This is a genomic window from Bosea sp. F3-2 (assembly GCF_008253865.1).
Taxonomy (GTDB): Bacteria; Pseudomonadota; Alphaproteobacteria; order Rhizobiales; family Beijerinckiaceae; genus Allobosea.
In genome coordinates, this window is the sequence record NZ_CP042331.1 from 5325137 (window position 1) to 5382037 (window position 56901).

At 65.8% G+C, this 56901-nt stretch carries 49 protein-coding genes and 1 pseudogene (2 of these 50 only partly in view); 22 read left to right on the forward strand and 28 right to left on the reverse strand.

The features are described from left to right. From FQV39_RS24655 to FQV39_RS24670, 4 genes are all read left to right on the forward strand, one after another. Window positions 1–1453, forward strand: partial view of an amidohydrolase gene (locus FQV39_RS24655; RefSeq protein WP_149132690.1) — the 3' portion only. The gene continues 527 nt to the left of window position 1, outside the view; only the last 1453 of its 1980 coding nucleotides appear in the window; its start codon lies off the left edge, out of view; its stop codon occupies window positions 1451–1453. Window position 1454: 1 nt separating this feature from the next. Then, entirely contained in the window at window positions 1455–1880 is a 426-nt protein-coding gene (locus tag FQV39_RS24660) for a DoxX family protein (protein WP_149132691.1), read from the forward strand. Continuing rightward, entirely contained in the window at window positions 1877–3508 is a 1632-nt protein-coding gene (locus FQV39_RS24665; RefSeq protein ID WP_149132692.1) for an MFS transporter, read from the forward strand. The genes FQV39_RS24660 and FQV39_RS24665 overlap by 4 nt, the downstream gene beginning before the upstream one ends. A 156-nt stretch (window positions 3509–3664) precedes the next feature. After that, on the forward strand, window positions 3665–4351 hold the full coding sequence (locus FQV39_RS24670) for a hydrolase (protein ID WP_149129347.1): 687 nt from the start codon (window positions 3665–3667) through the stop codon (window positions 4349–4351). Between the two features lie 246 nt (window positions 4352–4597). On the opposite strand, the gene FQV39_RS24675 is transcribed toward FQV39_RS24670, so the two are convergent. Further along, window positions 4598–5293: a GntR family transcriptional regulator gene (locus FQV39_RS24675; protein WP_149132693.1), complete on the reverse strand. Its 696-nt coding sequence runs from the start codon at window positions 5291–5293 to the stop codon at window positions 4598–4600. Between the two features lie 296 nt (window positions 5294–5589). Between FQV39_RS24675 and FQV39_RS24680 the strand changes: the two genes are divergently transcribed. Next, the gene (locus FQV39_RS24680) at window positions 5590–6540 is read left to right on the forward strand and encodes a helix-turn-helix domain-containing protein (protein WP_149132694.1); all 951 of its coding nucleotides are present in this window, start codon (window positions 5590–5592) and stop codon (window positions 6538–6540) included. A 214-nt stretch (window positions 6541–6754) separates the two neighbouring features. Here FQV39_RS24680 and FQV39_RS33310 read toward each other — a convergent pair whose 3' ends face one another. Continuing rightward, window positions 6755–6901, reverse strand: a complete 147-nt coding sequence (locus FQV39_RS33310; RefSeq protein ID WP_187640050.1) for a hypothetical protein — start codon at window positions 6899–6901, stop codon at window positions 6755–6757. 82 nt (window positions 6902–6983) lie between these two features. Continuing rightward, the gene (locus FQV39_RS24685) at window positions 6984–7394 is read right to left on the reverse strand and encodes a hypothetical protein (RefSeq protein ID WP_149132695.1); all 411 of its coding nucleotides are present in this window, start codon (window positions 7392–7394) and stop codon (window positions 6984–6986) included. Window positions 7395–7782: 388 nt separating this feature from the next. Here FQV39_RS24685 and FQV39_RS33315 point away from each other — a divergent pair, with 388 nt between their 5' ends. Then, complete coding sequence (locus FQV39_RS33315; protein WP_187640051.1) at window positions 7783–9144, forward strand: porin; 1362 nt, start codon at window positions 7783–7785, stop codon at window positions 9142–9144. Between the two features lie 215 nt (window positions 9145–9359). Here FQV39_RS33315 and FQV39_RS24700 read toward each other — a convergent pair whose 3' ends face one another. Continuing rightward, window positions 9360–10778 (reverse strand): phosphomannomutase, encoded by a 1419-nt coding sequence (locus tag FQV39_RS24700; protein ID WP_149132697.1) that lies wholly within the window; start codon window positions 10776–10778, stop codon window positions 9360–9362. A gap of 147 nt (window positions 10779–10925) precedes the next feature. Next, window positions 10926–11954, reverse strand: a complete 1029-nt coding sequence (locus FQV39_RS24705; RefSeq protein ID WP_187640052.1) for an NAD-dependent epimerase — start codon at window positions 11952–11954, stop codon at window positions 10926–10928. Window positions 11955–12347: 393 nt separating this feature from the next. Between FQV39_RS24705 and FQV39_RS24710 the strand changes: the two genes are divergently transcribed. The 4 genes and pseudogenes from FQV39_RS24710 (at window position 12348) to pgm (ending at window position 16033) form a co-directional block, all read left to right on the forward strand. Then, window positions 12348–12497: a sugar phosphate nucleotidyltransferase gene (locus tag FQV39_RS24710; RefSeq protein ID WP_248313458.1), complete on the forward strand. Its 150-nt coding sequence runs from the start codon at window positions 12348–12350 to the stop codon at window positions 12495–12497. Beyond that, window positions 12454–12675: pseudogene (locus tag FQV39_RS24715) on the forward strand (cupin domain-containing protein); the annotation flags it as partial. The gene FQV39_RS24710 and the pseudogene FQV39_RS24715, both read left to right, overlap by 44 nt. A gap of 123 nt (window positions 12676–12798) precedes the next feature. After that, complete coding sequence (locus FQV39_RS24720) at window positions 12799–14145, forward strand: UDP-glucose dehydrogenase family protein (protein WP_149134024.1); 1347 nt, start codon at window positions 12799–12801, stop codon at window positions 14143–14145. A gap of 235 nt (window positions 14146–14380) precedes the next feature. Beyond that, window positions 14381–16033: a phosphoglucomutase (alpha-D-glucose-1,6-bisphosphate-dependent) gene (pgm, locus tag FQV39_RS24725; protein WP_149132699.1), complete on the forward strand. Its 1653-nt coding sequence runs from the start codon at window positions 14381–14383 to the stop codon at window positions 16031–16033. 286 nt (window positions 16034–16319) lie between these two features. On the opposite strand, the gene FQV39_RS24730 is transcribed toward pgm, so the two are convergent. After that, the gene (locus tag FQV39_RS24730) at window positions 16320–17603 is read right to left on the reverse strand and encodes an NAD(P)/FAD-dependent oxidoreductase (protein WP_149132700.1); all 1284 of its coding nucleotides are present in this window, start codon (window positions 17601–17603) and stop codon (window positions 16320–16322) included. Between the two features lie 140 nt (window positions 17604–17743). On the opposite strand from FQV39_RS24730, the gene FQV39_RS24735 reads away from it, so the two are divergent. The 6 genes from FQV39_RS24735 to FQV39_RS33320 all read left to right on the forward strand — a co-directional run bounded on the left by FQV39_RS24735 (window position 17744) and on the right by FQV39_RS33320 (window position 24112). Then, window positions 17744–18622 (forward strand): MurR/RpiR family transcriptional regulator, encoded by an 879-nt coding sequence (locus FQV39_RS24735; RefSeq protein ID WP_149132701.1) that lies wholly within the window; start codon window positions 17744–17746, stop codon window positions 18620–18622. A gap of 51 nt (window positions 18623–18673) precedes the next feature. Beyond that, the gene (locus FQV39_RS24740) at window positions 18674–20242 is read left to right on the forward strand and encodes an ABC transporter substrate-binding protein (protein ID WP_149132702.1); all 1569 of its coding nucleotides are present in this window, start codon (window positions 18674–18676) and stop codon (window positions 20240–20242) included. A gap of 31 nt (window positions 20243–20273) precedes the next feature. Continuing rightward, window positions 20274–21206: an ABC transporter permease gene (locus FQV39_RS24745; RefSeq protein ID WP_149132703.1), complete on the forward strand. Its 933-nt coding sequence runs from the start codon at window positions 20274–20276 to the stop codon at window positions 21204–21206. Beyond that, on the forward strand, window positions 21203–22048 hold the full coding sequence (locus FQV39_RS24750) for an ABC transporter permease (protein ID WP_149132704.1): 846 nt from the start codon (window positions 21203–21205) through the stop codon (window positions 22046–22048). Before FQV39_RS24745 ends, FQV39_RS24750 begins: the two co-directional genes overlap by 4 nt. Window positions 22049–22092: 44 nt before the next feature. Continuing rightward, window positions 22093–23574 carry a M81 family metallopeptidase gene (locus tag FQV39_RS24755; RefSeq protein ID WP_149132705.1) on the forward strand — a complete coding sequence of 494 codons (1482 nt, stop codon included), beginning with the start codon at window positions 22093–22095 and terminating at the stop codon, window positions 23572–23574. A gap of 400 nt (window positions 23575–23974) precedes the next feature. Next, entirely contained in the window at window positions 23975–24112 is a 138-nt protein-coding gene (locus tag FQV39_RS33320) for a hypothetical protein (protein ID WP_187640053.1), read from the forward strand. Between the two features lie 76 nt (window positions 24113–24188). Here the strand turns inward: FQV39_RS33320 and FQV39_RS24760 are convergent, their stop codons facing one another. Beyond that, entirely contained in the window at window positions 24189–25151 is a 963-nt protein-coding gene (locus tag FQV39_RS24760; RefSeq protein WP_187640054.1) for a sensor histidine kinase, read from the reverse strand. A 392-nt stretch (window positions 25152–25543) separates the two neighbouring features. Next, complete coding sequence (locus FQV39_RS24765; protein WP_149132707.1) at window positions 25544–26218, reverse strand: response regulator transcription factor; 675 nt, start codon at window positions 26216–26218, stop codon at window positions 25544–25546. A gap of 138 nt (window positions 26219–26356) precedes the next feature. Between FQV39_RS24765 and FQV39_RS24770 the strand changes: the two genes are divergently transcribed. Continuing rightward, entirely contained in the window at window positions 26357–27001 is a 645-nt protein-coding gene (locus FQV39_RS24770) for a class I SAM-dependent methyltransferase (RefSeq protein ID WP_149132708.1), read from the forward strand. A 44-nt stretch (window positions 27002–27045) separates the two neighbouring features. Here FQV39_RS24770 and FQV39_RS24775 read toward each other — a convergent pair whose 3' ends face one another. From FQV39_RS24775 to FQV39_RS24835, 13 genes are all read right to left on the reverse strand, one after another. Then, the gene (locus tag FQV39_RS24775) at window positions 27046–28227 is read right to left on the reverse strand and encodes a patatin-like phospholipase family protein (protein ID WP_187640055.1); all 1182 of its coding nucleotides are present in this window, start codon (window positions 28225–28227) and stop codon (window positions 27046–27048) included. A gap of 308 nt (window positions 28228–28535) precedes the next feature. Continuing rightward, complete coding sequence (locus FQV39_RS24780) at window positions 28536–29900, reverse strand: sensor histidine kinase (RefSeq protein ID WP_149132710.1); 1365 nt, start codon at window positions 29898–29900, stop codon at window positions 28536–28538. Continuing rightward, complete coding sequence (locus FQV39_RS24785) at window positions 29897–30571, reverse strand: response regulator transcription factor (RefSeq protein WP_149132711.1); 675 nt, start codon at window positions 30569–30571, stop codon at window positions 29897–29899. Before FQV39_RS24785 ends, FQV39_RS24780 begins: the two co-directional genes overlap by 4 nt. A 491-nt stretch (window positions 30572–31062) precedes the next feature. Further along, a complete protein-coding gene (locus FQV39_RS24790; protein WP_149132712.1) occupies window positions 31063–32646 on the reverse strand; it encodes a sulfite reductase subunit alpha in 1584 nt (527 codons plus the stop codon). Next, on the reverse strand, window positions 32643–34439 hold the full coding sequence (locus FQV39_RS24795) for a NirA family protein (protein ID WP_149132713.1): 1797 nt from the start codon (window positions 34437–34439) through the stop codon (window positions 32643–32645). The genes FQV39_RS24790 and FQV39_RS24795 overlap by 4 nt, the downstream gene beginning before the upstream one ends. Window positions 34440–34461: 22 nt before the next feature. Then, window positions 34462–34884, reverse strand: coding sequence for a globin family protein (locus FQV39_RS24800; protein WP_149132714.1), 423 nt, complete (start codon window positions 34882–34884; stop codon window positions 34462–34464). A gap of 10 nt (window positions 34885–34894) precedes the next feature. Next, the gene (locus tag FQV39_RS24805) at window positions 34895–35686 is read right to left on the reverse strand and encodes an ABC transporter ATP-binding protein (RefSeq protein WP_472840606.1); all 792 of its coding nucleotides are present in this window, start codon (window positions 35684–35686) and stop codon (window positions 34895–34897) included. Between the two features lie 10 nt (window positions 35687–35696). Continuing rightward, window positions 35697–36605 carry a nitrate ABC transporter permease gene (gene ntrB, locus FQV39_RS24810; RefSeq protein ID WP_149132716.1) on the reverse strand — a complete coding sequence of 303 codons (909 nt, stop codon included), beginning with the start codon at window positions 36603–36605 and terminating at the stop codon, window positions 35697–35699. A gap of 41 nt (window positions 36606–36646) precedes the next feature. After that, window positions 36647–39334, reverse strand: a complete 2688-nt coding sequence (locus tag FQV39_RS24815) for a nitrate reductase (protein WP_149132717.1) — start codon at window positions 39332–39334, stop codon at window positions 36647–36649. Further along, window positions 39334–40548, reverse strand: a complete 1215-nt coding sequence (locus tag FQV39_RS24820; protein ID WP_149132718.1) for an NAD(P)/FAD-dependent oxidoreductase — start codon at window positions 40546–40548, stop codon at window positions 39334–39336. Before FQV39_RS24820 ends, FQV39_RS24815 begins: the two co-directional genes overlap by 1 nt. Before the next feature lie 4 nt (window positions 40549–40552). Continuing rightward, window positions 40553–41878 (reverse strand): CmpA/NrtA family ABC transporter substrate-binding protein, encoded by a 1326-nt coding sequence (locus FQV39_RS24825; RefSeq protein ID WP_149132719.1) that lies wholly within the window; start codon window positions 41876–41878, stop codon window positions 40553–40555. 287 nt (window positions 41879–42165) lie between these two features. Continuing rightward, a complete protein-coding gene (locus FQV39_RS24830; RefSeq protein WP_149132720.1) occupies window positions 42166–43239 on the reverse strand; it encodes an ABC transporter substrate-binding protein in 1074 nt (357 codons plus the stop codon). Further along, the gene (locus tag FQV39_RS24835; RefSeq protein ID WP_149132721.1) at window positions 43236–43820 is read right to left on the reverse strand and encodes an ANTAR domain-containing response regulator; all 585 of its coding nucleotides are present in this window, start codon (window positions 43818–43820) and stop codon (window positions 43236–43238) included. The genes FQV39_RS24830 and FQV39_RS24835 overlap by 4 nt, the downstream gene beginning before the upstream one ends. A 199-nt stretch (window positions 43821–44019) precedes the next feature. Here FQV39_RS24835 and FQV39_RS24840 point away from each other — a divergent pair, with 199 nt between their 5' ends. Further along, a complete protein-coding gene (locus tag FQV39_RS24840) occupies window positions 44020–44232 on the forward strand; it encodes a hypothetical protein (RefSeq protein WP_149132722.1) in 213 nt (70 codons plus the stop codon). A 220-nt stretch (window positions 44233–44452) separates the two neighbouring features. Further along, entirely contained in the window at window positions 44453–44716 is a 264-nt protein-coding gene (locus tag FQV39_RS24845) for a DksA/TraR family C4-type zinc finger protein (RefSeq protein WP_149132723.1), read from the forward strand. Window positions 44717–44770: 54 nt separating this feature from the next. Here the strand turns inward: FQV39_RS24845 and FQV39_RS24850 are convergent, their stop codons facing one another. After that, entirely contained in the window at window positions 44771–46165 is a 1395-nt protein-coding gene (locus tag FQV39_RS24850; RefSeq protein WP_149132724.1) for a sigma-54-dependent transcriptional regulator, read from the reverse strand. Continuing rightward, window positions 46162–47982 carry a sensor histidine kinase gene (locus tag FQV39_RS24855; protein WP_149132725.1) on the reverse strand — a complete coding sequence of 607 codons (1821 nt, stop codon included), beginning with the start codon at window positions 47980–47982 and terminating at the stop codon, window positions 46162–46164. The genes FQV39_RS24850 and FQV39_RS24855 overlap by 4 nt, the downstream gene beginning before the upstream one ends. 205 nt (window positions 47983–48187) lie before the next feature. Between FQV39_RS24855 and FQV39_RS24860 the strand changes: the two genes are divergently transcribed. Beyond that, entirely contained in the window at window positions 48188–49525 is a 1338-nt protein-coding gene (locus tag FQV39_RS24860; protein ID WP_149132726.1) for a dicarboxylate/amino acid:cation symporter, read from the forward strand. Window positions 49526–50109: 584 nt separating this feature from the next. Then, window positions 50110–50394, forward strand: a complete 285-nt coding sequence (locus FQV39_RS24865; RefSeq protein WP_149132727.1) for a hypothetical protein — start codon at window positions 50110–50112, stop codon at window positions 50392–50394. 85 nt (window positions 50395–50479) lie between these two features. Here the strand turns inward: FQV39_RS24865 and FQV39_RS24870 are convergent, their stop codons facing one another. Further along, window positions 50480–50725: a DUF2934 domain-containing protein gene (locus FQV39_RS24870; RefSeq protein ID WP_187640056.1), complete on the reverse strand. Its 246-nt coding sequence runs from the start codon at window positions 50723–50725 to the stop codon at window positions 50480–50482. A gap of 142 nt (window positions 50726–50867) precedes the next feature. Then, the gene (locus tag FQV39_RS24875; RefSeq protein WP_149132729.1) at window positions 50868–51890 is read right to left on the reverse strand and encodes a bile acid:sodium symporter family protein; all 1023 of its coding nucleotides are present in this window, start codon (window positions 51888–51890) and stop codon (window positions 50868–50870) included. A 91-nt stretch (window positions 51891–51981) separates the two neighbouring features. Here FQV39_RS24875 and FQV39_RS24880 point away from each other — a divergent pair, with 91 nt between their 5' ends. Then, complete coding sequence (locus tag FQV39_RS24880; RefSeq protein WP_248313134.1) at window positions 51982–52887, forward strand: LysR family transcriptional regulator; 906 nt, start codon at window positions 51982–51984, stop codon at window positions 52885–52887. Between the two features lie 239 nt (window positions 52888–53126). Here FQV39_RS24880 and FQV39_RS24885 read toward each other — a convergent pair whose 3' ends face one another. The 3 genes in view from FQV39_RS24885 to FQV39_RS24895 are tightly spaced (at most 2 nt apart) and all read right to left on the reverse strand, a layout consistent with a single transcriptional unit that may run on beyond the window. After that, the gene (locus FQV39_RS24885) at window positions 53127–55079 is read right to left on the reverse strand and encodes a MacB family efflux pump subunit (RefSeq protein WP_149132730.1); all 1953 of its coding nucleotides are present in this window, start codon (window positions 55077–55079) and stop codon (window positions 53127–53129) included. Window positions 55080–55081: 2 nt separating this feature from the next. After that, on the reverse strand, window positions 55082–56287 hold the full coding sequence (locus FQV39_RS24890; protein ID WP_149132731.1) for an efflux RND transporter periplasmic adaptor subunit: 1206 nt from the start codon (window positions 56285–56287) through the stop codon (window positions 55082–55084). Further along, window positions 56284–56901: the 3' end of an efflux transporter outer membrane subunit gene (locus tag FQV39_RS24895; protein ID WP_149132732.1), read on the reverse strand. The gene runs 831 nt beyond the window's last position; 618 of the gene's 1449 nt are visible here — the last part of the coding sequence; the start codon falls outside the window, past its right edge — the gene reads right to left on this strand; its stop codon occupies window positions 56284–56286. Before FQV39_RS24895 ends, FQV39_RS24890 begins: the two co-directional genes overlap by 4 nt.

The following is a 56901-nucleotide window of genomic DNA, read 5'->3' on the forward strand; positions in this document are numbered from 1 at the left end:
CCTGCATCTCTATGATCGCGCCCTGCTGAATGGCGCGGCGCTGCGGGCCGTCGGCTATACCAAGGACACGCCGCAGCCGCCCGGCGGCGAGATCACGCGTGACGCCAATGGCAATCCGACCGGGCTGCTGCTCGCCCGGCCCAATGCCGCCATCCTCTACGCGACGCTGGCCAAGGGGCCGAAGCTGCCCTTCGATTATCAGGTCAACTCGACCCGGCATTTCATGCGCGAGCTCAACCGGCTCGGCGTCACCGGCGCGATCGATGCCGGTGGCGGCTTCCAGAACTATCCGGACGACTACGCCGTCATCCAGAAGCTCTCGGACGACAACCAGCTCACCATCCGCCTCGCCTACAACCTGTTCACGCAGAAGCCGAAGCAGGAGAAGGACGACTTCCTCAACTGGACGAAGACCTCGACCTACAAGCAGGGCAACGATTATTTCCGCCATAACGGCGCCGGCGAGATGCTGGTCTTCTCCGCCGCCGATTTCGAGGATTTCCGCGAGCCGCGCCCGGACATGCCGCCCGAGATGGAGGGCGATCTCGAAGGCGTCGTGCGCATCCTCGCCGAGAACCGCTGGCCCTGGCGCCTGCACGCCACCTATGACGAGACGATCTCGCGCGCCCTCGACGTCTTCGAGAAGGTCGACAAGGACATTCCGCTCAAGGGGCTGAACTGGTTCTTCGACCATGCCGAGACGATCTCGGAGCGCTCGATCGACCGTATCGCCGCGCTCGGCGGCGGCGTCGCCGTGCAGCACCGCATGGCCTATCAGGGCGAGTATTTCGTCGAGCGCTATGGTGCGGCTGCCGCCGAGGCGACGCCGCCGGTGGCGCGCCTGCTGGAGAAGGGCGTCAGGACCTCGGCCGGCACCGATGCCACCCGCGTCGCCTCCTACAACCCCTGGGTTTCGCTGTCCTGGATGGTCACCGGCAAGACCGTCGGGGGCTTACGCCTCACGCCGCAGCGCAACTGCCTCGACCGCGAGACGGCGCTCAGGATGATGACCGAGAAGGTCACCTGGTTCTCGAACGAGGAGGGCAAGAAGGGCCAGATCGCGGTCGGCCAGTTCGCCGACCTGATCGTGCCCGATCGCGACTTCTTCGCCTGCCCGGAGGACGAGATCTCGTTCATCAGCGCGGACCTCACCATCGTCGGCGGCAAGGTCGTCTATGGCGCGCGCGAGTTCGCCAAGCTCGACGAGAGCACGCCGCCGCCGGCGATGCCGGACTGGTCGCCGGTCAGGACCTTCAAGGGCTATGCCGCCTGGGGCGAGCCGGAGGGCGCCGGCAAGAACTCGCTGCGCCGTACGGCCATGACGAATTGCGGCTGTGCCAGCTCCTGCAACGTCCATGGCCACGACCATGCCGGCGCCTGGTCGAGCACGCTGCCGGTCGGCGATCTGCGCAGCTTCTGGGGCGCGCTCGGCTGCGCCTGCTGGGCGGTGTGAGATGGCGGGGAACGACCATCGCGCGGCGGTGCCGCGAACGGGCGCGCTGCGCTGGTTCGCGCTGCTCCTGCTCTGTGCCGCCTATATCCAGGGGCCGGTGACCAAGATCCTCGATTTTCCGGGCGCCATCGCCGAGATGACCCATTTCGGCCTGTCACCCGCGCCGCTCTTCGCCGTCGGCGTGATCGTCTTCGAACTCGGCGCGAGCGCGCTGATCCTGATCGGCCGCTGGCGCTGGCTCGCGGCGCTGGCGCTTGCCGGTTTCACGTTGGTTGCGACCTTCATCGCCGTGCGCTTCTGGGAGATGCCGGAGGGCCAAGGGCGGATGATGGCGATGAACGCCTTCTTCGAACATCTCGGCCTGATCGGCGGCTTCATCCTGGTCGCGCTCGACGACCTCGCCCGCAAGAAGGAGGCGAACCGATGAGCGTCACCACATCTCCGGCCGCAACTTCCAGCTTCGCGCCATTGCGCCAGACCGTCTTCGCCGTGCTCTGGGCGGCGACCATCATCGGCAATATCGGCTCGTTCATGCGGGACGTCGCCAGTGCCTGGCTGGTCACCGACCTGTCCGGCGCGCCGGCGGCGGTCGCGCTCGTCCAGGCGGCGGCGACGCTGCCGATCTTCCTGCTCGCCATTCCCGCCGGCGTCCTTTCCGACATCCTCGATCGCCGCAAGTTCCTGATCGCGATCCAGATCCTGCTCGGCTGCGTCAGCCTTTCGCTCATGCTCCTGGCCGGAACCGGGCAGCTCAGCGTGCCCGCCCTGGTCGGGCTCACCTTCCTCGGTGGCGTCGGCGCAGCGCTGATGGCGCCGACCTGGCAAGCGATCGTGCCCGAGCTGGTGGGCAAGGCGGATTTGAAGAGTGCCGTCGCGCTCAACTCGCTCGGCATCAACATCTCGCGGGCCATCGGGCCGGCGCTGGGCGGGCTGATCCTCGCCGCGCTCGGGGCCAGCGTGACCTATGGCGCGGACGTGCTGAGCTATGTCGCGGTGATCGGCGCGCTGATCTGGTGGCGGCGCCCGCCGGGCGCGGACGATGCGCTCAGCGAGCACTTCGCCGGCGCTTTCCGGGCTGGCCTGCGCTATGCCAAGGCGAGCCGCGAGCTGCATGTCGTGCTGCTGCGCGCGGCGATCTTCTTCGCCTGCGCCAGTGCCGTCTGGGCCCTGCTGCCGCTGGTCGCGCGCAACCTGCTCGGCGGCGGAGCCGGCTTTTACGGTATCCTGCTCGGCGCGGTCGGCGCCGGCGCGATCGGCGGCGCCATCCTTTTGCCGCGCCTGCGCGCCCGGCTCGATGCCGATGCCTTGCTGCTGTTCTCGGCCGTCCTGACCGCGGCCGTGATGGCGGCGCTGACGCTGGCGCCACCGCAATGGCTCGCCGTCGTCATCCTGCTGCTGCTCGGCATGGCCTGGATCGTCGCCTTGACCACGCTCAACGGCGTCGCGCAGGCGATCCTGCCGAACTGGGTGCGCGGCCGGGCGCTTGCCGTCTACCTGACCGTGTTCAACGGTGCGATGACCGCCGGCAGCCTCGGCTGGGGCGCGATTGCGCAGGCTGCGGGCATCCGCGGCACGCTGCTGATCGGCGCGGCCGCGCTGCTGGTCGCGGGCCTCATCATGCACCGGATCAAGCTGCCGGCGGGCGAAGCCGATCTCGCGCCCTCCAATCACTGGCCGGAGCCGCTCGCCGCGGAGGCCGTCGACAACGATCGCGGCCCGGTCCTGATCCTGATCGAGTATCGCGTGCCGCAGGCCGATCGCGCCGCTTTCCTAGAGGCCATCCACGCCCTCTCCGCCGAGCGGCGGCGCGACGGCGCCTATGGCTGGGGCATCACCGAGGACACCGCCGATCCGGAGAAGCTGGTCGAATGGTTCATGGTCTCGTCCTGGGCCGAGCATTTGCGCCAGCACCGCCGCGTCTCCAAGGCCGATGCCGATCTCCAGAAGGAAGTCGCACGCTTCCACGCCGGGGAAACTGGCCCCGTCGTGCGGCACTTCCTGCACATCGAGCCGCCGCCGAGCCCGGTGAAGCATCGCGGGGAAACAGAGCCATGAGAGATTGCGTCTAACGCGGACTGCACGGTCGGCGCCTGCGCAAGAATCATCAATCGACGCTGCGGATCTGCAAGCCGAGCCGGATCGCGACGGGATGGCACCTCCAACCCGCTACGCCTCGCCAAGCATTCACCCGGTCGCCCAAAGGAGAGCACCATGTCCAAGTACCTGGAAGTCCTGACCCCGAAGAACTGTCAGCTCATCTTCATCGACCAGCAGCCGCAGATGGCGTTCGGCGTCCAGTCGATCGACCGGCAGGTGCTGAAGAACAACGTCGTCGGCCTGGCCAAGGCGGCGAAGGCCTTCAACATCCCGACGACGATCACCACGGTCGAGACGAACAGCTTCTCCGGCCATACCTATCCGGAGCTGCTGGCGGTGTTCCCGCAGAACAAGATCCTCGAGCGCAGCTCGATGAACTCCTGGGACGACCAGAACGTGCGCGATGCGCTGGCCGCCAACGGCCGCAAGAAGGTGGTGGTTTCCGGCCTGTGGACCGAGGTCTGCAACACCACCTTCGCGCTCTGCGCCATGCTGGAAGGAGGCTACGAAATCTACATGGTGGCGGATGCCTCCGGCGGCACCTCCAGCGACGCGCATAAATACGCGATGGACCGCATGGTGCAGGCCGGCGCCGTGCCGGTGACCTGGCAGCAGGTGCTGCTCGAATGGCAGCGCGACTGGGCGCATCGCGAGACCTATGATGCGGTCATGGCGATCGTGAAGGAGCATTCCGGCGCCTATGGCATGGGCGTCGACTACGCCTACACCATGGTCCACGACGCGCCCGAGCGCGTCGCCCATGGCGAGACCATCGGGCCGAACGCCGCCAAGGTGAGCTGAGCGAGTGACGATGCAGCTGCGGGATCCCGCAGCTGCATCGGGGCATTGGCCTTGCTTACGTCGGCGACATGATCGAGCCGGGCTAGCTAGCGTTTTCAGATCAGGTTGGATCGCAGAAGCCGTCATTGCGAGGAGCGAAGCGACGAAGCAATCCAGGGGGGCTGGGTGAGACGTTCACCCCAGTCCCCCTGGATTGCTTCGCTACGCTCGCGATGACGGTTCAGACGGATCGAAAAAGGCCCACATCTAGACTTCCTTCTGCGACAGGCGCTGCGACGCGTCATCGCAGTAGCGCTGCCATGATATGTTCAGGTGGTGGGCGACCGCCGCCTCGGCGCCGTCCTCGTCACCCCGGACGATCGCAGCCAGAATGGCACGGTGCTCGTCGAGCACGGGCTTGATGTCATGCGGCCGGCTGTTGAACAGGCGGGCGTGGTGCAGATGCGGATGCAGGTTGCGCACCGCCTGCGCAAGGATCGCGTTGCCGGAGGCCGAGAGCAAGGCCTCGTGGAAAGACTCGTCCAACCGGCTGGCGCTGACATAGTCGTGGTCACTGGGCCCTTCTTCGGACAATTTCCTTTCCATGGCCTCGATGCTGGCGCCCATCGCCAGGATCGATTCTGTCTGCCGGGTGCGCGCAAGATGCCGCGCCGCAAAGCCCTCGTTGAGGATGCGGAAATCCTTGAGCTGCTCGAACCATTCGCGCGGAGGTTCGGGCGCGACCGAAAAGCCGGTGAAGGAGGCGGAAGCCACGAGACCAAGTCCGCAGAGCCGCGTCAATGCTTCACGAATCGGTGAGGAGCTCACCTCCAGCTCGCGAGCGAGCGCATCGATATTGAGCTTCGAACCCGGCGTGTAGACGCGATCGAGGATGCGCTGTGTGAGCAAAGCTGCCACCTGATCGACGAGAGCTACGCGGGTAAGAAGCGGTTTGGCAGCCATGACACCTCCCTTTTCAGACGATCGCTTTTCTTGTTATTGACGATCGTTAATCATCGATCATGCACGATTCTTATATGTAAACGATCGAGGCACAACCGCCTGATTGGCTATAGCATCGGACCGAAAAGTGGAATCCAATTTTCGGACAAATCCGATGCGATAACAAAGGCATAGATCACCGTTGCCGCGTCGGATAGGACGCGCGGCGATCTAGGAGAGGGATCAGGATCCAAGAACGACTGATGCGGAGATCGCTGCGGCTTTGACAGGCCCAGGCGTTGCCAGGAGTGGCGTTCATGCAAGTGTCGACAGCACGGAACCCGAAGGGCCTTTTCGGCCAGCGCATCGCGGATCATTTCGGGATGCAGGGCCAGGTCGTCTCCGAGTTTCATCTTGATGGCCAATTGGGGTTGGCTGCCACGCGGTTATCCTGCGGGCGCCGCTTCAGGGAGCGCACCAGCCAGACCCACAGCGAGGGTGCCTTCTCGATTCTCTATCAAATCGACGATCTCGAATGCCATTCCGGCTGGCTCGGAGGGCAGAGGTATCGCTCAGGCAGCTTTCGCGCGAAATCCGTGAACGTCGTGGATCTGCGCGAAGATCCGCAGTGGCAATTTAAAGGTCACTTCGACGCTCTCCAGTTCTACATTCCTTCCGATGCGCTCGCGCTGATTGCCGCCCAATATGGTGGCCGCACCGCTTCGACACTGCGTTTGGAAGGCGAGGCCCCGGACGAGATTCTGTGGGGGTTGTCGCAGGCGCTGGTTCATGCCTCGGCTTTGCCCGGCGCGAACCAGCTTCTGACCGATCAGATCGCCATGGCCCTCCTGATCCATTTTGCACGGACCTATGGCGGCCTCGAAGCAGTAACCACCGCCGGATACGGAAGGCTCGCTGCCTGGCAACAGCGCCGGGCCCAGGAGATCATGATGGCTCGCCTGGCGTCGAACCTGACGATCGCTCAGGTCGCGAGCGAGTGCCGGTTGACGCCCAGCCATTTCGCCCGTGCGTTTCGGCAGAGCCTCGGCGTGGCGCCGCAGCGCTATCTCATGCAATTGCGGGTATCGGAGGCGAAGAAGCATCTCGTCCAGCAGCATCTGCCGCTCTCCGATATCGCCTTGATGTGCGGCTTCGGAGACCAGAGCCACTTCACCCGCGTCTTTCGCCAGCTTACGGGCGCGACGCCCGGCGCATGGCGCCGAAACTTCCAGGGTAACGAAGCTGAAGATAGCTGTTATGGGCCTTAGGAAACGCCTGCTGTCGCCCCTCGCAATGCCGAGTCTGTCGATTCTTGGACGCAAAGCGGCGGTTGCTCTGCGGCTTCCTGATCCCTTCTGACGAAGCGCCATCCGATCGGGCTCTCTAGCGCAAGGATTGCGCGTGGTTCGCCCGCCCGCCGGGCGCTCGAATGATTCCGAGCGCCCTAGCGCGGCAGCTATCGACAAAGCCCCCCGCGGCGCCTCAGGCAAAGGCTGCGCCATGGCCATAGGTCCGTGTCGCGGGGTACCAGTAGGTCCCGACCCAGGCCGGGTAGTAGTAGCCGGTGCCGTAGACCACGACCCCGCCTGGCGCGACCACGGTGCCGTAATAGCCCGGCGTCGCCGACATAGACGGTGTCGGCGGTCGAGCGGTAGACCTTGGCATGGGCGATGGAGTGCAGCGGGGATTCCGGCGGAGCGCGCGAACGCGATCAGCGGTCGCAGCGGTGATAACTTGTTTCCACCTCCGGAAATTCAGGATCGAAGCGGACGAAGGTGCCGTCGTCCTTGAAGCGGATCGAGACGGTCATCGTATCGAACATGATCTTGTCCGCGCAGCTGAGAAGGAATGTCGTGACATCACCCTTCTGCTTGGTGGATTTCACGCTGCAGGTGGCGTTCGCGCCATTGATGCGGTTGCCGTTGACGATGAAGGCGCTCCAGCCCTCGGAGGTGCGCTTGAGCGCCAGATTGCCCTTGCGCTTGACGAAGACCTCGTCGCAGCTCGCGGCAGTCGTCGTCCAGGCTCCGTCCAGGCGGTCTGCGGCGTGCGCCGCACCGCTCAGCAAGGGCAGGGCGAGGAGAAGAATTCCAAGGCCGGCCAGTCGCTTTGCACTCTGCATCTGCGCTCTCCCTTATGTTGAGAAACAGGAAAACCAGCGGCAGGCCGGGCAGAGGGGCAGGTCATGCACTTTGCCGATTGGAAACGGTGCCGCGTCGAGACCACTATCAAGTCATCCTTGCCGATATCGTCCGCCACGGAAACGTGCTCCGACGTCTCGGGCGTTGCGTCCAACCTGAAAATGCTATCCGTTCTGATGAGTGCTTCGTGGGAAGGGTATGGTGATCATTGTCGCCCGCGGCGTGTCTTGACATCAAGATGTACCAAGACATCGCCGTCAATCACGAGGGGCGGATCGTGGTTGCTTTGTGGTTGAGGATGGCTCGCGGGAACGTTGCGGCGTCTGGGAACGGATGCACGACAGGCCGGGTTGCGGAAGTGATCGGGCTTTGAAACAGGGTGCCGCCAGCAAACCGGCATGGCGCTCAGGTCGCGCGTGCGCGATTGCCAGGGCTGCTGGCCGCGAAGCAGGTATCTTTGCGCTTTGGGTGGCGGCATCGGCCTGCCTGGTAAACCTGATTGGAGTGGCAGGGGCCGCCGTCAGGCCGCCGACCCTTCTGCGAAGCTGCACGATCGAGCCTCCGGACCTCGAGCCCCTCCTGCCCAAACCATCCTCCGTCTCCCCGGGCAAGGCTGGCGCTGACGATACGGGAGACGATGATGATGATGATGACGATGACGATGACGACGAGGATGAGGATGATCGCCCGCCATCCGGCTTCGTCTCGCCGGGGCTGGGCAGTTGTATTGCCGTCTCCGGCACGGTGAATGCGGGGCTGCAACGCGACGACTTTCGGGCAAACGCTGTTGCGCGCGCGACGGGGCTCGTGCCGCAGAGCACGACGAGCTTTCCGCTCAGCACGACCTTCCGGATCGAAAGCGGCCAATCGCTTGCCAATGGCCAGTACCTCGCGACAGCCTTCGAGTTCTCGATGGACACGACCAGCGATGGCGGTACCGACGTCACGATCGGCGAGGCGAGCATCACGCTGGGAGCATTCAGCGCCGGGGTGGCAAGCTCGCGCTTCGATTTCTGGACCGGCGACGAATTCGCGCTGGTCGGACGCATTCCCAGCCGCACAGTTGCCCTGATCGGTTATGAGCGGCCCCTCACCGAAGAGCTCAGCCTCTCGCTGTCGGCCGAAGATGTCTCCGCCGATCGGCGCATTCTGCTGCCGACGACCGGGCGCCGCCTGCCCGACGGGGTGGCCCGCCTCCTCTATGAAGGGGAGGCGCTGACCCTGCACGGTGCCGTGGCTTTGCGGGAGGTTCCACGCATCGGGGCTTCGAGCCTGCTGGGGCGGGCCGCCATCATCGGCGCGACCTGGGAAGGCAGCGTGTCCGACCACTCGTTCACCCTGTCCGGCCAGATCGCGGGAGCGGTCAACGCGGCTCCCTATATCGGCTCGCAGCTCGACCGGCGCACGGTGTTGTCCCTCTTGACCGGCGATCAGACGTCGCGCGGGTGGTCCGGCGTCGTATCCATCGGTTGGGAATGGTCGGACGAGTGGTCCAGCAACGCCTATGTCAGCCGCTACAATCTGGCCCTGCCGCGCGCCGGGGAGGTTACGGGACAGATTCGGATCGATCGAATGTCTGCGAATCTGATCTGGAAACCGGTGACGGGCCTGCGCCTCGGCCTGGAGGGATCATTGGCCTGGCAACGCCTCGACATCGCCGGGTCAGCGCGTGCCGCAAGCCTTTCCGGGAAGCAAAGCACCGCGCAAATCTTCATCGAGCGGGTATTCTAGCTCTTGTTCCAGAGCCTGCCGATTTGACGCGGAACCACGCCGTCATCCCGGGCTTGACCCGGAATCCATGCCGGAGCGCTTCCGAGGAAGGTTCAGGCATGGATCCCGGCTCTCCGCTTCGCTCCGGCCGGGATGACACGCGTTTCCGTGAAAGCGCCGCGGGCTTTAGCTCTCTTGCCGACGGCGTGTTCCCCGCCGAGCCCGGCATCGGCATGTCAACGGGTCTGAGCAGCCGCGAAGGCGAGGTTCTCGGCGAGCAGCGCTTCGGCGAGAGCCGGCGTGGCAGCCTCCACATAGACGCGCAATTCAGGGGCATTGCCCGAAGCCCGGAAATGCACCGTGCCGCCATCGGCCAGCGTCAGTCGCAGACCGTCGCGGCAGTCGCGGGCGACCACTCCGCCGTGACCGGAGAAGCTGTCGTCGCGGAGCGCTGCATCATCGGCATCGAGCCTGGCGATCAATGCGGCGGTACGATCCTGAGGGATCTCCTGGAGCCGGTTCGACAACGCGACGGCGAAGCGGGCCTCGGTCGCGATCTCGCTCAGGAGCTTGCCCTGTCGAGCCTTGAGAGCCAGGGTCGAGAGGATCGGTAGCATCGCATCGCGCGTCGGCAGGGCCGGCAGCATGCGTCCGTCACGAGTGACATCCGAGCCGAGCAGCACGCCGCCATTGGCTTCGAAGCCGACGACGACTGCTGCACCCTCGCTTGCAGCCTGTTCCATGCCCGCAATGACATAGGGGGAGCCGACGCGTGTGCGGAACACGCGCGCGAAAAGCCCCGGCCGGTCGAGGGCGGAATTCGACGTGACGGGAGTGACGATCGCATCGGCCCCGAGAAACTGTGCAGTCAATGCGCCGACGAGATCGCCGCGCAAGAAGACACCCCGCTCATCAGCGACGAGGGGACGATCGGCATCGCCATCCGTCGAGACGATGGCATCGAGCCGCTGCTCGGCGGCCCATTGCCGTGCCAGGGCCTCGTCTTCAGGACGCAAGGCTTCGGTATCGACGGGGATGAAGCTGTCGCTGCGGCCCAGCGGCAGGGGCTTCGCGCCGAGCGCGGCCAGAACATCGCAGATCGCATCCCGGCCGACGGAGGAATGCTGGTAGACCCCGACCGTCAGGCCCGCCAGCGCCGAGCTGTCGAAGAAATCCGCATAACGGGCTTTGTAAGCCGTCAGCGCATCATAGGGGGCCGCCTTGGCTTGCAATGTCGGGATCGTGCTCAGCCCCAGCCGATCATGCCAAGCCAGGATCTGTGCCTCGTCAGTCTTGTCGATCTCGCCTTGCGCCCGGTAGAACTTCAGCCCGTTGCGGTCGTCGGGAATGTGGCTGCCCGTCACCATGATGGCAGCGCAGCCGCGTGTCATGGCTGCCAGAGCGAGTGCCGGTGTCGGCACGGCCCCGCAGTCGACCGGAACGAGACCCGCATCGGCGACCGCCTGAGCAGCCTGAGCAGCGATCAGTGGGCTCGATGACCGCAAGTCCCGCCCGATCAATACTTCGCCTTGCGCTTGCGTGTCGTCGTCGCGGAGCATCGCGCAGAAGGCGCGCACATGGCTGTAGGTCGGCAGGCCGACGAGTTCGCTGACGAGGCCGCGCAGGCCGGAGGTCCCGAATTTCAGGCTGGTCATGAGAGGCGGACAATCCCGAGGTCGAACGCTGTTGAAGGATGGAGTTGTCTCAGAGGCTTCCGAGCATTTCATTGGCCGGCTTCTGATACTGCAACCGAGGTCTGTTCCCCAGTCCCATTTGATAGTCTTCCATGCCCGCTTTGCCCCTCAAATATGATAGAACGAGCGATACCATTCGACGAAGCGCGCCATGCCCTGCTCGATCGGCGTCGCAGGGCTGAAGCCGGTGCGAGCTGCCAGATCGCCGACATCGGCATAAGTCGCCGGCACGTCGCCGGGCTGAGATGGCAAGTGCCTCTTGATGGCCTTGCGTCCGCAGGCTTCCTCGACCACCGCAATGAAGCGGTCGAGCCGGACCGGGGTGTGATTGCCGATATTGTAGATGCGGAACGGCGCAGATGCCGTGGCGGGGTCGGGGTCGCGAGCATCAAAATTCGGGTCGGCCACAGGCGGCAGGCCAGCGAGCTTCACGATCGCCTCGCGGATGTCGTCGACATAGGTGAAGTCGCGGCTCATCTCGGCCTCGGCATAGACGTCGATGGGCTGTCCTTCGAGGATCGCCTTGGTGAACTTGAAGTAAGCCATGTCCGGACGCCCCCAAGGGCCGTAGACCGTAAAGAAGCGCAGGCCGGTCGTCGGAATGGCGTAGAGATGCGAATAGGCATGGGCCATCAGCTCATTCGCCCGCTTGGTCGCAGCGTAGAGCGATACGGGATGGTCGGCACGGTCATGCTCGCTGAACGGCACCTTGGCATTGGCGCCGTAGACCGAACTCGATGAAGCGTAGACGAGATGGTCGACCGGATGCTGGCGGCAGGCTTCAAGGACGGAGAGGAAACCGTCGAGATTGGCGCTCGCATAGGCGCGGGGATTGTCGAGCGAGTAGCGCACGCCGGCCTGGGCGCCGAGATGAATGACGACTTGTGGTCGGAACGCGGCGAAAGCCGCCTCGAAGCCGTCATAGTCGGCAATGTCGTGCTTCTCGAACGAGAAGCCGTTATGCGCCTGAAGACGGTCGAGCCGTGCCTGCTTCAGTGCCGGGTCGTAATAGGGGGTGAGGCTGTCGATGCCGAACACTTCCACGCCCGCATCAAGGAGCGCCTCCGCGACGTGAAAGCCGACGAAACCGGCCGCGCCCGTCAAAAGCACACGTTCAAACGGCAGATTGGCTTTCATGCGATCATCTTTGTTCGTGCGGTTCTAGAGCATTTTCGAGCGAAGTGGATACCGGTTCGCGTGAAGAAAATGCGATAAAATAAAGACCGTCTTATTCGCGATGCGCTGCAACGTCGCAAGCGCTGCGCGACGGTTGTGACGCGCAAACAGGATGCGGTGCCGGGGCAGGCGTCTTGAAGGGCGCGCGCGAAGCGACACCGATCGCCGCAAGCATGGCCAAGCGGCGATCGGCGTGGTGTATGCCGGCATGCACAAAGGGATGCGCGTTCACGACGACCACCTCGGCGATGCGATTGGATCGATTGCATCTCGGCTGATTTCGTTTCACGACAGCTCAGCTTTCGCTCGCCGCGCCGAGGAGCCAAATCGACAATGATCATCACGCCTCTGATCATGGCGGGCGGGGCAGGAACACGACTCTGGCCAGTTTCGCGCGACTCGATGCCGAAGCAGTTCATCGATCTGCTGGGTGACGGGCTCTACATTTCAGGCCACGCTCCAGCACTGGATCGTGGTCCGCGGAACAGCGGAAGTCACGCTTGATGGAAACGTCACCTACATCCACGAGAATGAGTCGATCTATCTGCCGATCGGCTGCACGCATCGGATGGCCAATCCCGGAAAGATTGACCTCGAGCTCATCGAAGTCCAAGTCGGCAGCTATACCGGCGAGGATGATATCGTGCGGATCGAGGATGTTTACGCCAGGCTTGAGGGCTGATGTCCACCCGTTGCTATCCCGGCGTAATGGGCGGGTAGGCGAAATGTGAACAGACGACGCGGGTGTGTTTCCGGAAGGCGGCGCCTTCCTCTCCCGGACGTCGACGCTGTCGAGGAGTGAATGATGAAGATCGTTATGATCGGTTCCGGCTATGTCGGCCTGGTATCGGGCGCATGCTTTGCGGATTTCGGCCATGATGTCGTCTGCGTCGACAAGCAGGAGAGCAAGATCGTCGCCTTGAAGCGGGGCGAGATCCCGATCTTCGAGCCCGGGCTGACCGATATCGTGCGCAGCAATGCCGCGGCTGGCCGGCTGTCCTTCACGACGGATCTCGCAGGTCCGGTCGCGCAGGCCGATGCGGTCTTCATCGCGGTGGGAACGCCGTCGCGGCGCGGCGACGGCTTCGCTGATCTCTCCTATGTCTATGCGGCGACGCGCGAGATCGCGCAGGCCTTGAGCGGCTACACCGTCATCGTGACGAAATCGACGGTTCCGGTCGGAACGGGCGACGAGGTCGAACGAATCATCCGCGAGCTGCGTCCAGACGCCGATTTTGCCGTCGTGTCCAATCCTGAGTTCCTGCGCGAGGGCGCCGCGATCGAGGATTTCAAGCGGCCGGATCGCATCGTGATCGGCGCGGAGGAGGAACGGGCGCGCACGGTCATGGCCGATGTCTACCGTCCGCTCTATCTCAACAGCGCCCCCATTCTGAATACGAGCCGCCGCACCGCCGAGCTGACCAAATACGCGGCCAACGCGTTCCTGGCGACGAAGATCACCTTCATCAACGAGATGGCGGATCTGTGCGAGCAGGTCGGTGCCAATGTGCAGGACGTCGCCCGCGGCATGGGGCTCGACAATCGGATCGGCAGCAAATTCCTGCACGCCGGCCCCGGCTACGGCGGTTCCTGCTTCCCGAAGGATACGCTGGCTCTGATCAAGACGGCTCAGGATTATGGCACGCCGGCGCGTATCGTGGAGACCGTCGCGGCGGTGAACGATCAGCGCAAGCGCGCCATGGGCCGAAAAGTAGTGGCGGCCTGCGGCGGATCTGTCCGGGGCAAGACCGTTGCGGTGCTGGGGCTGACCTTCAAGCCCAACACCGACGACATGCGCGATGCCCCTTCGCTGGCGATCGTTCAGGCGCTGCAGGATGGCGGGGCCACGATCCGCGCCTATGATCCTGAAGGCATGGAGCAGGCCAAGGCGGTGTTGCCTGCCGAAGTGACCTACTGCGCGAATGCTTATGATTGCGTGACCCAGGCCGATGCCGCCGTCATCGTGACCGAGTGGAACATCTTCCGCGCTCTCGACCTCGACCGGGTGAAAAGCTTGATGGCCGCTCCGGTTCTCCTGGATCTGCGCAATATCTACCGGCCGGAGCAACTGCGGGCCAAAGGCTTCACCTATGTCGACGTGGGGAGAGGCCTTCCGCCGGAGGCGCCCGCCAAGGCGATCGATGCGGCCTAAAGCATCGGACCGAGAAGTGGAATCCACTTTTCGGAGAAATCCGATGCTTAAACAAAGGGCTAGATCGCACTTTGCGTCCGAAAGGACGCACGGCGATCTAGCCGTCGGCTGGACGATCATGACTCTGTGACAGTAGGTTGCGATGCACCCTTGGGAGCATTTCTCGGCGCCAGCCCGCGCCTGGTGATGCTCCTGCTGTGCGCAATGGCCCTCGAACGGAATTCAGAGATTCAGCATGTCTAATGATGTCAGTCCACTTGCGGGAAAGCGGCTGGAGCCGGGCATGCTCGTCGATGTGGCGGCTCTCAACAGAGCCTATTTCGAGCAGCCAGACCCGTCGCAGCGCTCTCAGCAGGTCGCCTTCGGCACCTCGGGCCATCGTGGCTCCGCTTTTTCCCTGTCGTTCAATGAAGCCCATATTCTCGCCATCGCTCAGGCAATCTGCCTCTACCGCCAGGAGCAAGGCATCAACGGGCCGCTCTTTCTGGGCATCGACACGCATGCGCTGTCGCGCACGGCGTTCGAAACCGTGCTGGAGGTCTTCGCGGCCAACGGCGTCGTCACGATGATTGACGAGAAGCTCGGCTTCACGCCGACGCCAGTGATCTCGCATGCGATCCTGACCTACAACCGCGATCGCAGCTCTGGCAAAGCGGATGGTGTGGTCATTTCACCCTCGCACAACCCCCCGGCGGATGGCGGCCTGAAGTACAATCCGCCGCATGGCGGCCCGGCCGACACCGACGCCACCGGCTGGATCGAGAAGAAGGCCAATGCCCTCATCGCCGACAAGCTCGCCGGGATCAGCCGTATCCCCTATGAACGGGCGTTGAAGAGCGAGCATATCCGCCGGCACGACTATATCAGCGGCTACGTCGCCGATCTTGCCGATGTCGTCGACATGGCGGCGATCGCCAGGGCCGGTGTCTCGATCGGCATCGACCCGCTCGGCGGGGCCGGACTCGACTACTATCAGCCGATCATCGACCGCTACGGTCTGAAGGCGACCATCGTCAGCAAGGAGGTCGATCCGACCTTCGGCTTCATGACCGCGGACTGGGACGGCAAGATCCGGATGGATTGCTCCTCGCCCTACGCCATGGCGAGCCTGATCGGCATGCGCGACAAGTTCGACGTCGCTTTCGCCAATGATACGGACGCCGACCGGCACGGCATCGTCACCCGCAGCGGCGGGCTGATGAATCCAAACCATTATCTGGCGACGGCGAGCGCCTATCTCTTCGCCAACCGGCCCGGCTGGCGCAGCGATGCCGCCATCGGCAAGACGGTGGTGTCGAGCGCCATCATCGACCGCGCCGCGGCCAAGCTGGGGCGCAGGCTCGTCGAGGTACCGGTCGGCTTCAAATGGTTCGTCGACGGCCTGATCTCGGGCGCGTTCGGCTTTGCTGGCGAGGAGAGCGCCGGCGCCTCCTTCCTGCGCCGGGACGGCACGGTCTGGACGACGGACAAGGATGGAATCATCCTGGGCCTGCTCGCGGCCGAGATCACGGCGAAGACGGGCAACGACCCCAGTGTCTTCTACGGGAAGCTGACGGCCGAGCTGGGCAACCCCTGCTATGCGCGGGTCGATGCCCCGGCGACATCGGCCCAGAAGGCGATCCTCAAGAACCTGTCTGCCGAGCAGATCGCGACGAAGGAGCTCGCGGGCCAGCCCATCACCGCCATTCTCAACGAGGCGCCGGGCAACGGCGCCGCGATCGGCGGCGTGAAGGTAACGGCCGCCGACGGGTGGTTCGCCGCCCGCCCGTCCGGCACCGAAGAGGTCTACAAGATCTACGCCGAAAGCTTCCGTGACGAGGCGCATCTCGCCGCAATCCAGGAGGATGCGCGGCGCATCGTCGGGGCGGCGATCGGTGGAGCGGCCTGAGAAGGCTTCGGCGAAGTTCGCAATCGCGTGGTTCCCTGCCGGTCTTGTCGGCCGGCAGGTGACACATGATGCGACGCATCATCGATCGATGGGGATAGCGCCGAGAATTTTATTCGATTTTTGCTCCGATATGGCAGTCTGAACGGAGAGTTTCGGGTTCTGCCAACAATAATGGCTCGGAGGGGGCATCCGTGATCTATGTCGGGATTTTCTACCTCGCCTGTGCAGCGGTGTTCCTGCAGCTCGTCGAGGGGGCGCCCGTCATAGATTGACGCGGCCGGGTGGGTCATTCGCCTGAACCGGGCGGCTTCGCCAGGAAGCGCTCGGCTGCGAAAGGTGTGATGTCGCAGAAGGTCGGGGCGCCCGTCATGGCCTCGGCCAGAAGCCGCCCTGTCGCCGGTCCCAGTGTGAAGCCGTGATGGGCGTGGCCGAAGGCGAACCATAGCCCGGGGTGCCGGGGGGCGCGGCCAATCACCGGGAGCATGTCGGGCAGGCACGGGCGTGCACCACGCCAGGGCTCGGCGTCCAGGCGCTGCCCCAACGGCAGGATGCCTCGCGCGATCCGCTCGGCGCGATCGAGCTGCCAAGGATCGGATGGTTGGTCGCGTCCGGCCAGCTCGATTCCCGTCGTGAGCCGAACGCCGCGCTGCATCTGCGTCAGCACGAAGCCGGCCCGCGCATCGCAGAGCGGGTGCCGCGGCCCCAATTGGGACGCGATCTCGTAGTGCATGTGATAGCCGCGCTTGAAGCCTAGCGGGAAGCGATAGCCGAAGCGTTCGTAAAACTCCTTCGACCAGGGTCCCAAGGCGGCGACGACCTCGGATGCCTGCCAGTCGCCCGCTTCGACCGGCAGGCGCCACCCCGGCTGCTCGCGCCGCAAGCCCTGCGCATCGGCCTTTGCCACGATGCCACCACGCGCTGCGAACAGCGCCGCATAAGCGCGCGTGACTGCCCCAGGGTCGGTCACCGTCGCCGGGTCGCGCCAGTGAATGGCGCCGGCCATCGCATCCGGCAGCAGTCCGGGCTCGCGCTGGCGCAGGCTGTGGTCATCGAGTACGTCATAGGAAAGGCCGTAGGATCGCAGATCCGAGGCAGCCCTCACGGCCTGGTCGAATCCGCGCCGGTCGCGATAGAGCTCGATCCAGCCGCCGTTTCGTATGAGCGCTTCGGTTCCGGCCGCCTTCGTCCAATGCTTGTGCTCGTCGATGCAGCGCTCGATCAGCGGCAGGATCGCGCGGCCCAGCTTGTCCAGGCGCGCGGGGGCCGAATTCCACCAATAGCGCGCGAGCCAGGGCGCCATCTGCAGCAGCTTGGCCGGGCGGTAGCGCACGGCGATCGAGCGGTTCGATGCGAAGGCAGCGAGCGTCGCGAAGTCGCGGGGAAAGGCATAGGGGACCACCGAGGATCGCTCGATCAGCCCCGCATTGCCGTGGCTGGTCTCAGCCCCGGGCTCGCTGCGGTCGACCAGCAGAACCTTGCGGCCGCGTTCCTGCAGATGCAGGGCCACGCTGACGCCGACGATTCCGGCTCCGAGCACGATCACATCGGCCTGTCGTATTGCAGTGGTCATCGCGCGGGAATGCCCGTCTCCATCTACCCGAAGCGGGCACCGTGAAGACGAGCCTCAAACGGAAAGGATTTGCAAGAAAATAAAAATCATTTGACGTTATGAAAGAAAAATTTCTTGATGAGGCATCCTCGGGAGTTTCGATGTCTCAAACCCTTCGCCAGAGATTGCAGGCTTGCCTCGCCAACGGTTCCAAGGCTGACAAGGCGCTGGCGAGCTACATGCTGGCGCAGATGCCGAGCCTGCCCTTCGAGACGGCGGCCAGCCTGGCCGAGAAGGTGTCGGTCAGCGAACCGACCGTCGGGCGCTTCTGCCGGACGCTCGGCTACAAGAGCCTCAAGGATCTCAAGGGCAGTCTCGCCGAGGAGATCGGCGACAGGCCCTGGCTGATCAGCGACCGGCTGCGCGATTTCCAGCAGCGCAGCCTCGCGGGCGACGACCAGCTTGCGCGCAGCCTTCAGCTCGAGATCGCCGGCCTCGTCAGGCTCTATGAACTCGCCCAAAGCGAGGAATGGAAGCGCGTGGCGCGCCGGCTCGCCACTGCGAACTCCGTCTACGTCACCGGCTTCCAGACCGAGCGGGGGCTGGCGCAGTACCTCGCCAACCAGCTCCAGTATCTGCGCGACGGTGTCCATCTCGTCGATCTCGCCGCCGGCAATTTCTCCGAGCTGCTGCTTTCGGGCGAGGCCGGACGTCATCTCGTGATCTTCGAGGCGCGGCGCTATTCGCGCATGGCCAAGGTGCTGGCGCAGGAAGCCAAGGTGGCCGGCATCCCGACCACCCTCGTGACCGATTCCTTCTGCGACTGGGGCCGCGGCCTCGTCGACGAGATGCTGGTCGTCTCGACCGAGTTCAACCTGTTCTGGGACTCGACCGCCCAGATGGCGAGCCTGAGCAATCTGCTGATCAACGCGGTCTTCGTCGAGCTCGGCCCGCAGGTCGAGCAGCGGCTGAACCGGATGGCCGAACTCTATGGTCGCTTCACCGGCCATGTCGGCGACAGCTCCGGCCCGCTCGACTGACGGTCACGGCCGACGCCTTTCGCAACATCTCGAAACAAAAGGGGAAGCGGGATGAAGACGATGATCAAGGGGAGCCTTCTGGCGTTGGGCCTCGCCGCCCTGGGCGCGACCGCCGCGCCGGCACAGGAAGCGACGTTCGTGATGACGGCGCGTCTCGTCGGCGCGCCGACCTACAATCCGATCAAGGCGACCAAGCTCAACACCGCCACCACGCTGATCTTCGACCGGTTGGTCGTGCAGGATGCCGATCAGAGCTTCCATGGGCAGCTCGCGGCGTCGTGGGAAGCGAGCCCCGACGGGATGCAGTGGACCTTCAAGCTGAAGCCCGGCGTGAAGTTCCACAACGGTGAGCCGTTCAACGCCAGGACCGTCGAATGGTGGGTGCCGCAGTTCAAGGGCACTGAGAACGCCTTCACCGTTGAGGCGGTCGACCGTGTCGAGGTCGTCGATGACCTGACGGTGCGCTTCCATATGAAGCATCCCGACCCCAACCTGCTGTTCAATCTTGCCAGCTCCTTCATGTGCATTCCGGAGCCCAAGGCCTTTCAGGCGCTCGGCGACAAGTTCGGCGTGACCGAGACTGTCGGCACCGGCCCCTACAAGATGCAGCAGTTCACCGTCGGTCAGCAGACCGTGCTGGTTCGCAACGACGACTATGCCTGGGCGTCTGATTTGTCGGCCAACAAGGGGCCGGCCAAGTTCAAGAAGCTGACCTTCCGCGAGATCGCCGAGGAATCGACCGCCTATCTCGAACTGAAGACCGGCGGCGCCGACCTGCTCGTCAACGTCCCGACCGACTTTCTGCCGCGCATCCAGGCCGACAAGGCGGTGAAGCTGGTGACCATTCCGGGCAACGAGCTGGTCTATATGCCGATCAACACCAGCGTCGAGCCGTTCACCGATATCAAGGTGCGCGAGGCGACCGCCTTCGCGGTCAACCAGAAGGAGATCCTGACCAGTCTTTATGGCGGCAACGGCGGGGCCGCGGACACCTTCCTGATTTCCTCGCTCAGGGAATCGCAGGTCGACCCGAAATACCGGATCTCCTACGATCCGGAACGTTCAACGAAACTGTTCGACGAAGCCGGCTGGAAGGCAGGTCCCGACGGCATCCGCGTCAAGGATGGCAAGCGCCTCGAGGTGAAGCTCTGGACCCAGAACGGCACCGAGTTCAAGCGCCTCGTCGAGATCGTCCAGGCCCAGCTCAAGGCAGTCGGCGTGCAGGCCGATATCAGCATCATCGATGCGGGCTCGATCAATGCGCAGTATCGTAAGAAGACCGAGCACCAGCTCGCGATCCGCTCCTATCAGTGGACCAATGCCGACATCGTCGACTGGTTCTTCGCTGCGAAGCGGGCGGGCTATCCCAACGTCTCGATGTTCAACGATCCGGAAGCGGAGCGGCTGAACGACATCGCCATGAACAAGTCGAAGACCTGGGATGAGCGCGTCGCGAACTTCACCAAATATCATGAATACGTGCTGTCGCAGTACGCGTTCGCGCCGATTTATCAGCCCGCGCAGAGCCTCGCCTATGGCAAGCGCATCGTGATGCCCGGGAAGATCCGCGGGACCGGGCTCTACGGGCCGACGATGCTCGACATCGCGCCGGCGAACTGAGCCCGGCCACGGTCGCACAGGGGAGAGTGCCTTGCTGCGCTTCGCGATCCGGCGGCTCGCCATGCTGGTGCCGGTGTTCCTCGCCGTCTCGCTGGTGATCTTCATGATCATCCATCTCGTGCCGGGCGACCCGCTTGAGCATCTGATCCAGGTCGGCTCGTCGCCCGAGCAGCGGGCTCAGATGATCGCCCGCTACGGCCTCGACCAGCCGTTGCTCATGCAATATGGGCGCTGGCTCGCCAAGGTCGCGACCGGCGATCTCGGCGACGCCATCGTGATGCGCCAGCCGGTCGCGCAGCTGATCGTGGAGAACATGCCGCACAGCCTCGCGCTCGGCGGCACGGCGCTCCTCTTCTCGACGAGCGTCGGGATCACGGCCGGCGTGCTCGCCGCCTCCTTCCGCGACAGCCTGTTCGACCGGGCGGTGATGGGCTTCATCTTGCTCGGTTCGACGCTGCCGAGCTTCTGGCTGGCTCTGCTGATGATCCTGCTCTTCGCCGTGCAGTTCGAATGGTTCCCGGTCTCGGGTGCCCGGAGCTGGGATGCGCTGGTGCTGCCAGCGCTCACCATCGGCATTGGGGGCACGGCGCTGATCGCCCGCGTGACCCGCGCCGCGATGGTCGAGATATCGGGGCGGGACTTCGTGCGCGTGCTCCAGGCAAAGGGGCTGCCGTTCTGGCGAATCCAGCTTCGGCATGTGCTGCAGCAGGCGATGCTGCCGGTGATGACCATTCTCGGCCTGCGCATCGGCTGGATCCTCGGCGGCGCCGTCACGGTCGAATACGTCTTCGCCCGGCCGGGTCTCGGCTCCCTGCTGATCACGGCGCTCGGGCAGCGCGATTATCCGCTGGTGCAGGGCTGCCTGCTGATGCTCGCCATCGCGGTGATGCTCGGCACGCTGCTCGGTGACCTCGCCCAGGCGGCGCTCGATCCGCGCCTGCGCGAAGCGATGGGTGCCCGATGAGCCGTCCGACCCTCGTGTCCCGTCTGGCCCGTTCGCCGCGCGGCGCCCTCTGCGCCCTGTTCCTGATCGGGCTCGTCCTCTGTGCGATCTTCGCACCCTGGATTGCCCCATACGACTATGCGGCGCAGAAGCTCGCCATGGCCAACACGCCGCCCTCGGCCGCGCATTGGCTCGGCACCGATGAATTCGGACGCGACCTGCTCTCGCGCATCATCCAGGGCGCCCGCACCTCGCTCAGCGTCAGCGTCCTCTCCATCGCCCTTTCGGTGATGGCGGGGGCGACGCTTGGTGCTGCCGCCGGCTATTTCGGCGGGGTTTTCGACCGCGCCGTCACCGTCGTGGTCGATCTGACCTGGTCCTTCCCGGAGATCCTGCTGGCGCTGATCCTGATCGCCATCCTCGGGCCGGGCCTGCATTCGACGGCGATCGCCATCGCCATCGCCTATCTGGCCCAGTTCACCCGGCTGACGCGGGCGCAGGTCATGGCGCAGAAGGGTGAGCTCTTCGTCGATGCCGCGGTGACAGCCGGTGCGAGCCCCGCCCGCGTTCTCTTCCTGCATCTGCTGCCGAACACGATGACGCCGGTCATCGTCGCCGGAATGCTGGCGACGGGCGATGCGATCGTGCTTGAGGCGACGCTCGGTTTCTTCGGTCTGGGAGCCCAGCCGCCGATCCCGAGCTGGGGGGCGATGATGAGCTCTGGCACCGCCCAGATCTTCATCGCGCCCTGGATCATCATCTTTCCCGGCCTCGTGATCGCCGCGGCCGTGATCGCCATCAACCTGTTCGGCGACGCGCTGATCGAGGCGCTCGATATCCGCCGGCCGCTGCGCGACGGCTGACCGGTCCGCCATCCAAGAGCACCAAGAGAGACCCGAGGAACGCCATGAGCTTCACCGTTCTGACCGCCGAGTTCTCGCATGAGAGCAACACCTTCAGCCGCTGCCCGGCCGACCATGCCGCCTTCAAGGATCGCGGCATCCGCCAGGGAGAGGCGGCCATTGCCGAACGTGGCGAGGCCAACACGCCGATCGCGGGCTTCCTCGATATCGGCCGGCCGGCCGGCTGGCGTGTCATCCATGCGATCAGCGCCGCTGCCCAGCCGTCAGGGCCGGTGACGCGCGGCGCCTTCGACCACATCGCCGGCGTCATCGTCGATACGGCAAAGGCGCATTGCGGGGCGATCGATGGCGTGCTGCTCGGCCTTCACGGCGCGATGGTGACCGATTTCTGCGAGGATGGCGAAGGCGAATTGCTGGAGCGCCTGCGCGCCGTCCTCGGTCGCGACGTGCCGATCGGCATCACGCTCGACCCTCATGCCAACGTCACCCGGAAGATGACGGAGCTGGCGGACATCGTCGTTTCCTACAAGACCTACCCGCATGTCGATGTCCGCGAGACCGGACGGCTGGCGGCCGGTATCCTGCAACGCACCATGGCCGGCGAGATCAGGCCGGTGACGCTGCGCGCCGAGCGGCCGATGCTGGAAGAGGTCAATGGCGGGCGCACGGATATCGGCCCGATGGTCGAGCGCCTCGCCAAGGCGAAGGCCTATGAGAAGGAGGCCGACGTCTTCGCCGTCAGCGTCAATGGCGGTTTCGGCAATGCCGATATCGAGGAGGTCGGTCCGACCGTCCTTGTCACCTGCCAGGGCGATCACGAGCGCCACCGCGCCTTCGCCGAAGCGCTGGTCGAGGATATGTGGCAGCGCCGCTTCGACAAGGTCACGCCGTTCCTCTCGGTGGAGGAAGCGGTTGCAGAGGCGGCTGGCTATGTCGCGACATCCGGCCCGCTGATCATCGCCGACTATGCCGACAATCCCGGCGGTGGCGGCTATGGCGATGCGACCGAACTACTCAAGGGCATGATCGCCGCCGATCTGAAGGATGCCTGCTTCGGGCCGATCGTCGATCCGGAAGCCGCGGCCGAGCTGCACCGGGCCGAGCCAGGATCGACGGTATCCATCCGGCTCGGCGGCAAGGTCGACCCGGAGATCGGCGGCAGGCCGCTTGCGCTCACCGGCACGCTCGTCAGCATCAGCGACGGCAACTATGTCGGCGACGGCCCGATGATGGGCGGGTTGCATGCGAGCTGGGGGCCCTGTGCGGTCCTGCGCGTCGGCGACGTCGATATCCTCGTCACCACGATCCGCGCCCAGATGAACGATCTCCAGCAGTTCCGTGCCTTCGGCATCGATCCCGCTGCCAAGCGGGTGGTGGCGCTGAAATCGATGCAGCATTTCCGGGCCGCCTTCGAGCCGATCGCAGGCAAGGTCATCGTCTGCGACAGCGGTGCGCTCTGCACACCCGATCTCACCAAGCTGCCCTATCGTCGCGTGCGGCGCCCGATCTTCCCGCTCGACGCGTAGCTGGAGCCTGGATGTCGGGGGCAGAGCCGGTTGGGGGATTGGCTAGTTCATGCCGCGAAGCCAGCGGAGCAATTCGCTGCAGGATCGTGGCCGGCCATCGTTGAAACGGCCATCCGTGCAAGGGTCGACAGGCTCGGGACGGTGGAATCTTTCGTCGAGGAACACTCCTCCGTCCCCACCTTCATCCAGCCATCTCAACAAGCCCTCGCAGTCACGAGGTTGCCCGTCGCTGAAACGGCCATCCTGGCAGGGATGCGCTTGATGCTGGGCAAAAATGTAAGGCCCAGCCTCTGGCGAAGGACGTTCAGGAGACATCGCGTTTAATTCTAGAGGTTTGTTCGCGTAACGGCTTGCGAGCGCCTGGCTGGCGTAGCCGATAGCGATACTCGCCAGGATCAGGGTGGAAAAGATCGCCATCCGCTTCTTCGATGATGTGATTGCGGGCCGCATCGGATTGATCGCCTTCTCACGCGGGGTAGGTCGCGGAGTTTTGGCGGCCTCGATTGCGCCAGCATGGCGCTTGTTCGGTTCATTTTGAATATGGGTGTCGGTTTTTATTTAGTTGGCTATTGAAAACGAGGCGGCGAATTCACACGCCATTGGAGGACAATGCGCTACGGGGCCAGGACGGGAAGACAGACCGTCATGCGCGCGCCGCCTGTCGAGCTTTCGCCTGCAGCAATCCGCCCGCCATGCAGCTCTACAATCTGCTGGGCCAGATGAAGTCCTAGGCCACTCCCGCGCGAGCGCGGCTTCAATCGATGAAAGGGTTCAAAGACGCGATCGCGTTCCGAGATGGGAATGCCGGGGCCGTCGTCGCAGACTTCGATGGCCCCGGAAGGGCAAACGCGAATCCGGATTGTTCCGCGCCTGCCGCCGTGATCCACGGCATTCTGGATGAGATTGGCCAGCACCCGTTCCAGTGCTCCTTCGTCGCCCTGGACAACAGGGTCGACCTCTTCGGATTCGAAATCCAGCTCGTATCCAGCAGCAAAGACGAGGGGAGCCATGTCGCTGATGACGCGCTTCGCCAGCCGACGTATCGAAATGGGGGCGACGGCCTTCACCTCGCGACGCAAGAGCTCGAGATCCAGCAATTGCTCGGTCAGGACGGTCAGCCGCGTCAAATCCGCCGCGAGCTGCGCGCGTTCCGGGATTGGCGGCAGGCTGGCGACGCGCGTGTCCAGGATAGCGATCGGCGTTCTGAGTTCGTGCGCAGCATCCGCCAGAAAGCGCTGGTAGCGATCATAACCCTCATCAAGCCGACGCAGTGCCTCGTTGATCGCGCTGATGAGCGAGGCGATCTCGGGCGATGTTCCCGCCGTGTCCAGTCTGACCCCTCGCTGGCCGATATCGATGAGGGCGGCTTGCTTCTCGGCCTTGGCTATCCCGGCAACCGCGGTTCGTACGACCAGCGGTGTCGCGATGACGATGCCGAGGATCATGACCAGCGCTATCGGCAAGCCGATCTTGATGAAGACCAACGCTGCCCCGAGCGCCACGATGGCGAGGGAAGCGCGGCTTTCGGTTCCCGTCAGGATCTGGACTTCGCCTGCGGATGTCGTGACCTGGCGCATGCGCGCCTCGGGACTTTCCATGGCCTCGCTATCGACGGTCGATCCAAAGCGGGCTTGCCCAACCCCGTCTAGCGAATCTGCAACCTGAGTGAACGGAGCGGGCACTTGTCCCCCGATCAGGCGATTGCCTTTCGCATCGCGAATGATGAACCAGAGATCGGGCTCCGCAGCGCGCAGGGCTTTCAGCTCATCGGTCTCGCGTAGGTGCAGCGCCCCGGATGCGTCACGCTCGATCGCCCGCTGGAGGGTTTCGATTGTCCGGTCGGCCGAGCGGAAGGAGAATAGATCGCCCCTCAGGAACAGGCCGAGCAGGACGGCCAGCAGAATCGAACTCTGCAAGGCGATCAGGCGCCGGATGAGTTGGCCATTGAGGGAACGCCCGCCCTCCGACCTCATGTGCGCTCCATCAGCATGTAGCCCACGCCGCGGATTCCGTTGATGACGACATCGGCCTCTGCATCGGAAAGCTTGCGGCGCAATCGCGAGATATGACTGTCCAGCGTGTTGGACTGGACCTCGTCGGCAAGGCCGAAGACCGACTCCATCAAGGTTTCCCGCGTCACCATCCGCCCGGCCCGGCGCATCAGCGCCTCCAGCACGAGGAGCTCGCGCCGGGGCAAGTCGAAACGCATTCCCTCGACACGCGCCTCGCGATGATCGAGATCGAGCGTCAGCCGCCCGAGCCTGACAACCATCTGTCGAAGCTGCTCCGGGCGTCGCATCACGGCCCGTATCCGCGCCAGCAGCTCCTCGAAGGCGAACGGCTTCACGAGATAGTCGTCCGCCCCGCCATCAAGCCCGGCTACGCGGTCGGGCAAACGCCCCCGCGCGGTCAGCACGATCACTGGAACGCGGATATCGCGGCGGCGCAGTTTGGCAATGAGCGACAGACCGTCCCCATCGGGCAGACCGCGATCAAGGATCACCGCGTCATAAGGGGAGGTTGCAGCCATATCGAAGGCGACATCGAGCCCATCCGCGTGGTCAGCAAGGATGTCGTGACGACGCAAGGCGGACTGCAAGGCTGACGCCATCTCCGGCTCATCCTCGACCAGCAAAAGCCGCACCAATCCCTCCTCTTCGGCCAACCTATCCTGGCTCCTGCCTCAGTCAGCTTGCGCCAACATGGCGCTTTTGCGCCGTGCGGCCGTCAACCGCTGCGATCAGACGAGGTTGACCCTTACGACTGATGGCTGCGAACCCTGATGAAGACGACCATGTTTTTCCTGAGCCAATGGCTGGCTGCTCCCCTGCGGACGGCAGCCATCGCCCCCTCCAGTCATTCCTTGGCGAGGCTTATGACGCAAGAAATCAACGAAATGACAGGCCCGATCGTCGAACTCGGGCCAGGAACGGGTGTGTTCACGGACGCCCTGCGCAACCGCGGCGTCCCGGAAAGCAGCCTGACCCTGGTCGAATTGAATCCTCGATTTGCAGCGTTGCTGCGCCGCCGCTTTCCTTGTGCGCGGGTGCTGGAGATGGACGCCGCCGAGCTGGGCGGAGATGCCAAACTCGCGAGCGCCGAGGCTGGAGCTGTCCTGAGTGGATTGGGGCTTCCTTCGATGCCGGCTCGGCAGGTTGCCAGCATTCTACGCGGGGCATTTCGGTGCTTGCGGCCCGGTGGGGCCTTCTATCAGTTCACCTACGGCCCCCGCTGTCCGATCTCGGAGCAGATTCTGGACAGCCTCGGCCTGACGTCGGAGCGAATAGGGGGAACCTTCCTCAATCTGCCGCCCGCCGCTGTGTACCGGATCAGTTGCAAGATGGGGGTGGGCCTCGACGGAGCTGAGCAGGCAGAAGCGCAAACAATTGTGCCGTTCAGCGAGAAGAGGGCCGTCTCAGGCTGTTGAGCCTGCACCTTGGCGCCCGATTTGGATGAGTTCCGCGATCGGGATCATCGCGCGGCGATAATCCGGCGGTACTGGAGATTGGCCACGAGAAGGCGGCGCCCGAGGCCGGAGAGGAAATCGACCTCGTCGGCCTTGAGCGAAAGCTTGTTGTGCAGCTGGAGAATGCGGGCTCTCGTCTCGGGTTCGCGTATGTCAGCCAGGGACAGCCTGACGAACTTGATCTCGAGCTTGTCGCAATCCTGCGTTTGCATGGCATCGCAACGCCAGCGGATCAGGCGTTCCCGCCAGCGCCTGGTCTCCTCCTCCAGCCTGTCGAGGCTGGCCCGGCTTGAGTTATCGACCATCGCATCGATCGAAGCCGTGATGGCGTCCAGGGCGCCCGGACCGTCCGTTGTCGTCGACATGTCGCCGCCAACGCGCAGCGAGGCGTCGGCGACGATCACGATGATGCGTCTGACCTCCCGCGCGGTCGCCACCGGGAGCGGCGACGGTGCCGGTCGGCGCATCGACCTCATGAGGTTTCGGGCGGCCAGATTGTCGACCAAGCCACCATCGAGCAGCTTGAGGTAGCGCAAGTCAGGAGCTGTTGCGTAACGAGCCTGCGTTTCCTGAAGATGGGATATGACCGCCGAGCCCGTTGCCGGCGTCGCTGGGGCGCCCGATGCAAGCGGACAAACCGGGTTGAAGTTTTCCAGCACGACCGGCGCAAACAAGACCGGCACGGCTGCCGACGCCGCGACGGCATGAGACAGGGGAAAGGTGGTGTAGTCGCTGCAGATCGTGCGGAAGCTCTCGCGATCGAAGGAGAAGGGTGCCCGATTATAGAGGTCCGTCGCGTGCAGCAGGAGGCGCGGCCCTCCCGTACGTTCGAGGTCGCCGAGCGTTGCACCGTGGTAGAGATGAGCATCGAGCCAGGCCGCCAAGCCGGTGAGGTCATTGATGCCACCGCGATAGCCGCGCAGCAGATTGTCCGGTGTGATGGCGGTTCGCAGCGACGCTTCAGGATCCTGGTCGAGGTAATCGCGCTTGAAGGCCGGTATCCCCGACGGACCATGCAAGGCGAGATAGGCCGCCAGCATGCCGCCGCCTGAAACGCCGGCCACCACTGCAATATCGTCGGCGAGCGTCCGCCCGGTTTCCTCAGAGGCCGGTTGTTCGGCCAGCGTCGACAGAACGCCGTATCCAAAGGCGGCAGAACGGGCTCCTCCGCCCGACAGAGCCAGCATGACTGCAGTCGTTCCTGGACGCGCGGTTGATGAGCGCGGGCGAGCCGACGCCGTGATTTCCGTCAAGGGCAGGTTCGAGGGGAGATTGGAGGGGCTGGCGCAAGCAGTCAGGCCGACCGACAATGCGGCCGTTCCCAGAACCTTGCGTGCCTTCTTCCAGTAGCCGGCAGTCGACTGGCTTGGCGGCTTGAGAACCATACGGGCGCCATCTCCACGCCCGCCGTCTTCTCTTGTTGTGACGCCCAGGCCGCGGAGATCTCGCTTTGCTCGATTATCTCAGCATTATGCCCGGCCTGAGCCTGAGGCGTTCAGGTCGGCATCGGCAAGCTCAGGCGGAAACAGGTTCCGCACGGTCGATCCAGAATGGCGATGGCGCCGCCGTGCAGCTGGACAATTTCCCGCACGAGATGAAGCCCCAGGCCAGCGCCCCGATCCTGATGGGCGAGGCGGGAGAAGGGCTCGAAGACCCGCTCACGCCGTTCGGCTGCGATCCCGGGGCCTTCATCGATCACATCGATGATCCGCTCGCTCCCGACCGAGATGGTGATCGTGCCACGCCGGCCGCCATGCTGGATGGCGTTCTGCACCAGATTGACAAGCACCCGCTCGAGCCCCGCAGCGTCCCCGACGACGTCAACCCGTTCGGCTTCGGTGTCGAAGGCGAGCGCGTAGCCGGCGTTGATGGCGAGTGGTGCAAGATCGATGGCGACGCGCCGGCCGATCGCGACGAGGTCGAGCCTGACGAAGGCGTTGGGGGCACGTTCCAACCGCTGCAGATCGAGCAACTGCTCGGCCATCACGGCGAGCCGGGCAATATCCTCGAGCAGCCGGGTGCGTTCCATGGAGCCCGGCAATGTCTCAAGCCGGGTCTGCAGGATCGCGATCGGTGTCCGCAACTCATGAGCGGCGTCGGCGAGGAAGCGCTTCCGCCGGGAATGCCCCTCGTCCAGTCGTTGCAGGGCGCGATTGACCGCATCGACCAGCGGCGTGACTTCGGTCGGCGTCAGCGCTGTCGGGAGACGGGTGCCTTGGCGGTCGATGTCGATCCGCTCCGCCTCCGCAGCAACGGTTCCGAGCCCGCCCAGCGCCCGGCTGACCACCATCGGCGTCGCGATCAGGGTCGCCAGGGCCATGACGACAAGCGCCGGCAATACGAAGCTCGCGAAGATGACGAGCACGCTCTGGATCAGCCAGCGGAGCGGCGCCTCGCCTCCGGGACCGGTCACGACCTGGATTTCACCAGCCGCGCTCCCGACCCAGCGCATCTGGGCGTTCGGGCGCGGCGGGGCCCCCCAATTCCAGCCCATGCGCGCATTGCCGATCCCGTCCAGCGCATCGCCGATGCGTGCGAAGTGCGATGGTGGAGAGCCCTCGATCAGCTGGTGCCCCTGCCGATCGCGCAGGATGTACCAAAGACCTGGCACTGTCGTGCGCAGCTTGATCAGCTCCGGCGTCTCGCGGACCGCCAGACCGCCATTGGCGTCGCGCAACACCGCGTTCTTCAGCGCGTCGATCGTGACGTCTTCGGATTCGAAGTTGAGGAGGTGGCCACCGAGATAGAGCGCAGCGATGATCGACACGATCAGCAGGGACAGCAGCGCCGCCTGCAGCGCGAGAAGCCGACGGATCAGCCGCCACTTCAGCGAATGGGCACGCGGTGCCGGAAAGGTCATGCCGCCCGCTTCAGCAGATAGCCGATGCCTCGGATTCCGTGAATTTCGAGCCCCGCCCCGGCATTGCTCAGCCTCCGGCGCAGGCGAGAGATATGCATGTCGAGCGCGTTCGACTGGATTTCGTCGTCGAAGCCGTAGACGGCCTCTTCCAGTGTCGTGCGCTGGACAGCGCGGCCATGGCGGCGCAGCAGGCTCTCCAGCGCCAACAGCTCTCGCCGCGGCAGATCGAGGGCCTGCCCATCCACGCTTGCGCTGCGATTGCGCCAGTCGAATTCGAAACGGCCGAGGCGCAGGAGATCCGGCGCCAGCTCGACCGATCGGCGCAGCACGGCGCGCAACCGCGCGAGCAGCTCATCGATCACGAAAGGCTTGGCCAGGTAGTCGTCGGCGCCCGTATCGAGCCCCTCGACTCGCTCTTCGATGTCGCCGCGCGCGGTCAGGATGATGACGGGAGCGGGCAGCTTCCGGGCGCGTATGCGGGGAAGCAGATCGAGCCCGTCGCCATCAGGCAGGTTGCGATCGAGCAGCACCGCGCCATGAACGCCGGCCGCGATCGCTTCCTCGCCGTCGGCCAAAGTGGTGACATGGTCGACGACCATGTCATGTTGCGCGAGAGCCGTGCGCAATGCACTGGCCATCTCCGGTTCGTCTTCGACCAGAAGAATGCGCATGCCGGGTCCTCAGCGGCCGCGCATGAGCGAGGTGCCTGCATCCGGCTTGCGGGTGGTGGAAGGCGCTGACGGCTGCAGCATAGGATGGGCTTCGCGTCGGGCTGAATTTTGCCCGATATCGACCCCGATGCTTGCCGCAACATTGCCGAGCAAGGGGATTCCGGACTGCTCGCGAACCGATGGCCCCTAGAGCGTTTTCCGATCAGTCTGAACCGTCATTGCGAGCGCAGCGAAGCAATCCAGGAGGACGTAGAGCCCGGCGGCCCCTGGATTGCTTCGTCGCTTCGCTCCTCGCAATGACGGCTTTTGCGATCCAACCTGATCGGAAAACGCACTCGTGCGTGTTGTGTTTTAGCGGAAACGGTCCCGTCATTCCGGACAAGCCGCGATAGCGGCGCCGATCCGGAATCCATCATAGGGCTCGGCGGCCTACGATGGATCCCGGGTCAAGCCCGGGATGACGGCGTGTTTCCGCAGAAAATCAGCGACCCCTAATAGACGTCAGCCTGGTAGCGCCCTGCCTTCCGCAACGAGGCGACATAGGCGATCGCTTCCTCGCTGGAGCGATCGCCATGTTCGGCGACGACATCGACCAGCGCGCGCTCGACATCCTTGGCCATGCGCTTGGCATCGCCGCAGACGTAGAAATGCGCGCCCTGTTCGAGCCATGACCAGAGTTCGCTGCCGCGCTCGCGCATGCGGTCCTGGACATAGACCTTCGCGCCGGCATCGCGCGACCAGGCGAGCGTGAGATTGGTGAGGAAGCCCGCATCCTTCATCGCCTGCAGCTCGTCTTCGTAGAAGAAATCGCAGGTGCGGCGCTGATGGCCGAAGAACAGCCAGTTGCGGCCCGGCGCCTTGGTCGCCTGCCGGTCGTGCAGGAAGGCGCGGAAGGGCGCGACGCCCGTGCCGGGGCCGCACATGATGACCGGCGTTGCCGGATCGGCCGGGAGCCCGAAGCCATGGGCACGCTGGACATAGACCGGCACCTTGTCGCCGGGCAGCGCCCGTTCGGCGAGGAAGGTCGAGGCCACGCCCCAGCGCGGGCGCGAGCCGATCTTGTAGCGCACCGCATCGACCGTCAGCGTGATGCGGCCGGGCGTGGCGTGGTGCGACGAGGAGATCGAATAGAGCCGCGGCTGGAGCGGATCGAGCGCCTCGACGAAAGCCTCTGCCGAGAGCCGCGCCTGCGAGAATTTGTGCAGCGTGCCGAGCACGTCGAGCCGGTCGAGATCTCCATCGGGATCTTCCCCTGCCGCAAGGCGCCTGGCCTTGGCGCGGGCCTCCCCGCCGGTGACGTAGGAGATGAGCTGGAACAATGCGTCGGGGGCCGGGCCGAGCGCGCAATCGGCCACCAGCTTGTCACGCAAGGACTTGCCGCCGATCTCGGCATCCGGCCGCGCGCCCAGGAGAGCGATGACTGCATCAACGAGGCGGGGGTCGTTCTGGGCGGCGATGCCGAAAGCATCGCCGACGACATAGTCGAGCCCGCATTCCGAGAGGTCGAACTCGACGTGCCAGGTCTCCTTCTCGGAGCCTTGGCCATTGAGTTTGCGGCGCGAGAGAAAGGTTGCGAGCGCGGGGTTCTCGCGGCAGCGCCCCTTCGGCCCCAGCTCCGCGGGTGGTGTGGCTTCAGTGGGAGTGGTCGGGGCAGAAGCGCCGGGCTCCTCCACCAGCGCCTTGATCTGGCGCAGCGTCTCCTTGCCGCCGGGCGCGCAGAGATTGAGACGCCCCTCGGCTCCGGAGGCGATGGCGGCGGAATAGGTTTCGCAGACATAGCCGCATTGTCCGCAATCCTGCTGGGCCATGGCGGCGTAGAGCCGGCGGGGCAGGGGCTTGCCCTCGGCCAGCTTCATGCGCTCTGCCATTTCCAGCGAAGGATCGTGCCAGGGCGCCCCGTCCTCGGTCTCGGCCATGACGGCGGCGTTCTCGGCCGGCGACAATGCGGTCACGCCGGCATTGTCGAGCGAAAGCAGCCCTGCGAAGAAGCCGTTCAGCCAGGAGCGCTGCTCCTCGCTGAAGGGCGCGGTTTCCGGCAGAACCTGGACGATCGGGTTCGGGCTCTGGACGGTCATGCCGCGTCTCCGATCTGCTCGACCAGGGCTTGCAGGGCCGCGATGTCATGGCGGCGGGCGAAGGCGACGAAGCTCTCATCCGGTGCGGCGCGATGCGTCTGCCAGCTGCGCAGGATCGCCTCGACCAGGGCCGGCGCATCCTCCGCCTTCACATTGGTCCGGAATTCTCGGCCCATGCCGCCCTCGACGCCGAAGCCGCCGCCGACGAAGACGTGGTAGCCGGGCACGGTGTCGCCCTCGTCATTGACCGGAACCTTGGCGCCGATCAGCCCGAGATCGCCGATATAGTGCTGGGCGCAGGAGTTGTGGCAGCCGGTCAGGTGGATGTTGACGGCTGTGTCGAGCGTGATGCGCGGCTCACAATGGGCGGCGATGGCGAGCGCATCCTCCTTGGTATGGGCGCCGGCGAATTTGCAGCCGGTTGCGCCGGTGCAGGCGATCAGCCCGGCGCGCAGCACCGAGGTTTCGGCGGAGAGGCCGATGGCCTGCAGATTGGCGAGCACATCGTCGACCTTCGCGTCCGGCACGCCGGAGATCAGCAGGTTCTGCCAGACGGTCAGACGGATATCGCCGTCGCCGCAGCCCTGGGCGATCGAGGCGATGACGCGCATCTGCTGCACCGTGAGTTTGCCGACCGGCAATGCCACGCCGATCCAGTTGAGGCCGGGCTGGACCTGTCTGTGGATGCCGATATGGGCGAGCCGGTCATAGACGGGGCGCGGCTTGACGAAGGTGTCGTCGAGCCGGATCAGCCGGCGGCCGAGCTTCTCCTCGACGGCGGCGAGAAACTTGTCGAAGCCCCAGGCATCGAGCACGTATTTGAGCCGGGACTTGTTGCGGTCGGTGCGGTTGCCGTTGGCGATGAAGACCCGGACGATCGCATCCGCGACGGCAATCGCGTCGGATGGGGCGATGATGACGCCGGTATCGCGGGCGAGGTCCTTATGGCCGGTGATGCCGCCGAGCGCGAGGCGATACCAGATTCCAGGCGCAACCGGCTGGTCCTCGAAGGAGGCTCCGTCTCCGACCTCGATGGCCTGGAAGCCGATGTCGTTGGTGTCCTCCAGCGTCGCGATGGAGCCAGCGCCATCGAAGGCGACATTGAACTTGCGCGGTAGCCCGTAGAGCGAGCGGTCGTTCAGGATGTGATGGTGCCAGGCGCGGGCATGCGGGCGTGTGTCGAGCAGCTCAAGCGGATCGATGCCGGCGGTCGCCGATCCGGTGACGTTCCGGATGTTGTCGGCACCCGAGCCCTTGGCGGTCAGCCCGAGATCGGCGAGGCCTTCGAGCAGGAGCGGGGCGTTCTCGGCGGTGATTTCGCGGATCTGGAGATTGGCGCGGGTGGTGACGTGGCTGTAGCCGCCGCCGAGGCTCTCCGCGATGTCGGCGACGCCGGCGAACTGCCAGGCCTTGAGGATGCCGTTGGGAATGCGCAGCCGGCACATATAGCTGTTCTGCGCGGGGGCGACGTAGAACAGGCCGTGATAGCGCCAGCGGAAATTGTCCTCCGGCTTCGGATAGATGCCGGCCTGGGCCTGCTCCTTGAAGCGGGCATAGGCGTCGAAGGGGTGTTCGGCGGCTTTCCACTTCTCCTGATCGACGAGCTTGCCGCCGGCGGCGACCGTCCTCGCCTGCGCCTCGGCATGCTCCTTGTCGGGGCCATCAGGCTTGGCCGGAGCGCTGCCCGGCGCGCCACCGAGCGGACCGAGACCGCGCGCCGTGCGAGCCGACTGCAGGCCGCTCATGAAGCCTTCAAGATAGCGCTTCTGATCGGGGGTGAAATCGTCACTCATGGGTAACTTCCACTGCGCTTTTTCAGGCGGTGGCCGGTTTCTCGGCTGCCGCGATCATCGCGCCGGAGAGCGCGCCATAGGCCGTCGTCCAGGCGTCCTTCACGGTCGGGGTGAAGCCCTCGCCGAGGCCCTGCTCCAGCGTCCAGAGCAGCGCAGCGCCGACCGGCGCGTAATGGGCGGCGCTGACGCCGTAGCCGACATGCTTGCGGGCCAGCGCTTCGACCGCCGGCATCAGTGCCGGCAGATCGTCGAGCCCCTTCACCACGACCGCGAGCGTGCCCATCAGCTTGCGCCCCTGCTCCTTCATGTCGGCCGCCTTGAAGAGCGGCTGGATCTCCGGCGCGATCTCGAACAGCCGGCCGTAGAACAGGGCGGCGGCCTGCTCGGCGATGGGCGCGACCTTGGAGAAGCTCACTCGAATCTCGGAGACCTGTTCGGGTGTCATGACGCTCTCCTCATGCGGCTTCGACGAAGCGGTGACGCTCGTAGAGAAACCTCAGCACCGCCTCGCGGGCGGCGATGTAGGTGCGGTCGGTGACCAGCTCGAGCCGCTTGCGCGGGCGGGCGAGATGCACGTCCAGAACCTCGCCGATGCGGGCGGAAGGGCCGTTGGTCATCATCACGATCCGGTCGGAGAGCAGCACGGCCTCGTCGACGTCGTGGGTGATCATGATCATGGTGTTGCCGAGCGCGGCATGGATCTGCATCACCGAGTCCTGCAGATGCGCCCGGGTCAAAGCGTCGAGCGCGCCGAAGGGCTCGTCGAGCAGCAGGATCTTCGGCTCCATGGCGAGGCCGCGGGCGATGCCGACGCGCTGCTTCATGCCGCCCGAGATCTCGCCGGGCCGCTTGTCCTTTGCATGGGCCATCTGGACGAGGTCGAGATTGTGCATGATCCAGCCATGCCGCTCGGCCTTGCTCTTCTTGCCCCCGAAGACCTTGTTCACGGCGAGCGCGACATTGTCGTAGACGGTGAGCCAGGGCAGCAGCGAGTGGTTCTGGAAGACCACGGCGCGGTCCGGCCCCGGCGCGTTGACCTCCTTGCCTTCGAGCAGGATGCCGCCGGTCGTCGCCGGCGTCAGCCCCGCGACGATGTTGAGCAGGGTCGACTTGCCGCAGCCGGAATGGCCGATGATCGAGACGAACTCGCCCTTGTCGATGACGAGGCTGACGTCCTTCAGGACTTCCGTGGTGGCGGCGCCGCGCTGGAAGCGTTTGTCGACATGGTCGATTTTGAGATAGCTCACGTTTAAGCCCTCAGTTGGTCGCGGTGCCGCGGGTGACGACATGGCCGACGAGAGCGACGAGGCGGTCGAGCAGGAAGCCGACCACGCCGATATAGACCAGCGCCACGATGATGTCGGAGAGGCGCGAGGAGTTCCACGCGTCCCAGATGAAGAAGCCGATGCCGACGCCACCGGTCAGCATCTCCGCCGCGACGATGGCGAGCCAGGACAGGCCGACGCCGATCCTGAGGCCCGTGAAGATGTAGGGCGCGGCCGAGGGCACCATGATCCTGTAGAAGAACTCGATCTGGTTCAGCCGCAGCACCTGCGCGACATTGCGGTAATCCTGCGGGATGTTGCGGATGCCGACGGCGGTGTTGATGATCACCGGCCAGATCGCGGTGATGAAGATCACGAAGATAGCCGAGGGCTGGCTGTCGCGGAAGGCGGCGAGCGAGAGTGGCAGCCAGGCGAGCGGCGGCACGGTGCGGAGCACCTGGAAGACCGGATCGAGCCCGCGCATCGCCCAGACCGACTGGCCGACCAGCGCGCCGAGCAGCACGCCGACGATCGCCGACAGGCTGAAGCCGATCGCGACGCGCTGCAGCGAGACGAGGATGCGCCAGCCCAGGCCGATATCCTGCGAGCCCGCCCAGTAGAACGGTTCGACGATCAGATCCTTCGCCTCCTCCCAGATCTTGGTGGGCGGCGGCAGCGAGGATTGCGGTCCGGAAGCCGCGATCTGCCAGAACAGCAGGATCAGCGCGACCGTGATCAGCGGCGGCAAGAGGTTGACGAGGGCGCTCTTCCCCCAGGGGACGAGCTTCGCTGCGAAGGGTTTCGCAGGCCCGGCCGGCAGCGGCACGACCTCGGACGGCTTGCCCGAGAGCGTGACAACCGTCGCGCCCGCAGTCGCGCCTTTCAAGACAGGCTGACCCATGTTCCAGTCTCTCCTCTGACTGAGCTCTTCCGTCGCATTCGTCATGCCGCCTCGCTCGCGCGTGCCTGCGCGCCGATACGGCGGATTTCGGGAAGGCAGGAGCCGCAATTGGTTCCCGCCTTGAGTTGAACGCCGATCTCCTCGGCCGTCGCGGCTCCGGCTTCGAAGGCAGCGCGGATCGCGTTCAAGCCCACGCCGAAGCAGGCGCAGACGGTCGGGCCGGGGTCGGCGCCGCCGGGGTTCCGTCCCGAGAGCAGGGCAAGCCGGCTCTCCACGGTTGCCGCCGGATCGGCGAATACGGCCTTGACCATGTCCCAGAGCGGCGCGCGGCCCGCAGGCGCGAGGAAGAGGGCGGCCACGAGCCGGCCTTCCTGGAGCACGGCACAACGATAGCTGCCGCCGTCGCAGTCGATCAGTTCGGTCAGTTCGTCCGCGCCGAAACGCTCACGCATCAGGGCCGCCATGGCATCGACGGGAGCGTCGGTGGCGAAAAGCCGGCCCTCGCCGCCCTGTACGGCAAGCCGCGCCCACCAGCTCCCCGCCGGCAGGGCAAACGGCTCGCGCGACAGGACGAAGCCTTCGAAACGATAGGCGATCGGCGCGATGGAGACCGGCGTCGCCTTCATCTCGGGCTGGCCGGAGAAGGGGTCGCAGATTGGCTGCGTCAGGGCGCCGATGCGCGCGTTGGAGGCTGTCTCTTCCGACCAGTGAATCGGCGCAAAAAGTGCTCCCTCGGCGACGCCCTGATCGGCGACGATCCTGAGGACGGCCGTGCCGTGGGCACTGGCGAGACGCGCGAAGCCGCCCTCGGCCAGCCCGAAGCGCAAGATATCGGCTGGATGCACATAAACCGGAGGCTCGGCGATATGCGCGCTGAGCCGCGGGCTGAGGCCGGTGCGAGTCATGGTGTGCCAGTGGTCGCGGACGCGGCCGGTGTTGAGCAGCAGCGGAAAGGCTTCGCTCGTTGCCGTGGCCAGCTTCGGCGCGGCGAGCGGGCGCATCTGCGCGCGGCGCTCGGGGCCGAAGAAGTTGCCATCGCCGAAGAGCCGTGCGGTGCCCTGCGGCCGGTATGCGGGCACGGGCCATTGCACCGGCCTGAGCCCGTCATAGGCGACCTTGTCGAGCCCGGCATGGGCGCCGATGTCGAAATCGCGCGTGCCGTCATTCTCGAAGGCGGAGAGCGCCGCATGCTCGGCATAGATCGCGTGCGGGCCGGCATAGGCGAAGGTCGCGCCGAAGCCGAGGCGCTTGGCGACCTCGCAGATGATCCACCAGTCCGGCTTCACATCGCCGGGCAGCGGCAGGAAGGCGCGCTGGCGCGAGATGCGGCGCTCGGAATTGGTGACGGTGCCATCCTTCTCGCCCCAGGCGGCGGCCGGCAGGATGTAGTGGGGCTTGGCTGCGAGCGTGTCGTTCGAGAGCACGTTCTCGGAGACGACGAACAGGTCGAGGCCGGCGAGCGCGGCGCGGGCCCTGTCCGCATCGGGAAGGGACACGGCGGGGTTCGTCGCCATTACCCACATCGCGCGGAGGCGGCCTTCAGCGGCGGCCTCGAGCATCTGGACGGCCTTCAGGCCTTCGCGGCGGGCCATGTTCGGCGCCTGCCAGAAGCGGCGGACGCGATCCATCTCTTCCGCACCGTAACCCATATGGGCGGCGAGCATGTTGGCGAGACCGCCGACCTCGCGCCCGCCCATCGCATTGGGCTGGCCCGTGAGGGAGAAGGGGCCGCAGCCGGGCCGCCCGATCCGGCCTGTGGCGAGATGGCAGTTCAGGATGGCGGCGACCTTGTCGGTGCCCTGCGCCGACTGGTTGACGCCCTGGCTCCAGGCCGTGACGACATGCGGCGTGCTCGCCCAGAGCTCGTAGAAGGCCGCGATCCGTTCAGCCGGCAGGCCGGTGGCGGTGGAAACGGCCTCGATGTCGGGCGCAATCTCGCGTGCATTGGCGAGCGCCTCGTCGAAGCCCGTGACATGGCGTGTGACATAGGTGCGGTCGACAAGGCCGCGGTCGGCGAGATGGACGAGCAGCCCGGCGAAGAGCGCGGCGTCGGAGCCGGGCTTCAGCGTCAGCACCATATCGGCGTCTTCCGCCGTCGCGGTGACGCGCGGGTCGAGGACGACGAGGCGCGCCCCACGCTCCCGCCGGTTGTCCTGCATTCGCCGGAACAGGATCGGATGGCACCAGGCCGTGTTCGAGCCGACGAGGACGATCAGGTCGGCGCTGTCGAGATCCTTATAGGCGCCGGGCACCGTGTCCGAGCCGAAGACCCGGCGCTGTGCAGCGACCGTCGAGGACATGCACAGGCGTGAGTTGGTGTCGACATGGGGCGAGCCGATGAAGCCCTTCGCCAGCTTGTTGGCGACGTAGTAGTCCTCGGTCAGAAGCTGGCCGGAGAGGTAGAAGGCGATCGCCTCGGGGCCGTGTTCGGCGGCAATGGCCTTCAGCCCGGCGGCGACGGCATCGAGCGCCTCGTCCCAGCCGACCCTGTCGTAGCTGCCGGCAGCGTTGCGCTTCAGCGGGTGCAGCACCCGGCTGCCGAGCCCCAGCGTCTCGCCGAGGGCGGAACCCTTGGAGCAGAGGCGTCCGCGATTGGCTGGGTGGTCCGCATCTCCGGCGATGGCGGCGCCTCCCAGCCCGTCCGGCGTTGCCAGCACGCCGCAACCGACGCCGCAATAGGGGCAGGTCGTGCGCACCACGGTTGGAGCGAGGGGGGCGTCGTGGCGCATCAGGCGGCCTCCCCGATGCAATAGCTTTCGCCGAAGGGCAGGTCGGCGCGGATTGCGCTGATGTCCTGGCCCGAGCGGATCAGCCCGAGATAGAACAGCGCGCCCTGCGTATCGCCGACGAGCACGCAGCCGGCGAGCCGCCCCTCGCGCAGCACGAACTTGCGGTAGATGCCCGCGGCGGGATCGCGCAGCACGACGGTCTCGGCGCCGTCGCCGGCCTCGAATTCGCCCGCCGAGAAGACGCCGACGCCGGAGACCTTGAGATTGGTCGAGAGCAGCGAGCCCCGATAGGCGCCCTCACGCCCGGCTAGCCTCGCGGCCAGCACGCGAGCCTGCTCATAAGCGGGCTCGACCAGCCCATAGGCCAGGCCCCGATGCTCGGCGCATTCGCCGATGGCGAAGATCGCGGGATCGTCGGTGGCGAGGCCATCATCGACCAGGATGCCGCGGCCCACACCGAGGCCAGCTGCCCGTGCGAGTCCGACATTCGGGCGCACGCCGATGGCGATGACCACCAGGTCCGCGGGAATTTCGGTGCCGTCCGTCAGTTCGACCGCCTCGACATGGTCCTTGCCGCGGAAGCCTTTCGTTTCGGCGCAGAGGCGCACGTCGATACCGCGCGCAGCCATCGCCGCGGCGAGCAGGCCTGCGCCCTCATGGTCGAGCTGACGTTCCATCAGGCGGTCGACGAGGTGGAGCAGCGTCACTTCGGCGCCGGCTCGGCTGAGGCCGTAGGCGGCCTCAAGCCCGAGAAGCCCGCCGCCGATGACGACGATGCGGGCGCCGCGCCGGGCATAGGCCCGCATCGTGCCGACATCGGCGGTATCGCGGAAAGTCGCGACGCCGGCGAGATCGCTACCCGGGAAGGGTGGGCGCAGCGGCGTCGAGCCGGTCGCGAGCACGAGCTTGCCATAGGGCAGGGCCAGGCCCCCGCTGAGCGTCACCGTCCGCGCCGCGCGGTCGATGCTCTCGACGGAGCGGCCGTAGAAGGTGGAGATGCCGCGCCCGCGCCACCAGGCGGCCGTCTTGAGCTCGATCTCCCCTTCGCCGATCTCGCCCGCCAGCAGCGGCGAGAGCAGAACACGATTATAGGCCAGCCGCGGCTCGTCCCCGATCACCGCGACGGAATAGCGCCCGAGCGCGCGCTGGCTGAGTTCGTCGGCCAGCCGCGTCGCGGCCATGCCATTGCCGACGATGATCAGGGGCTCGGCCATGGCGTCAGGCCACCCGCTTGATCTTCAGCGCCTTGAGGTAGTCCATCGGCGCGGCAGGATCGAACTTCACGCCGTCGAAGAATGTCTCGACGCCGCGGGAATCGGCGGTCGGCGCGCCGGTGACGCCGAGCGTCTTCGCCGCCTCGCGCCAGAGATCGGCGCGGTTGGTCTTGTCGACCAGCGCCTTGATGTCGATCGTCGGCTCGAACTTGCCCCAGCGGATGTTCTCGGTGACGAACCAGGTGTCGAGGCTCTTCCAGGGATAGGAGGTCGAGCCGCCTTCGCCCCAGAACTTCATGTAGAGATTGGTGCCCTTCGCCTCGCGGCCATTGCCGTAGTTGATGTCGCCGAGCAGGCGCTTGTTGATGTCGCCGGTGGGAACGTTGAACCATTGGCGCCGGCCGACGATCTCGGCGAGCTCCTGGCGGTTCTCCATCTTGTCGGCCCACATCTGGGCTTCCATCACGGCCATCAGGATGGCCTGCGTCGCCCTGGGATTGGCGTCGACGAAATCGGCGCGCATGCCGAGGATCTTCTCGGGATGGCGGAACCAGAGCTCGCCTGTGGTCAGCGCGGTGTAGCCAATGTTCTGGTTGACGAGCTGCTCGTTCCAGGGCTCGCCGACGCAGAAGCAATCCATGGTGCCGACCTTCATGTTCGCCACCATCTGGGGCGGCGGCACGACGATGACCTTGATCTCGGTGTCGGGGTCGATGCCGCCGGCGGCGAGCCAGTAACGGATCCAGAGGTCGTGGGTGCCGCCCGGGAAGGTCATGGCGGCGGTCAGTTCCTTGCCCGCGGCCTTCTTGCGCTCGAAAGCCTGCTTCAGCGGCGAGGCGTCCTTCTGGACGGCGAGGTCCTTGTATTCGTTCGAGACCGAGATCGCCTGCCCGTCCTCGTTGAGGTTGAGCAGCGTGTACATCGGCAGCGGCTGGCCGTTCTGCATCACCTTGCCGGTTGAGTAGAGATGCGTCTTCGGCCGCAGGATGTGGCCGCCATCGATGCCGTTGGCCTTGAAGCCGAGCGCCATGTTGTCGCGCGTCGCGCCCCAGGAGGCCTGCTTGGCGATCTCCATGTCGGGCAGGCCGTGCTTGGCGAAGAGGCCCTTTTCCTTGGCGATGATCAGCGGCGAGGCGTCGGTCAGAGCGATGTAGCCGAGCCGCGTGCCCTTGACCTCGGGGCCGGCACTTTGCGCGAAGGCGCCGGAGGGCAGGGCGGCCTTCGCCGCCGCGAGCAGCGCGGCTGTGCCGGACAGCTGTAGGAAGTGGCGGCGGCTTGCGCCGGCCTGCGTGGCGGCCGTCCTGATCAGGGTCTTGGAGCTGTGCGTCATCGATCGTCTCTCGATTGCTGGAAAGTCGTTCGCCTTGAGCCAGCCCCGAACGCGAAAAACGCCGCGCGAAAGACGCCTTGGCAGGCGCATTCGACAGCGACGTTGCTGTGTCTTCCGGATCGGGGATGGCGCGGGCAGCGTTGGCCGCGTCGCATCATTCCCTACAAGGATCGTGCCAACCGCGCGGCGGCGCCGCGACCCTTGAATTGCAATAACTTGCGAACTCATGAGCTCGCGGGCGTTTGCTGCAATCGCTTTGCTGCGTCGCACAAGAGAAGCGCATTGGCCTAATATTTAGGCAAAATTGAATGGGCGGACAAAATGCCTTCAAAATGGGCGGGAAGGAAAACGCCTCGGGCAATATCGCGGATCTGTGGGGTTGCGACGATCTGGCCAGCCCGTTCCATCCCGGCCAGAACCCAATCGGCATCGTCCTGATCGGGGCGCAGAGCTTCCCGGTCGAAGCGGATGAAATGATCGATCTGGCGAGGTGGCCGGTCGGCGCCCTGAATCAGCTCTCCGTGCAGAATGCGTTCGATGAGCGGGGTGGGCAGAGCGAGCCGATCCGGCGCGGAAAGGTGCTGCGCCATACGCGAAAAATTCTCGGGGCGGCAGGCCCAGGCGCTGGCCTTGAGGATCGCGGCGCCGAGTTTCGCGACCGCGGCCGGGCGCCGCTGCACGTCGTCGGCGCGCCAGGCCAGGACCTTGTCGTGACAGTTGCGCCTCAGGTCGACACTGGCATGCACCATCGCGCCGACACCCGCCGCCACGGCCGCCGAATTCCAGGGCGCGCCCGCGCAGAAGCCGTCGATCCGCCCGCTGGCGAGCGCCTCGACGGTCTGGGGTGGCGGGACCACCTCGAAGCGCACGTCCTCGCCGAGCTTGAGCCCGCCCTTCTCCAGCCATTCGCAGAGCAGGTAGATATGCGTCGAGAAGCCGAAGACCGCGGCGAAGGTCAGCGGCGGCAGGCCGGCGGCCCTGCGGCGCGCGACCAGGGCGGCGAGCGCGCGGGCCGAGGCGGCGGTGTCGCCCAGGTCGCCCTCGTCCAGGCGCGACAGCTCCTCGAAACGCCGGAGCGAAAGGGTGATGGCGGCACCGTCACGATTGAGCGCCAGCGGCGCCGCCATCGGGGCCTTCACGCCGCCGATGCCCAGCGTCGCGGCGATGGCGGCCGGGCCGAGCATATGGGCGGCGTCGAACAGGCGCACATTCAGCTTGTCGCGCAGGTTCGACCAGGACACCTCGCGAACCAGTTCGAGATGGAGCCCCTCGGCTTCGGCGAAACCCTCGTCTTTCGCCAGTACGAGCAGCGCGCAATCGACCAGCGGCATGAAGCCGACCCGCAGGTGCAGCGTCGTCATTTGAGCATCTCCGCGGCGGTGATGAGGGAGCGGGCGATGTCGACGAGCTTGCGTTTCTCGTTCATCGCGGTGCGGCGCATCAGCGCGTAGGCCTCGTCTTCGGAGAGGCCCTTCAACCGCATGACGATGCGCTTGGCGCGGTCGATCGTCTTGCGATCCTCGAGCTGCGAGCGGGCCTCGTCGAGCTCCTCGCGGAGCTTCCGGAAGGCGTTGAAGCGGCTGATGCAGGTTTGCAGGATCGGCTGCATCCGTTCCTTCTTCAGCCCGTCGACGATATAGGCGGAGACGCCGGCCTCGACCGCCGCCTCGATCGAGGCGGAGTCCGACTGGTCGACGAACATGGTGATCGGGCGGCGGATATGCCGGCTGACGAGGAACATGTCGGCGAGCGCGTCGCGGCTGGGATCCTCGAGATCGATCACCACGACATCGGGATCATGCGCCTCGATGGCAGCAATCAGCCCGGTCGTCGCGGACACGCGGATCAGCTGCCGGTAACCTGCTTCCCGCAGGCCTTCCTCGATGATCGCGGCCCTGACCTGGTTCGCGTCGACGATGAGGATCCGCAGATTTGGCACCATGCCTTTCAGCTGTTCCTTTGGGACGGTTCGCGGTCTGCCAATCAGGAATCGTGCCATCATGGCCAACGCGCTGATCTCGGTCGCGTGGGTCGTGGACTGACGCGATGTTAGCCTGTAGCGAAATCTGCACCGACAATGACGTCATCGCCTGGGCAGACCCGGCCGCGTCGGTGTTCGGGCCGCTGATGGAGATCGCACCATGCCCAAGCTCTGCAAGTTCACCTCGCCGAAGGACGGCCAGGCCGTCTACGTCAATCCCGATCAGGTCAGCGTAGTCTACACCTTCAAGGGCGAGCCGCCGGATACGATCATCGCCTTCCGCAAGGACTTTCTGCTCGGCGTGAAGGAGAGCCTGGAGGATGTGGTGAGTACGCTCGACAGGGCCAAGGCAGAGCCGGGCAGCGGTGCCTAGCGCGGAAGGCTCGGCTCCACCGTCATTGCGAGCGCAGCGAAGCAATACCGGAGGACTGGGCTGAAGCGTTCAACCCAGTCCTCCTGGATTGCTTCGTCGCTGTCGCTCCTCGCAATGACGGCTGGCATGGTTCAATCTGATCGAACGCGGCTCAAAGCTTTGCGTTTGCGTTGGATTTTCGCCTGTCGACCCCATATCCTCCGAGCGGGGAGGTGTCAGGATGGCCAGCGGTTGGGCTCCCGATGGAGCCGTTCAGGACCAGATCGACGATTCCATCAATGACGCGGTCCGGCTGGCGCGATCACGGCTGCCCTCCGGCCCGGGCGAGATCCATTGCCAGGAATGCGGCGAGGAAATCCCCGAGGCGCGCCGCCGCGCCATGCCGGGCGCTCGTCTTTGCGTGCAGTGCCAATCGGGCCATGACCGGTCGGCGGCGTCCTCCGCCTATAACCGGCGTGGCAGCAAGGACAGCCAGTTGAGGTAGGCGGGGCGGCGCTGCCCGGCACGCCGATCAGGAATACCGCCGGCGTCGGGATACTCAGCGCGTCGGAGTTTTTGTTTCTCGTTCCGCTCCAGGCTCATAGGCCGCGCGATCGATGCCGTGCCTTGCGAGCTTGTCGTAGAAGGTTTTGCGCGGGATGCGCAGTTTTTCCAGCGCGGCGCGGACGTCGCCCCGCGTTTCTTCCAGCGTCTCCCGGATCAGCGCCGCTTCGACGGCGTTGAGCCGTTCGGGCAGGCTCAGGAGCTCGGCGTCCTCCGCCTTTCGAACCGGCAGCAGGTTTTCCGGCAGTCCGAGTGCGACACGCTCGGCGAAATGGACGAGCTCCCGTACATTGCCCGGCCAGTCGCTCTCGACGAGGTGCCGTTCGACTGCACGATCCAGGGCAGGCGCTTCCCGGCGGTACTTTTCCGCAGCCCGCGCCAGGAAACGCGAAAACAGCAGCGGGATGTCGCGGCGGCGCTCGCGCAGCGGCGGAATGCGCAGCGTCACCACATTGAGGCGGTAATAGAGGTCCTCACGAAAATCGCGCCGCTGCACCCGGTCGCCCAGGTCGGCCTTGGTCGCGGCCACGACCCTGAGATCGACGCGCCGCAGGTCGTTCGAACCGAGCGGTGCGATCTCGCGCATTTCCAGTACGCGCAGCAGCTTGACCTGTGCGGCGAGCGGCATGCTCTCCAGCTCGTCGAGGAAGAGGGTGCCGCCGCTCGAATGCTCGATGCGCCCGATCCGGCGCTTCTGCGCACCGGTGAAGGCGCCGGGCTCATAACCGAAGAGCTCGCTCTCGATAACGCTGTCGGGCAGGGCGCCGCAATTCAGCGCGACGAAGGGCTTGTCGCGTCGCCGCCCGAGGCGATGCAGCAAGTTGGCGACGACCTCCTTGCCGGTTCCCGTCTCACCCTGAACCAGCACGTCGACATCGACATCGGCGAGTTCGCGGATGGTCTGGCGCAGCCGCATGATAGCGGGCGTCTCGCCGATGAGGGTGGTTTCCTCCTCGCCCTGTGCTGCCAGTGCTCGCAGGCGGCGGTTCTCGAGGACGAGCGCCCGCTTCTCGGCGGCGCGATGCAAAGTCTCGACGAGGCGTTCACCAGAATAGGGCTTGGCGATGAAGTCGTAGGCACCCTCGCTCATCGCCCCGACCGCGGTCTCGATATCGGCATGGCCCGAGATCATGATCACCGGAATGTCGGGATCGAGCGCCCGCAGCCGCCGGAACAATTCGATGCCGTCCATGCCAGGCATGCGGATGTCGGTGACGACGATGCCGGCATAGTCCGGTCCGATCCTCTGCAGCGCCGCCTGACCGGAGGGCAATGCCACCGCCGGGAAGCCGGCGAGGCGCAGCGCCTGCACATTGGCGTCGCGCAGATCGGGGTCGTCGTCGACGAAGGCGACCTCGATCGCAGCGATGGAAGCGCCGGAATCGCTCATGCGGCCGCCCTCTCGAGGTTGATGACGAAGCTGGCGCCTTCGCCCGGCCGGCTGGTCGCCGTCAGCGTGCCGCCGAAGGAGGTGATCATGTCCTGCGAGATCACGAGCCCGAGGCCGAGACCCTTCGGCTTGGTCGTGCTGAAAGGGGTGAAGAGCTGCGCCAGCGCTTCTTCGGACAGGCCCGGACCGCGATCCGCGATGGTGATTTCGACACGATCGCCGCGTGGGGTGACCGTTATGGCGAGCGCGGGTTGGCGGCCGTCTCCGCCTTCGAGCAATGCTTCGATCGCGTTGCGCAGCAGATTGACCAGCACCTGTTCGAGCTCGATCGGGCGGGCGGTGACGAGGACCGGCTCCGGCGGCGCAGTCATGAGCGGCGTTACGCCAGCCTGACGGAGCGGCCCTTCGAGCAGGGTCAGGGCACCTTCGAGGACGGTCGCTACCGGCACGGGCATTGGCTGCCCCTTGCCGCGACGCGCGAAGCCACGCAGGGCCTCGGTGATCGCCCCGATCCGATCTGTCAGCGAGACGATCCGCACCAGTGCGGCGTCGGCCTCAGTCGGGTCGGATCGCTTGAGGAAAGCGCGGGCGTTCTCGGCATAGGTGCGCAGCGCCGCGAGCGGCTGGTTGACCTCATGGGCGACGCCCGCGGTGATCTGGCCGAGCGTCGCCAGGCGGTTGGCCTTGGCGAGTTCTTCCCGGAGATTGGACAGGCGCTCCTGTGCCCGGGTCCGCTTCGCCATTTCGGCGACGAGCCGCTGATTGGCGCCGGCCAGCTCCGCCGTGCGCTCGGCGACGCGCTCCTCGAGCTCGGCCTTCGCGCGGGCGTCGGCCTCGCGCCGGGCGAGATTGTGCTGGCGCCGGCGCAGGGCGAAGGCGGCGAGCGCGGTGCCCGGCATCAGCACGAGCGCGACCAGCGCCTGCGCTTGTGAACGGCCTTCGGTGATCGCGGCATCGACGGGCAGCAGCACCTCCAGCGCCCAGTCCGTCGTCGGTACGGGCTGGCGCATCTGGACGTATCGGCCGGTGAGCGGACTCGCTCCCTGAACGAGCTCGCCCTGCCGCCGCAGCGGCAGGAGCGTCAGCGGGGCGGCGCCGAACTGGAGCGAGTCCCGGATCGCCGCAGCAGTCGCCTGATCGAGCGGCGCCTCGACCCGGAAGCGCCAATCCTCGATCGTCGCGAGCAGCACGACGCCGCGTTGGTCGACGACATAGCTCTGGCCGCCCAGCGCCCGCCAGTCGGCCTCGACCCGGTCGAACTCGACCTTGACGACGATTACGCCGAGGCTCTGGCCGGCCTCCTCGATCCGCCGGGTGATATAGAGGCCGGGACGCTGGCTGACCGTGCCAAGCGCGAACTGTTCCGCGCCGCCAGTCGCGACCGCTCCCCTGAAATAGTCACGGAAGCTGTAGTCGCTGCCGACGAAGCTCGTCGGCTCGTTCCAGTTGCTGGCCGCGATCGCGACGCCGTCCGGGCCGAGCAGGTAGATCACGGCGGTGCGGGCTTCGCGCGCGATGGCTTCCAGCTTGAGGTCGAGCCCGTGGCGGCTGCCGCCGGTCAGGGCCTGCCGCACATCCGGGTCGCGGGCCAGGATGACCGGCAGCGCGCGCTGCTTCTCAAGCTCGCCACGCAGGATGGCAAGCGCCAGCGTTCCGGCATCCTCGGCGCGCGATTGCGTGCCGGCGATAGCCCGGCTGCGGCCGAACTCTCCGGCGGCGAAGAGCGAGGCGATGGCGATCGCCGCGACGATCAGCCCGAAGACCAGCCAGCGCAGCGTCGCAGTGCTCTTCCGCGGATCGAGCAGGAAATGGCTCATAACCAGTCGTTGTGCGGATTTCCGCACAAATCAAGAGGGGGCTGTGCGGCTTCTCGCCATGCGGCACGCCCCAGCCCGCGTAGCGACCAGCTAACCCATTGTTTTGTCGGATATCTGTCGATTTCGTGCGGTTGGCACGGCGGTTGCTCAAAAGGCGTAGCGGTTTCGAACAAGAGCAAAACACCGCCGACCCAAGGAGCACATCATGGCGACCACGCTCGACATCGCGCCGGCCCAGCCGGCGCGCCCCAGGAAGTTCTATCAGCACCTCTATGTCCAGGTTCTGTTCGCCATTGCGGCGGGCATCCTGCTCGGTCATTTCTGGCCGGAGCAGGGCACGGCGATGAAGCCGCTCGGCGATTCCTTCATCAAGCTGGTGAAGATGATCATCGCGCCGGTGATCTTCCTGACGGTCTCGACCGGGATCGCGGGCATGACCGACATGAAGAAGGTCGGCCGCGTCGCCGGCAAGGCGATGATCTATTTCCTGTGCTTCTCGACGCTGGCGCTGATCGTCGGCCTGATCATCGGCAATGTGGTCCAGCCCGGCGCGGGCCTGCACATCAATCCCGCCAGCCTCGACGCCAAGGCCGTACAGGGCTACGCCGCCAAGGCGCATGACTCGAGCGTCGTCGGCTTCCTGCAGAACATCATCCCGGACACGATCGTCGGCGCCTTCGCCTCCGGCGACATCCTGCAGGTGCTGTTCTTCTCCGTGCTGTTCGGGCTCTCGCTCGCGATGGTGGGCGAGCGCGGCAAGCCGGTGGTCGACTTCCTGCAGGCGCTCTCGACCCCGATCTTCAAGCTGGTGTCGATCCTGATGAAGGCCGCCCCGATCGGCGCCTTCGGCGCGATGGCCTTCACCATCGGCCGCTACGGCATCGGCTCGGTCGCCAACCTCGCCTTCCTGATCCTGACCTTCTACATCACGGCGGCGGTCTTCGTCCTTGTCGTGCTCGGCGCGGTCGCCCGCTACAACGGCTTCTCGATCCTGGCGCTGATCCGCTACATCAAGGAAGAAATCCTCCTCGTCATCGGCACCAGCTCCTCGGAAGCGGCGCTGCCGAGCCTGATGGAGAAGATGGAGGCCGCCGGCTGCAAGCGTTCCGTCGTCGGGCTGGTCATCCCGACCGGCTATTCCTTCAATCTGGACGGCACCAACATCTACATGACGCTGGCGGCGCTGTTCATCGCGCAGGCCATGGACATCCATTTGCCGCTCAGTGACCAGATCCTGCTGCTGCTCGTCGCCATGCTGAGCTCGAAGGGCGCGGCCGGCATCACCGGCGCGGGCTTCATCACGCTGGCCGCGACGCTCTCGGTCGTTCCCGCCGTCCCGGTCGCGGGCATGGCGCTGATCCTCGGCATTGACCGCTTCATGTCGGAATGCCGCGCGGTGACCAACTTCATCGGCAACGCCGTCGCGACGATCGTGGTGGCCCGCTGGGAAGGCGAGCTTGATCAGGACCAGCTGCAGGCCGCGCTGAGCGGTCACTCCCCGCTGGTGGTCGATGGCGAGGTCCTGGTGGTCCCGGCCGAGTAAGGCCTGGTGCGGGCCCGGAGCACCGATCTCCCGCGGTGTTTCGGGCCGCCCATCATCACGCCTGCATTCACAAGAAGCATCGGATGTCCCGGCGCGCCTCGATCGAAGGCCGCCGCGGGCATCCGAAATGCCGTTCGATCCTGATACCTGTTGCGCTGGGTCACATCGCGGATCGCCGTCAGCCTCGACAGGGCATCGGGTGACCTGTTCGCCTTGTAGATTGCCTGGAAGACCTGGCTCGCATCGTCACAGCGGCCGAGATTGAAATAGGACCAGCCGCGCTCATTCCAACCGCGGATCGATTTCGGTCGCGGGCTCCAACAACGGGGTCGACCCGATCGTTGAACACAGATCGGCGATCAGCCGGCAAAGATGATTCAGGGCAGCCCAGTTTTTTCTTTCCAGCAGATGAGAAAACTGCGGTCGGCCTTGCTCTGCCACGGTGAAATCAACTCGAAAACACCTGTGGAGAAGAGAGTTGTCTTGCTAAGTGAAGTCAGGAGACAGGCAGATACTGCTGCCACATCCTGTCACACGACCCGAACGGGCTTGCGCCTCCACTCCGGTCGCGGCAACAATGGCTGATGATCAGGATATCGATAGCTGCAAGCGTGGTCGCCATCCTCGTGGCAGGCTGCGTCTCGTCCCAGCCCCGCCCGGTTCCGGGCGCTTCGGCTGGCCCTGCCAAGCGGATCGTTCGTGACAGCGCACAGCTCATCCTCCCGGATGGCACGCGCGTCAACCCGGACTCGACCGGCGGTTTCGAATTGCCCAATGGCGATTACGTCAAGCGCGAACCCGGCGGCGCTCTCGTGCTGCCCACAGGCGCGCGCTGCCTGCCTGATCAGGGCGGCTATCTCTGCCCCTGACCACGATAGAACCCTTCCGGGCCGATGAGCCGGTCCGGTCGTGCCATTCGGTCACTGGCTGGTCTCGACGGGCAACCGTGCCGCGTCAGGTGCTCTGCTGTCGCGAGGCCTTTCCGGCCGAGGCCTGCCGTTTCGACGGCTTTTCGGCGGCCTGCTGACCCGACGGCCAGGAAACCCCCTCATCATCGAGCACGTGGTTGTGACTACGATAGGCCCAGATTTCCTTGGCCGCGTCCCAGTGCTCGCGATCACGGCCTTCGGGTTGGCCGTCCTTGATCCACAAGGCGTAGGCGATCTTCCGGATTTCGCGCTGGGATTTCTCGTCCTTCATGTCTCGTCTCCATGATCGCTCCCCAATGCGCATTGGGGAATCCTGGCTTCGGAGAGGGCAACGGCTCAGCCGTGCAGGGGATTAACGACGTTCGGGGGCACGCTGTTCCCTTGCGGGTTTGAAAGATCTCGCGGGGCGACGTTCAGGCCTTCGCGGCAGCAAGCGCCGGCTCGCCGGGCGTTTCCGCCTCCCGTTTTGCAGGGCGGCGCGCATAGCGCTGCGCCAGCACGGCGCAGGCGAAGAGCTGAGCCTGATGGAACAGCATCAGCGGCAGCACGATCAGGCCGAGCGCCTGGCCGGGGAAGAGGATGTTCGCCATCGGGATGCCGCTCGCCATGCTCTTCTTCGAGCCGCAGAAGACGATGGCGATCTCGTCCTCCTTGGAGAAGCCGAGGCGGCGGCTGACGAAGGTGGTGATCATCAGCACGGCGGCAAGCAGGACGATGTCGAGCGCGATGACGAGGCCGAGGTCGGCGAGCGTGACCTGCGACCAGATGCCGGCGACCATGCCCTCGCTGAAGGCGGCATAGACGACGAGCAGGATCGAGCCGCGATCGACCAGCGAGATTGGCGCCTTGTGGCGCTGCAGGAAGGGCCCGATCCAGCGACGCAGCAACTGGCCGGCGACGAAAGGCAGCAGGAGCTGCAGCGCGATGCTCTCGACAGCGCGCGTGCTGAAGCCGCCGCCCTTCGAATCGAGCAGCAGCACGACGAGCAGCGGCGTCAGCACCATGCCGAAGAGGTTGGAGACCGAGGCGCTGCACAAAGCCGCAGCGACATTGCCGCGTGCGATCGAGGTGAAGGCGATCGAGGACTGCACGGTCGAGGGCAGGATGCAGACGAAGATCAGCCCGGCGACCAGCTCCGACGGCAGCCAGCCGCCCAGCGCGCGGGTGAGGATCAGCCCGAGCAGGGGGAAGAGCACATAGGTGCTGGCGAAGACCAGTGATTGCAGGCGCCAGTGCAGCAGGCCTTCCCAGACCGCCACCGGCGAAAGCCGCGCGCCGTAAAGGAAGAACAGCAGTGCGACCGCAACCGAGACCGCATCATTGGCGATTTCCGCACCGACGCCGCGGGCCGGCAACACGGCCGCGACAGCGACCGTCGTCATGAGCGCGATGAGATAAGGGTCGATGCCGAAGCGGGCGAGCGTGCGGCGGATCATCTGCGGTCCTTCCGGTGAGGTGCCGCCTTCTAATCCGTTTCAGGCCCATTTTGATCCAGACTGGACATGATATCGCTCATCATGGATCGTGATGATCATGAATCTGGACCAGAAGCCGCTCGATCCCGTCCTGCTGCAGAGCTTCGTCAAGGTCTGCGAGACGCTGAGCTTCACGGAAGCCGCGCGCCAGCTCGGCCTGCGCCAATCCTCGGTCAGCCAGCATGTCGCGCGATTGGAGAAGCGGGTCGGGCGACGCTTGCTGGCGCGCGACACGCATGAGGTGCGTCCGACGCCGGACGGCGACGCCATCCTGCCCTTCGCGCTTGAGGCGCTCGAAGCGGGACGCCGGATCGAGCGCTATCTCGAAGGTTCGACCCTGCGCGGGCGACTCAGGCTCGGGGTCTCCGAGGATTTCGCCTACACCGCACTGCCGGATATCCTCGCCGAGTTCGCCATGCAGCATCACGCGGTCGATCTGGAGCTGACGGTCGGCCTCAGCGGCCTGCTCTACGAGCAATACGACGCCGGCGATCTCGACCTGATCTTCGCGAAACGCCGCAAGGGCGACGAGCGTGGCGAGGTCGCCTGGCAGGAGCGGCTCGTCTGGGTTGGACGTCCCGGCGCGCGGTTCGCCGAGCAGCGGGAGGTGCCGCTCGTGCTCTATCCGCCGCCGAGCATCACGCGGGTCCATGCGATCGAGACGCTGGAGCAGGCTGGACGGCCCTGGCGCGTCGCCTGCACCAGTGGCAGCCTCGCAGGCCTTCGCGCCGCGACGGTGGCGGGGCTCGGCATCACCGCCCATTCGGCTCGATTGATCCCGTCCGGCCTCGCCGAAGTCGAGCCGCGCGAGGCACTGCCGACGCTCGGGACGATCGAGTTCGTCGTCATCGGCGGCCAGTCGCATCAGGAGGCGGCGCGGGCGCTCTCTGCCAGCATCCTGTCCGGTACCAGCCGCCTGTTGCCGGAGCTTCCCGCACGGCGCGGAAGGAAGGCCTAGGTATGGTGGTTTTACACGGAACCACGCCGTCATTTCGGGGCGGGCCCCTCGGGTCCGACCTTCGGTCGGCCCAAGGATAAACTCCAGCTCGAGCCTGGAACCCATGAACACAGCAGCCCATCGAAAGGGCGCCGATCCGACGAGCCTTCTCGTCTGATTCCGTGTTCATGGGTTCCGGGTTCTTGGCTGACGCGAAGCCCCGGAATGACGGCGCGGTTCTGTCCAAAAGGCAGTATGCCTTAATCCCGCGCCAGGGCGGCGACCGGGTCCAGGCTCGCGGCGTTCCGGGCCGGCAGGAAGCCGAAGGTCAGGCCGATCAGCGTCGAGCAGGCGATGGCGACGGCGAAGGCCTCGCCCGAATAGATGAAGCTCACCTGCGAGCCCGAAGCCTCGAAGGCGAAGCCGATGGCGAGCGCCAGCCCGATGCCGAGCGCACCGCCGATGAAGCAGACGAGCGAGGCCTCGATCAGGAATTGCTGGAGGATGTCGCCACGGCGCGCACCGACAGCCATGCGCAGCCCGATCTCGCTGGTGCGCTCGATCACCGAGACCAGCATGATGTTCATCACGCCGATGCCGCCGACCAGCAGCGAGATCACCGCGATCGAGGAGATCATCAGCGTCATCGTCGCGGTCGCACTGGTGATGGTATTGCGGATCTCGTCCTGGTTCAGGATGAAGAAGTCCTTGGCGCGGTGGCGGTGGGTGAGGAGTTCCGTGACCGCTTCCTGCGCTGCCGTCATCGGCGTCTCGTCGTCGACGCGCAGGGTGATGCTGCGCAGCGAGAGGTCGCCGAGGAAGCGGCCCTGCACGGTGGTATAGGGCAGGAAGACCTGCGGGTTCTGGCTGCCGCCGAAGCCGCCCTGCTGCTGGCGGATCACGCCGACGATGCGACATGGCACGGAACCGATCAGGATGACCGTGCCGATCGGGTTCGCCGGTCCCTGCGGAAAGAGTACGCCCTGCGCATTCTCGTCGATCACCACGTCCTGCGCGAGCATGCGGACATCGGAGGCGTCAAAGAAGGAGCCGCGCGTCAGCACGCTGCCGCGCACGTCGAAATAGCGCTCGCTGACGCCGTTGACCTGCGCCGTCGCCTCGACATTGCCGAGCCGGATCGTCGCGCTGGTCGTCACCGTCGGCGTCACGCTCGCGGCATAGGGCTGGCCGGCGAGGACCTGAGCATCGAGCACGGTCAGGGTTCTGACTCGGCCGGAGCGCAGATCGCCGAAGCCGGTGCCGGGAAAGATCTCGAGCGTGTTGGTGCCGAGGCCGGAGATGTTCTGCAGGACGTTGCGTTTCGCGCCCTCGCCGAGCGCGACGACGCTGACCACGGCGGCGATGCCGATGACGATGCCGAGCATGGTCAGGGTGCTGCGCAGCTTGTGGGCGGCCATGGCGCGCACGGCCATGCCGAACGCTTCCTTCAGCCGGCCGAAGGCGGCCCGTAGGCGTCCGGCCGGCGACGGCACGGGGGAGGGGGGCGGTGCCGCCTCCGCGCGCGGAGCCGTCCGCCGGTCGGCGACGATCCTGCCGTCGCTGAGCTCGATGATGCGATGGGCGCGATTGGCGACATTCATGTCGTGGGTGACGAGAATGACGGTGTGGCCTTCGCGGTTGAGCTCCTCGATCAGCGCAAGCATCTCCTCGCCGCTCTTGCGGTCGAGCGCGCCGGTCGGCTCGTCGGCGAGGAGGACGCGCGCGCCGTTCATCAGCGCGCGGGCCACCGAGACGCGCTGCTGCTGGCCGCCTGAGAGTTCGGAGGGGCGGTGTGTCTTGCGGCTGTCGAGACCTAGGCGGTCCAACAGCGTCGCGGCGCGGCTCTCGCGCGGCCCGGGCGGGATGCCGGCATAGATCGCGGGTACTTCGACATTGGCGAGCGCCGTCAGCTCGGAGAGCAGATGATAGCGTTGGAAGACGAAGCCGAAATATTCGCGCCGCAGCCGGGCGAGCTCGTCCGGGTCGAGGTCGCGCGTCGGGCGGCCGTCGATCTCGTAGGTTCCGCCGGTCGGCCGATCGAGGCAGCCGATGATGTTCATCAGCGTCGACTTGCCGGAGCCGGACTGGCCGACGATCGCGACCATCTCGCCAGCCTCGATCACGAGATCGGCGCCATCGAGCGCGGCGACGGTCGCCTCACCCGTGCCGAAATCGCGCCGGACGCCCGCGAGACGGATGAGCGGCATGTTCATGCTCAGAACCCGAAGGGCGAGCGGGAGCGGCGCGTCGGCCGGGTCGCGTCCGCGCCGCCGCCGCTGCGGGTGGTGACGACGCGCTCGCCTGCCTTCAGGCCCGTGGTGATCTCGGCGACGATCTTGTTGTCGAGACCGACCGTGACCTTGCGCTGCTCCGCCTTGCTGTCCTCGCCGAGCACCTCGACGAAGGCATTGGGGCCGCGGCGGCGGACGGCGGTCGAGGGCACGGTGACGACGTTCTGGGCCCGGCCGACGATCACCGTGACCTGCGCGGTCATCGAGGTCAGCAGGCGGCCTTCCGGGTTCGGCACCTCGAACCAGGCATTGTAGTAGACCGCGCTCGTGCTGGAGGACGAGGAACTGCTGCTCGTGGTGGCGGAGCTGGTCATGTTCTGCGTCTTCAGCGTGTCGGGGGCCGGCTCGACGAAGGAGATCTTGCCCGGGAAACGCTGCTCCGGCGCGCCGAGCACGCTGAAATAGACCTCCTGCCCGGTCTTCACCCGCAGCACGTCGGCTTCCGAGATCTTGGCCTTGACCGTCATGGTCGAGACATCGCCGAGCACGACGATGGTCGGGGCTGACTGGACGGCATTCACCGTCTGGCCTTCCTGCGCGACAACGGCGAGCACGGTGCCGGCGCTGGGCGCGGTGATGCGGGTGTAGCCGAGATTGGCGCGGGCGGTCTCGACCTTGACCTGGCTCGACATGATCTGCGCGTCGAGCGCCTCGATCTGCGCCTGCGTCGTCGAGACGGTCATCTGCGCGTTCTCGTAGGCGTCGCGCGAGACGGCATTCTGGCCGACCATCTGCTTCTGGCGGGCGAGCACGGCCTCGGCATAGGCAAGGCTGGCGGTACGCTCGGCGCGCTGGGCCTTGAGCGCCGCGAGATCGGCTTCGGCCGAACGCAGCGCATTCTGCTGGGTGATGCTGTCGATCTCGGCGATGAGATCGCCTGCCTTCACGCTGTCGCCGAGCTTGACCTTGAGCGAAATCACGCGGCCGGTGGTCTGCGCGCCGACGCTGACCTGGCGGATGGGCTCGAGCGCGCCGGAAGCGAGCACGGCTTCCTCAACATTGCCCGTGGTTGCCTCGACACTCGGCAGGCTGACGGTTTCCGCCGGCGCGGGCTGCCGCGCCTGCCAGAGATAGTAGCCACCGACCGCCACGACGATCAGGGTGGGGAGAAGGAGGCGGCGCAGCCTCATGGTTGCGGCTCCTCTATGGGAATGAGGCGCAGACGCGGCCCGGTTTCGCCGTCGATCACGGCCGGCGCCGAGACTTCGACGGGCCTGAGCCAGCCGCCGCCGAGCGCCTTGTTGAGAGCGATGAACTGTGTCGCGAGCGTGACCTTGCTCTGGATCAGCGCCTCCTCGGCGCCGAACTGCGTACGCTGGGCTTCGAGCACGTCGAGGAAGCTCGCATTGCCGGAGGTGTAGAGTGCGCGCGAGAGCTGCGCGGCTTCGGTCGAGGCCCGGGCAGCCTCCGAGAGGCTTCCCAGCCTGATCCGCTCCTGCCGCAATCCCACCAGGCTGTCCTCGACATCCTGCAGCGCAGTCAGCACGGTCAGCCTGAACGCCGCGTCCAGCCGGTCGCGCTGGGCCCTGGCCCCATCGACGGCCGCCGCGAGCTCGCCGCCGTTGAAGATCGGCACGCTGAGGCTCGGTCCGATCGCCCAGCCGATGGCGCTGTTCTTGGCGAGGTCGCCGAGCTTGAGCGCCGAGGTCGAGATGTTGCCGGTGAGAGAAACTGATGGGTAGCGGTTGGCCTCGGCCTGGCCGATCTGCGCCGTCGCCCGGGCGAGCAGGCGCTCGGCCGAACG

Bases quoted from the DNA above. Each gene is read 5' to 3' on its own strand.
- FQV39_RS24660 (WP_149132691.1), top strand. From the start codon at position 1,455: ATGGCGGGGAACGACCATCGCGCGGCGGTGCCGCGAACGGGCGCGCTG.
- FQV39_RS24665 (WP_149132692.1), top strand. From the start codon at position 1,877: ATGAGCGTCACCACATCTCCGGCCGCAACTTCCAGCTTCGCGCCATTG.
- FQV39_RS24670 (WP_149129347.1), top strand. From the start codon at position 3,665: ATGTCCAAGTACCTGGAAGTCCTGACCCCGAAGAACTGTCAGCTCATC.
- FQV39_RS24675 (WP_149132693.1), bottom strand. From the start codon at position 5,293: ATGGCTGCCAAACCGCTTCTTACCCGCGTAGCTCTCGTCGATCAGGTG.
- FQV39_RS24680 (WP_149132694.1), top strand. From the start codon at position 5,590: ATGCAAGTGTCGACAGCACGGAACCCGAAGGGCCTTTTCGGCCAGCGC.
- FQV39_RS33310 (WP_187640050.1), bottom strand. From the start codon at position 6,901: ATGTCGGCGACGCCGGGCTATTACGGCACCGTGGTCGCGCCAGGCGGG.
- FQV39_RS24685 (WP_149132695.1), bottom strand. From the start codon at position 7,394: ATGCAGAGTGCAAAGCGACTGGCCGGCCTTGGAATTCTTCTCCTCGCC.
- FQV39_RS24700 (WP_149132697.1), bottom strand. From the start codon at position 10,778: ATGACCAGCCTGAAATTCGGGACCTCCGGCCTGCGCGGCCTCGTCAGC.
- FQV39_RS24705 (WP_187640052.1), bottom strand. From the start codon at position 11,954: ATGAAAGCCAATCTGCCGTTTGAACGTGTGCTTTTGACGGGCGCGGCC.
- FQV39_RS24710 (WP_248313458.1), top strand. From the start codon at position 12,348: ATGGCGGGCGGGGCAGGAACACGACTCTGGCCAGTTTCGCGCGACTCG.
- FQV39_RS24720 (WP_149134024.1), top strand. From the start codon at position 12,799: ATGAAGATCGTTATGATCGGTTCCGGCTATGTCGGCCTGGTATCGGGC.
- pgm (WP_149132699.1), top strand. From the start codon at position 14,381: ATGTCTAATGATGTCAGTCCACTTGCGGGAAAGCGGCTGGAGCCGGGC.
- FQV39_RS24730 (WP_149132700.1), bottom strand. From the start codon at position 17,603: ATGACCACTGCAATACGACAGGCCGATGTGATCGTGCTCGGAGCCGGA.
- FQV39_RS24735 (WP_149132701.1), top strand. From the start codon at position 17,744: ATGTCTCAAACCCTTCGCCAGAGATTGCAGGCTTGCCTCGCCAACGGT.
- FQV39_RS24740 (WP_149132702.1), top strand. From the start codon at position 18,674: ATGAAGACGATGATCAAGGGGAGCCTTCTGGCGTTGGGCCTCGCCGCC.
- FQV39_RS24750 (WP_149132704.1), top strand. From the start codon at position 21,203: ATGAGCCGTCCGACCCTCGTGTCCCGTCTGGCCCGTTCGCCGCGCGGC.
- FQV39_RS24755 (WP_149132705.1), top strand. From the start codon at position 22,093: ATGAGCTTCACCGTTCTGACCGCCGAGTTCTCGCATGAGAGCAACACC.
- FQV39_RS24760 (WP_187640054.1), bottom strand. From the start codon at position 25,151: ATGCGCCAGGTCACGACATCCGCAGGCGAAGTCCAGATCCTGACGGGA.
- FQV39_RS24770 (WP_149132708.1), top strand. From the start codon at position 26,357: ATGAAGACGACCATGTTTTTCCTGAGCCAATGGCTGGCTGCTCCCCTG.
- FQV39_RS24775 (WP_187640055.1), bottom strand. From the start codon at position 28,227: ATGCTGGCTCTGTCGGGCGGAGGAGCCCGTTCTGCCGCCTTTGGATAC.
- FQV39_RS24780 (WP_149132710.1), bottom strand. From the start codon at position 29,900: ATGACCTTTCCGGCACCGCGTGCCCATTCGCTGAAGTGGCGGCTGATC.
- FQV39_RS24785 (WP_149132711.1), bottom strand. From the start codon at position 30,571: ATGCGCATTCTTCTGGTCGAAGACGAACCGGAGATGGCCAGTGCATTG.
- FQV39_RS24790 (WP_149132712.1), bottom strand. From the start codon at position 32,646: ATGACCGTCCAGAGCCCGAACCCGATCGTCCAGGTTCTGCCGGAAACC.
- FQV39_RS24795 (WP_149132713.1), bottom strand. From the start codon at position 34,439: ATGAGTGACGATTTCACCCCCGATCAGAAGCGCTATCTTGAAGGCTTC.
- FQV39_RS24800 (WP_149132714.1), bottom strand. From the start codon at position 34,884: ATGACACCCGAACAGGTCTCCGAGATTCGAGTGAGCTTCTCCAAGGTC.
- ntrB (WP_149132716.1), bottom strand. From the start codon at position 36,605: ATGGGTCAGCCTGTCTTGAAAGGCGCGACTGCGGGCGCGACGGTTGTC.
- FQV39_RS24815 (WP_149132717.1), bottom strand. From the start codon at position 39,334: ATGCGCCACGACGCCCCCCTCGCTCCAACCGTGGTGCGCACGACCTGC.
- FQV39_RS24820 (WP_149132718.1), bottom strand. From the start codon at position 40,548: ATGGCCGAGCCCCTGATCATCGTCGGCAATGGCATGGCCGCGACGCGG.
- FQV39_RS24825 (WP_149132719.1), bottom strand. From the start codon at position 41,878: ATGACGCACAGCTCCAAGACCCTGATCAGGACGGCCGCCACGCAGGCC.
- FQV39_RS24830 (WP_149132720.1), bottom strand. From the start codon at position 43,239: ATGACGACGCTGCACCTGCGGGTCGGCTTCATGCCGCTGGTCGATTGC.
- FQV39_RS24835 (WP_149132721.1), bottom strand. From the start codon at position 43,820: ATGGTGCCAAATCTGCGGATCCTCATCGTCGACGCGAACCAGGTCAGG.
- FQV39_RS24840 (WP_149132722.1), top strand. From the start codon at position 44,020: ATGCCCAAGCTCTGCAAGTTCACCTCGCCGAAGGACGGCCAGGCCGTC.
- FQV39_RS24845 (WP_149132723.1), top strand. From the start codon at position 44,453: ATGGCCAGCGGTTGGGCTCCCGATGGAGCCGTTCAGGACCAGATCGAC.
- FQV39_RS24850 (WP_149132724.1), bottom strand. From the start codon at position 46,165: ATGAGCGATTCCGGCGCTTCCATCGCTGCGATCGAGGTCGCCTTCGTC.
- FQV39_RS24855 (WP_149132725.1), bottom strand. From the start codon at position 47,982: ATGAGCCATTTCCTGCTCGATCCGCGGAAGAGCACTGCGACGCTGCGC.
- FQV39_RS24860 (WP_149132726.1), top strand. From the start codon at position 48,188: ATGGCGACCACGCTCGACATCGCGCCGGCCCAGCCGGCGCGCCCCAGG.
- FQV39_RS24865 (WP_149132727.1), top strand. From the start codon at position 50,110: ATGATCAGGATATCGATAGCTGCAAGCGTGGTCGCCATCCTCGTGGCA.
- FQV39_RS24870 (WP_187640056.1), bottom strand. From the start codon at position 50,725: ATGAAGGACGAGAAATCCCAGCGCGAAATCCGGAAGATCGCCTACGCC.
- FQV39_RS24875 (WP_149132729.1), bottom strand. From the start codon at position 51,890: ATGATCCGCCGCACGCTCGCCCGCTTCGGCATCGACCCTTATCTCATC.
- FQV39_RS24880 (WP_248313134.1), top strand. From the start codon at position 51,982: ATGATCATGAATCTGGACCAGAAGCCGCTCGATCCCGTCCTGCTGCAG.
- FQV39_RS24885 (WP_149132730.1), bottom strand. From the start codon at position 55,079: ATGAACATGCCGCTCATCCGTCTCGCGGGCGTCCGGCGCGATTTCGGC.
- FQV39_RS24890 (WP_149132731.1), bottom strand. From the start codon at position 56,287: ATGAGGCTGCGCCGCCTCCTTCTCCCCACCCTGATCGTCGTGGCGGTC.